Below are 57,671 nucleotides of genomic sequence, written 5' to 3'. Positions count from 1 at the left end.
AATTATCATGAAAATCTTTAGCAATACTATCTTCTATCCTATCAATTGTGTTTTCTAATTTTATTTTTTCATCTAAAATTTTATGAATTTTTATGTTTTTAATTCTGAGTTTTATACTGTATAAAATCAATAATAAACTTATGATAAGAATAGCAATTATAAGCATGTTATTTTTGCCTTTAACATCTAATTCTAATAGCTTATTTTTTTGTTCAGTATTTTTTCTTAACAGTTCTGCCTCTCTTATATTAAAATTAAGGTTTAATGACTGTACAGAGTTTAACAGATTAAAACTATTAATACTATCATTATAAATATTATGTAGCTCTAAATCTTTTATAGATTGAGTAAAATTTTTCGTTTTTTTATGAAGTTGGTAGAGTAAGTAATATCCTTTTTTAATTTGATCTTTAATACCAACTTCTTTCGATAATTTTAAGCCTTCTTCAGCATTATAAATAGCTAATTTATATTGATTTAGTTTTTCATAAACTTCAGATTTTCCGTAAAAATTATATATATTAACTATAGGCGTATCATCTTTTTCACGCAATGATTCAGATTGATTATAATATTTAAGAGCCATAATATAATCTTTATTTAAATAATATATTTTTCCAAGATTATTAATATAATACCTTGAAGTCATTTTATTTCCGTGATTTTTATTTATGTCAATTGCTTTTTTCACATAAAAAGTAGCGCTATCAATTTTATTTTTTTCAGCAAGTATTAACCCATAAATACTATAAGCGTTGGCAACCCTGTTAGAATCAGCTGAATATTTAAGGTATATAAAGTTTTTTCTTAAATATTTTAAAGCTTGACCATAATTACCCATATTATAATAAGCATTTCCTAAAATTTTATAGTTAAGAGTTAGGTCATTAAAATCTTTAGTTTTATAATTATCCTTTATTATTTCTTGTGTATAAAATATAGCTGATGTGTAATCTCCTTTTCTTTTATAAATTCTAATAAGTGATCTTTGAATATCTAAAATCGTGCTTTTATCACCTAACGTAGTAGCAATTTCTAGTGCTTTTTGAGAATAAAGTAATGAAGTATCTAAATTTTTGTTATAAAAATAATATGATAAAATACAATTGTACTTTATTTGTTTTAAATTCTTTTTTTTATTTATAAGGTTAGAAATACTATCAATATACTTTTTGTTAGCATTATTTTCTATAATATACTGAACCTCATCATTTAACCCTTTTTGAGAATATAAAATAAAATTATTATTAAATAATAATACCAATGTCAGATATAAAAAACTTTTTTTTATTGAAAAGTAAATACGATATTTAAGTATCATTATTATTGTGGTTGCAGTTAAAATTTATTCATCTGTATTAACATCTAAATTTACACTTTTTTTTAGATGTCTAATAATAATTACTTTTTAAATTTACTTTAAAAAGTAATTATTTAGTAGATTTTTTATATTTTAGATGTAAATATTTTTACGCTTAGATACCTAAATTCATTAGTTAAAATGACATTAAAAAAAAGAGTTATTATAATTGAAGATGAAATGGCAATTAGAGAAGCCTATAAATACTATTTTAAGTCTTTTGATAACTATTACCTTGTTGCAGATTATGAGTGTGTAGAAGATGCTTTAGAGGAATTTAAAGAAACAGACCCCGATATTGTTTTAAGTGATATTTCTTTACCAGGCTTAAGTGGAATTGAAGGAGTTAAGCGCTATAAAAATCTAAAGCCTGAAGTAAAGATATTAATTCTAAGTATTCATGATGATTTAACTCACATCATAGATTCATTAAAAAGTCTTGTAGATGGTTATATAACAAAACCCGTTAAACAACAAAATTTATTAAACTCTTTAGAATCTTTACAACAAGGCGGCGCACCTTTAAGCAATGATGTTTCTAGAAAATTAATTGAGTTTTTTCATGAGAAAAAAATTGAACTATTTTCTGAAAGAGAAAACGAAGTTGTAAACCTTTTAATGAAAGGAAATAGCTATAAAACAATAGCAGATCAATTATTTATATCTACCAGCACTGTTAATTATCATATACAAAACATTTACACAAAATTGAATGTTTCTTCTAAACCTGAAGCTTTAAAAGAACTTAAAAAGCTTTTAAATAAATAGTTTATTCTACTATTTTAAAAATTATTTATTACCCTACTAAACAACTATGAATTTTTAATAGGCTTTATAAACCCAATAAAGCATAATTTTACATCGAAATATTATTCCCTAATAGCTATTTTAAAATAAGCGTAAAGATCTTTCCCCCCAAAATTCTTTACTCATTATCACTCATGATGCTCTTTACGCTTATTTAAATTAGAAAATTACTTGCTTCTTTTTTTAACAATTATTAAATTTTGAAAAAAAAAGCCATAAAAAAACATCCAAAAAATAAATTTTTGTCGTTTTACAATTCTATTAAAAGTTATAATGTTTCTGTTTTGTTGTTTGGTTTAGCAGTATCGTTACTAAATAATTAATGATCAATGGTTAGTATAAGGATTTTTAAAAGCTCTTTCAGCCACTTGTTATTTCAGTTCAATATTTATATCTGTCTCAAAAAAATTAAATATAGCTAAATCTATTTCATCAAGTTTCCAGTCACCTTCATAACCTTTATAGTCAATTCTTATATTTAGCGAACTTTGTTAATATTCACAGACCTTTTTATTTAACACAAACGCCCTATCTTTTTTATATATTGTTGTAGGTAGTCTTCTCATAAGAAACAATCTTTAGCCTCGTATATTATTAAGTCATTACAATTTATGCATTGAGCTTTACAATTTGAGATATTCATTTTTTTTACATCATTCTCAGGTGTATAGTTTATACCATATTTCAGTTCAAAATCTTTAACGAATGATTCTGAAAACTTAACATTTGGACACAAAATATCCAAATCTTCTTTTGAATGAAAATTCCAACTATTTTTATTTCCAGAACTCAAACCATTAATTTTATCCAATGCTGATTTCTTTGGCAACATAACTCCAGTTGGGTTTGTTTGACCACAGGTTTTACATTTAACAAGTAAATAAAAACTGTCTTTTGGATTTGGTTTCCCTTTTATTTCTTTTTTAATAAGTGAATATTTAACTTTTTCTCCAAAAGTTTTAAAACTTTTCTTTGCAAAATATGGACTCTCTAAAAAACATTCTGATAACTTAAAATTCTCATCATCCCAATCTATAAAATCACGAAATCCTGAGGCATTATTCTTTAAAAAATCAACATTTATTAAATTCGGTTTTGTCCCAACTAAATATATAGCAGAAGGAAGGAGTAATGCCAAAGCGACAATTACATCATTTATAATTATTTTTTGAAAACAAGCAGGTTCAAAATATGAGTTGCTATTTGGATTACTGAAACATACAGCAAATGACCATTCACTAAAATTGTTTTCAGATGAGTTAACAAATTCAATTAATTTTGAAAAATGACTTTTCATATAATCGTATTCTAATTCATTATAAAGGACATTCACTGCACATTTATGAATTGCTTTACTGAATTTTTCGTCATATTTAAAAAAAGTTGGATTTATAAATGAAGTACTGCTTCCCTCTCTTTTAACAACTGTTGAATTGTTATGATGTCTAATTTCAGTAGACTCTTCCAGCTTTCTCTTTCTATCTCTTTTTTTTCCTTTTCTGCCAGGTGGTTCATTAAAAATTTGGTTTGCATCTTGAAATTTTTTTAACATCATATTATCTCTGTATTTCAAAGACTTATCAATATGACCTAACCTGTTATTGCAAGCTTCACAAACTTTGCCCTGTTTTAAAAAGAGAGATGGTCTTTTTAATTCACTATTTTTGTATAGATGTGCAGGGAATATATGTTCGTTGTTGGCATATTCTCTTTTCCCTTTATCAGATTTACTCGAAGACGTTTTTATATTGCACCAAATACAGTTCATTTTTTTTTAGATTACCTACAACTTAAGTATATACTTACTTATTAAATTGCTAAACAAATAACTAATTACTCAAAAAATCTAAGGTTAAAGCCGTTAATGTTCTAACACCTAGAAGAAAACCACTTTCATCTAACATAAAATCTGGTGTGTGATGCCCTGCAGCATCCTCTGGTTTAACATTAATAGATTTTCCTCCTAAAAAAAAGTACAAACCAGGAACTTTTTGTTGATAAAAAGAAAAATCTTCTGCACCAGTAATTGCATCAATTTCTAATACATTTTCTTTTTTTGCAATCCTCTGCAAAGTAGGTAACATTTTAGAAGTTAATTTTTCATCATTATAAGTAATTGGATACCCTTTTTCAATCTCAATTGTTGCGGTAGCTCTATGAGCTTTTGCAATTGCAGGTACCATTTCTTTCATTCTTTTATTTATAAAATTTTGCATATCATAATCTAAAGTTCTAATAGTACCAACTATTTTTGCTTTTTCTGGAATTATATTACTTCTAATTCCTGCGTTAATCATACCAACAGTAATTACTGCACCCTCTTTAGTTAGTTCAGATTCTCTACTAATTATTGTTTGTAAACCATTAATAATTTGAACAGATGTTACTATTGGATCAACACCATGCCAAGGTCTAGAACCGTGAGATTGTTTTCCGTTTACATTAATTTCATAAGATTGAGAAGCTGCCATTATTCCGCCAGGTTTATAACTAATAGTACCCACATTATTTCCGGCTCCAATATGTAATCCAAAAATGGCATCAACCTTTGGGTTCTCTAAAACACCTTCTTTTACCATTAATTCAGCACCACCTTCTTCTCCTTTTGGAGCACCTTCTTCTGCTGGTTGAAAAATAAATTTAACTGTACCATGAATGTCTTTTTTCATTTTTGATAATACTTCCGCTACACCCATTAAAATAGCGGTATGAGAATCGTGCCCACAAGCATGCATAACACCAGTTTCTTTACCATTATAGGTAGATTTTACTTCCGATTTAAAAGACAAATTATTTCTTTCTGTAACTGGCAAAGCATCTATATCTGCTCTTAAAGCAACTACTTTTCCTGGCTTATCTCCTTTTAAAATAGCAACTACACCTGTTTTTGCAACACCTTCTTGCACTTCAAAGCCTAAACTTTTAAGATGCTTAGCAATATATTTTGCTGTTTTATACTCTCTATTAGAAAGTTCTGGATTTTGATGAAAATGCCTTCTCCATTCTATAACTTTATCTTCAACTTCTGTTGAAAATTCATTTATTTTTGAATCATAATTTTGCGCATTTATACTAGAAATACTAGCTATAAATAAGATAATTAAATTTATTTTTTTCATTTTTATTAATTTATAGAGTTCGTTATATTTTTTAAAAAATCATCAACATCGGCATTTTTAGACAACCCCATTCTAACAATTACCAATTCCTGATCGGGTAGCACATAAACATTCTGACCTTGATAACCATTAAACGAAAATAGGTTTTTGGGTGCATTTGGATATACTTTACCAGCATTTAACCAGATTTGTGCTCCATATTCTCCGTTTGACTTTGGAGTTGGTGTAGTGGCATATTTTACCCATTCTTTTGTAAATAGTGTTTCTCCATTCCAATTTCCATGATGTAAATATAACAACCCTAATTTTGACCAATCTCTTGGAGTTGCCCAAGCATAAGAAGAACCAACATAATTACCATCTAAATCAGTTTCAACTACCATAGAATTCATGCCAATTTTATCAATTAAAGCAGTATACCAAAAATCTAAATATTCTTGGTGCGTTTTAAATTGACTTCTTAAAATTCCTGATAACAAATTTGTAGTTCCTGATGAATAATTCCAGCTTTCATTTGGTTTACCAACCAAAGGTTTTTCTTTTTGAATTTTGGTCATATCACGTTCTAAAAATAACATTTTAGAAACATCCGAAATGGTATTATAATCTTCATCCCATTCTAAACCCGAATTCATTTGTAGTAAATTATGAATAGTAATTTGGCTTCTTTCATCATTTTTCCATTCTTCAAAAGGTGCTTTTGCCTGTATATCTATTTTATTTTGATGTTCTAAAATTCCAAACAAAGTACTCGTTATACTTTTAGTCATAGACCAACCTAAAATTTTAGAATTTTTATCAAAACCATCTGCATAACGTTCTGCAATTATTTGGTCTTTATAAATAACCAAAGTTGCTCTAGTTTTATTGATTGAATCAAATAGCTTATCAATAGCTTTTTCTATTTTTTGATAATCAACATTGGTAAAAACAGTATCTTTTTGTGCTCCATTTCCGTAAGGATAAGGAGTTATATTGTCAACTTTTAACCTTTTAGGAGTTAAATATTGCTTAGTTAAATCTTCTTTTTTTAAAGCTAAAACAGTCCCTAAACCTTCTCTATAAAAAGCTTTTCTGGTTAACAAACCAAAAGCACTTGCAGATGCAGATTTTTCGTTTTCATCAATTTTATCAGAAGCTAAATTTATTGGAGAAAAATTATTATCGTTTTTATCTGTAAACTCTAAAGTTCTATCAGCAACAAATACAGATGAAGCCATATTTTTGGCAGAATATCCTGCTAAAATATTTAATTTAGGGTAATTGTATACAATTGCAATGGTTATAATTACAAGTAAAACTAATAATATTTTCTTAAAAATTTTCATAAGTATAGTATAATAGTATGTAAAAATAAGCAATTCATATTGACTTTTTTATCAGTTTAAAACTTCAAGGTTTATCTTTGTAATTTAAAATGATATTTATGTTTAATGTTGATAAAATTCGAGAAGACTTTCCTATTCTAAAAAGAACTGTTCATGGAAAATCTTTGGTGTATTTTGATAATGCTGCCACATCACAAACACCACAAGTTGTTATTGATACTATTGTAGATTATTACAGTAATTATAATGCAAATATTCATCGTGGGGTGCATACTTTAAGTCAAGAAGCCACTGATAAATATGAAGAAGCTCGTATTAAAATTCAAAAACATTTTAATGCAGAAAAAGCCTATGAAATTATATTAACTTCAGGTACAACCCATGGTATAAATATGATTGCTTCTGGGTTTGCTTCACTTTTAAAAACTGGTGATGAAATTATTGTTTCCGCTTTAGAACACCATTCTAATATTGTTCCTTGGCAAATGTTATGCGAAAAAACAGGCGCTATTTTAAAAGTGATTCCTATGGATGAAGATGGAACTTTAAGAATGGATATTTATCATGAATTATTAACTAACAAAACTAAAATCGTTTTTTGTAACCATGTTTCTAATGCTTTAGGAACTATAAATCCTATTGAAGAAATTATACATGCTGCACATAAATTTGGTGCTGCGGTATTAATTGATGGTGCACAAGCAACACCTCATATTAAGCCAGATGTACAAGAATTAGATGTAGATTTTTATGTAGCTTCTGCTCATAAATTATGTGGCCCAACAGGTGTTGGTGTATTATATGGAAAAGAAGAATGGTTGCAAAAACTGCCTCCTTATCAAGGTGGAGGAGAAATGATTGAAACTGTTACTTTTGATAAAACTACCTATGCAGGATTGCCTCATAAGTTTGAAGCTGGAACCCCAAATATTTGTGGTGGAATTGCTTTTGGAGCAGCTATAGATTATATGAATTCTGTAGGTTTTGAAACAATAGCATCCTATGAAAACGAGCTTTTAGAATATGCAACAAGTAAACTTTTAAACATCGAAGGATTAAAAATTTACGCCAATAATAAATGTAAAACTGCTGTAATTTCTTTTAATGTAAATGATATTCATCCTTATGATATTGGTTCTATTTTAGATAAATTAGGTATTGCTGTAAGAACAGGACACCATTGCGCACAACCTATCATGGATTTTTATAAAATACCAGGAACTATAAGAGCTTCTTTTTCTTTTTATAACACAAAAGAAGAAATAGATGTGTTAGTTGCAGGAGTTAAAAGGGCAACTATGATGTTATCTTAAAAAAATAATTAGATAATAAAAAAGGTTGAGAATTAATTCTCAACCTTTTTTATTGTAATATATTTTAAATTATTATCTCAATGCAGCAGAATAATTTGTTGGATAATCAGCCGCTTTAGCTAGACCATCAGTTGCTGAAGTAAAATTAGAACCAAATTCAGCATCTATAGCAGCTAATATTTTATTTGCCATTAAAGCATAACCTCTTGCTGTTAAATGAACACCATCTAAACTAATTAAACCACCAGTAACTAAACTAGTTGTTAAAGTATAATCATCAAATACAATTCCTGCAGAAGCTTCTTCTAAAACAGCTTTAAAATCAACTAAAGCAACATTTTCATTTGCTGCAGCAACGGCAGCAATGGTAGTGTTATATGCATCTGTTGCTGTTTTAATTGCAGCTTGCTCTTGTGGTGTTAATACCCACTGATCTGCTAAAGGAATTGCTACTCCATTAACTGTTAATGGATTTCCTGCAACAGCTTCTGTACCTATAAACGATGCAGATGCTAATAAAAATAAATCATCTGAAGTACCTTGTCTATAACTTGGCAAACCATAAGCAGTTAAATCCGTTAAATCTTCATCTACAATTACTACAGCATTTGTTTCAGATGCTTCAAAACTAATTGTTCTACTATCTACCTCATCTTGTGTAATTAAACCATACGAAAGTATTAATTGTAAACCTGCATTATACTCTGCATATGCTGAATTTAATGCTCCTGCTGTAGCAGCGTCTAAAGGAATAACATCATGAGTTACTGTTGTAAAATTAGCTAAATTAGTAATATAAGGTACATTAGCAACTACACCTTTTGCGCCATTAGCTGTTAAAGCTGTAACCATACCACTTAAAACTCCTGCAAAAACATTTGGGTCTGTAATATCATTACCTCCATAAGTTGTAGCGTCAAAGTTTCCAGTTTGATCCACTCCAGTTCCACCAGAAAGTGCATATCCTAATACATCATTACCACCTATTTCTGATAAGGTAAAAAATGTAGGGTTTGTTGCTAAAGCATCTCCCATAACACTTGCTGTTGGGTCTGAAGCCATCCTACCAAAGTAAGGATTCAGTTGTCCATATCCAGCTACACCTAAATGAAAACTTTTTGCTCCAGGAGCACCAAAATTATTAAAAGGACCTGAAAGAACAGTTGTTGTTTCAGTAGTTGGTGTAGCATCTAATCTTGCTGGTCCAGCACCATCAAAATAAAATCTTGGTTCTTGAATTTGCGTACCACCATAAAGTAGTCCCCCAATATTATCAGCCATTAAAGGTTGGTTAAAATCTGCACCAAATTTTGATGCTAAAATATTTGGAAAAGAATTTTCTTGAGCTGCAATAAACATAGCTCCATCTGTATAACCTGCTGTAAAAGAAGCCCCAACGGAAATGTATGTAGAAAAATCTAACCCATTTGTATCTAAGGCTACTTCTGCAACTACTTCTGCAGGAATTTCAGCTAATTCATTGTCTACATCACAAGATGTAATTGATAATGATAAAAGAAATAAGCCTATATATTTATAATTTTTCATAAAATATGATGTTTTTTATTAGTTATTAATTGTCCAAGAAAGGTAATATTGAGATCCAATAGCTCCTACACCTGGTGCGCTTAAATATTCTTGACCTGTTAAGTTAGATCCACCAAGTTTAAATACTGATTTGATACTTGGCACTTGATAGTTAATCTGTGCATCTAAAACTGTTCTTGCTTCTATTGTTCCGTCAACAAAAGTAGATTGCCATAAATATTCATCTTGCCATCTAGCATTAATGTTAAAACCAAAGTTTTTAAATAAATCTGTTTTACCAAATTGTATTTTTACCTTGTGTTCTGGAGTATTAAAGCCAGCTTCAAAATCTGGGTCAGTAGATTGGTCAAAATCAAATTTAGCAAATGTATAGTTTAAACCTAAATTAAAGCCATTTAAAACTTTAGTATTTAAACCAATTGTAGCTCCGTAAGAATTGATATCTGCAGCAGAATTTGTGTATAGTTGAACTATTTTTATATCGTTATTACTTCCTAAAACTAAAACATTTTTATTTGCTATGAAATCTTCATATTGATTATAATACACACTTAAATCTACTGTAAGTCTAGATTCTCCAGATTTTACTAAACCTCTATATCCAACTTCAAAAGCTGTAACTTTTTCTGGTTTTACCAAGTCTACATCTGCTGCTTCAGTACCTCCACTAGCAATTGTATAAGAGTTCTCATAAGCATCTCTTATACTTAAAGATTGAGTATTACCACTTGAATCTAAATAAGCTACACTTTTATCTAAATTATCTGGTGCTGAACCTACTAAAATTGCAGAACCTACATCTAATCCAATATATTGATCTTGTGTTGTTGGGTTTCTAAAACCTGTTTGAAAAGAGGCTCTAAAATTTTGATTTTTATCTTCACCACCTGCATACGCTAAAGAAACTCTCGGAGAAAAATTACCATCAAAATTTTGTGCTTTATCATATCTAAGTGAAGCTGTAACTTTTAAACGATCATCTTCTAAAAATTTCTTTTGAGCTTGTGTGTATACACCATACTCATCATAATTAATTGGTCCATCTGCATCGGTAAAAATATTTCCAAAAGAATTTAATGAATATCTTCTATAAGAAGCACCTACTTGAATTTCAGCAATATCTATTTGATCTTGAAAATTATAGTTTGCATCTGCATGATACAATTTAGTTTGATCTCTAAATTTTGCACCTGTTAATAAATTTGGGTCAGCTGTAATTTTATCAAAAGCTTGTTGAAAACCTGCTGTTCCTGGTTCTAATCTACCTGTATCAGCAGTTTCTCTTGCTGCAGCATGTGCTTCATCAGAATTTAAACCATTTAAAGTGCCTAAGAAATATGCTCCTGCATACTCACCAAACCAGGTATTATCATCTTTCCATGATCTGTTGATATTTAAAGCAGCAAATAAAGTGTTATAAGAATCTCCAGCATCTTCAGAAGTAGTATATCCTCTTACAAAAAAGTTTTTACCTTTTACTTCTAATTTATGTTGTTGCATTAAAAAGCTTTTGATACTATATTTTTGACCTCCTAAATATTGTGTGTTACCTGTACCCGCTTTAGTATTCCAAATAATTTCTAAACGGTCATCTCCATAAGGACGGTAATTTAAAGACCCTCCGAACTTAACACTACTTACTCCATAATCAATTAAATCTCTTTCATTATAACCAGTTCTACTTACATTAACACTTGGTATTAAAGCCGATGCACCAGCTGGTAAAACTCCTAATGCTTCAAGAGCTTGTCCTACTCCATTTAGGTTAGTTGAAGCTTCATCCCCAAATACATTAACTCCGTTATAATTTATATCTGACTCTCTACTGCCATCAGCAAATGCACCGTTTCTAGTATTTCTATAATCTGTTGCATGCCAGTCTTCTCCTTCTAAAACAGAAAGTGTTGCTTTTGCAGCAAACTTATCAGAAAAAGCATACGCCATTCTAATATTAAAGTCAGTAAACTCATTATTACCTGCAGCTTCTTGACTTGTAATACCGCCTTTTAAAGAAACACTAATTCCTTGATCTTCAAAAGGGCTTTTACTTGTCATAAACATAATTCCATTAAAAGCATTTGCTCCATATAATGCTGATGATGCTCCTGGTAACAACTCTACCGTTTTTACATCTAATTCAGACATACCTAATAAATTACCTATTGCAAAATTTAATGCAGGTGATGAATTATCCATACCATCTACCAATTGCATAAAACGTGTGTTTGAAAAAGTAGCAAAACCTCTTGTATTTACAGATTTAAATGTTAAACTATTTGTATTAACATCAACACCTTTTAAGTTTTCTAAACCATCATAAAAAGACGGTGAAGAAGTATTTTTAATTGCTCTAGAATCCATTCTTTCAATAGTTACAGGAGACTCCATAATACGTTCTGGAGTTCTAGATGCTGAAACTACAATTTCATCTAAAGAAGTTTGGTTTTCTGTTAAACTAACCTCTACTTTTTGGTTATTTTTTGTAATCTCAACTTTAGATGTTTTAAAACCTATCATTGATATTTCTAAAGTAAAAGGTGGGTTATCAGTAACTTTTAAAATGAAATTTCCATCAAAATCTGTGCTTGTACCAACAAGTTTTCTAGAAACTTTAATATTTGCACCAGGAAGTGTTTCTCCAGTTTTTGCATCTTTAACTATACCCGAAACAGTAGTTTGTGCTACCATTGTTAGGCTACTAAAAGCAATAAATGCGACAAGTAAAAAATTTTTTATCATAATTTGAATATTTGTTAACTAACACGCAAAATACAATTTTTTTTGAATTTCTGAATTATTTGTTAAATTATTTATGATTTTAACAAAAATAGATTGCTTTAATTGCAACATAAATACTTAAAATCATACATGTTGTTTTATTTTTATAAGAATCAGATATTGTACATTTGCTTTATAAAAAAATTTACTTCTTGATAATTGTAAATAACATTTCTGATTTCTCATCAAAAGAACAAACTTTTGTTACCATAGGAACTTTTGATGGTGTACATTTTGGGCATCAAAAAATAATTAAAAAGTTAGTTTTTGAAGCAAAAAAAAAGAATAAAAAAGCAGTTTTGTTAACTTTTTTTCCACATCCAAGAATGGTTTTGCAAAAAGATGCTTCAATAGAATTAATTAATACTATTGAAGAACGTGCAATGTTATTAGAAAAAACAGGTTTAGATTATTTAATTATTCATCCATTTAGCAAAGAATTTTCTAGAACAACAGCTTTAGAGTTTGTTAGAGATATTTTGGTGAATCAACTAAATATATCAAAATTAATTATTGGTTACGATCATCATTTTGGTAAAAATAGAGAAGGAAATATTACTCAATTAACGGAATACAGTCATTTATATGATTTTAAAGTTGAAGAAATTCCGGCTCAAGATATAGATGATGTTTCTGTAAGTTCTACAAAAGTTAGACGCGCATTAGCTTCTGGAAACCTAAAAACCGCAAATAATTATTTAGGTTACAATTTTATGCTAAATGGAAATGTAATTAATGGCAAACAATTAGGTGGTAAAATAGGGTTTCCTACTGCAAATATTGATGTAAAAGAAAGTTATAAATTAATACCAAAAACAGGTGTTTATATGGTAAAATCTACCATTGATAATACTACTGTTTTTGGAATGATGAATATTGGAAACAGACCTACAGTAAATGGAAGTCATCAAACAATTGAGATTCATTTTTTTGATTTTAATCAAAATTTATATGGTAAAAATTTAACCATAGAGTTACTTTTATTTTTAAGAGATGAACAAAAATTTGAGACTATTGAGTTATTAACTCATCAACTTAAAAAAGATGAAGAAACTGTTAGAAATTATATAAAAAACAATATCTAAAACTACATTGCTAAAGTCTTAATCTTCCTGTATATTTGCTGCTTATAATACACCAAAAATGTTACAAGTACACTTTATTAGAGAAAACAAAGAAGCTGTTTTAAATGGATTAGCAAAACGTAATTTTGCAAATGCTGAAACAATTGTTGAACAAGTTTTAACTGCGGATGAAAATAGAAGAGCAACACAGGTTCAACTTGATAACACCTTAGCAGAATCTAATAAATTATCCAAAGAAATTGGCGGTCTTTTTAAAACGGGTCAAGTACAAAAAGCAAATATTTTAAAAGAAAAAACGGTTCAGTTAAAAGAAGCATCAAAAGATTTATCAGAAAAATTAAATATGTATTCTGATGAACTGGATACGCTTTTGTATCAAATACCAAATGTGCCTCATGCATCTGTAAAATCAGGTACTTCTGAAGATGATAATGAGAATGTTTTTAGTGAAGGTGTTATTCCTGATTTAGGAGAAAATGCGCTTCCTCATTGGGAATTAGCAAAAAAATATGACATTATAGATTTTGAGTTAGGAAACAAAATTTCTGGCGCTGGTTTTCCTGTTTATAAAGGGAAAGGGGCAAGGTTACAACGTGCTTTAATTAATTATTTTTTAGATAAAAATATAGAAGCAGGTTATACAGAAGTGCAAGTTCCGCATTTAGTAAATACTGCATCTGCAACTGCAACTGGGCAATTACCAGATAAAGATGGGCAAATGTATCATTCTACAGTTGACGATTTGTATTTAATACCAACTGCTGAAGTACCAATTACAAATATGTTTCGTGGTAATTTAATGCAAGAATCTGAGTTTCCAATTACTGTTACTGGTTACACACCATGTTTTAGACGTGAAGCCGGTAGTTATGGTGCGCATGTACGTGGTTTAAATAGGTTACACCAATTTGATAAAGTAGAAATTGTAAGAATTGAACACCCAAACAATTCTTATAAAGCATTAGATGGTATGGTAGAACACATAAAAAATATTTTACGTGAACTTAAATTACCTTATAGAATTTTACGCTTATGCGGTGGAGATACAGGTTTTACATCTGCTTTAACTTTTGATTTTGAACTATTTTCAACAGCGCAAGATAGATGGTTAGAAATTAGTTCTGCATCAAACTTTGAAACATTTCAAGCAAACAGATTAAAACTACGGTTTAAAAATAAAGAAGGAAAAAGTGAATTAGCACACACGTTAAATGGAAGCTCTTTAGCTTTACCACGTGTTTTAGCGGGTATTTTAGAAAACTATCAAACAGCTGACGGAATTCAAGTTCCGGAAGCCTTGATTCCTTATACTGGTTTTAGTATTATTAATTAGTTTGCTACAATAGCAATCATTAACCTCTTATATTTATTCATTTCTATAAGTGAATTTAAATAAGCGCTAATTTGCCCATTTCTCATAAACTTTATTGAGTTGTTTTTTGCGTTTTCGTACTTGTTAGTTAGATCTTTCATAATCAGTTTTGTTTAGTTGTTATATACTATAGACAACTTTCGTGCCAAAATGTTACAGACAACTTTCTAAAAATAGATGGGTTTAATAAAATTTTAACATTTTTGTTGATTATCTTTGAAATTATATGAAAAAATATTTTTTACTTTTTTTGTTATTCATAAGTAGTTTTGCCTTTTCACAAAAAGATGTTCAAAACGAATTTAAATTAGCAGAAAGCTATTTTAGAGAAGGAGAATTTGAGAAAGCAACTCAGATTTACAAAAAACTATACAATTTAACTCCCTTTAACACATCATATTTAAACAGATTAATTTCTTGTTATCAAGAAACAAATCAATTTCTTACCGCAGAAAATCTTCTAAAAAAAAGAATTCAACAAAATGCAAATCAAGTTTATTTGTATGTTTTTTTAGGATATAACTATAGCAAACAGCAAAAGGAAGAGCAAGCTAAAATTCAGTATGAAAAAGCAATAAATTCTTTAGACAAAAATGCTGCTTTTGGTGGTACAATTGGTCGTATTTTTAAAGATTACAACTTGTTAGATTATGCAATTTCTGCATATGAAAAAGCAATGATTAAAAACCCGAATGCAAATTATAATTTTCAAATTGCACAGATTTATGGTGAAAAAGGTGAATATGAAAAAATGTTTTATGCTTACATAAATTTAATTGACAAACAAGATTCTTATCTAAATTTAGTACAAAGATATGCTAGCCAATATATAACTGACGACTCTGAAAATGAAACAAATGTTTTATTCAGAAAAACCTTGTTAAGAAAATCTGCTAGAAACCCAAAAGATGTTTGGAATATTTTGTTAAGTTGGTTATTTGCACAACAAAAAGATTACGGAAAAGCATTAATACAAGAGAAAGCTTTGTATCAAAGAAATCCATCAGATTTATTTGCCATTTTTGATTTAGGTAAAAATGCTTTTGAAAATAAAAGTTTTGACGCTGCTAAAAACTGTTTTGATTTTATCAATGATAAATCTGTTTTTAATGAAGAAAAAATTAATGCAAATTTATACTTAACAAAAATTGCAATTGCAACTAATAATGTAGAAACAGAAAATATATTTCAAGCACTTTTTAAAGAATTTGGCACTAATTCTTTAACCATAAAATTGCAAGTAGAATATGCAGATTTTTTAACTTTTAACAAAAACAAACCTCAACAAGCCAAACAAGTTTTAGAAAAAGCGTTAACCTTTACTAGATCAAAATTTGACCAAGCCGCAATTAAATTAAAATTGGGCGATGTTTTGGTTTTTCAAGGAAATTATAACAAAGCATTGATCTATTTTTCTCAAATTCAAACAAAATTAGAAGACCATGAATTGGCACAACAAGCCCGTTTTAAAGTAGCACAAACTAGTTATTATAAAGGTGATTTTACTTGGGCAAAAGCACAACTAAAAGTATTAAAAGGTTCTACCACACAACTAATTGCCAATGATGCTGTAGATTTATTTTTAAAAATTACTGATAATGAACCTGTAGATTCTATTCCATCTGGATTAAAACAATTGGCTAGGGCAGAATTATTAGCGTATCAAAATAAAAACGATGAAGCTTTATCAGAAATTGAAACACTTTTTACATCTAATGATTTTTTTGAAAATGGTCTAAACCCTAGTGAAGTAATTTATGATGATGCCTTATTTTTTAAAGCAAAATTATATATCAAATTAAAAAGATATGATGATGCTATTTTAAGTTTGGCAAAAATAGTTGCAGCAGATAATCAAGGTTTTTTAACTGATGATGTATATTTTATGATGGCAGAAATGTACAATAACAACTTAAACAATCCTGAAAAAGCTCAAGAATATTATCAGAAAATAATTTTTGAACATCCATCAAGTATTTACTTGGTTGATGCCAGAAAGAGGTTTAGAAAACTTAGAGGAGATGACATATAGTTTATGCTTCTCTAAAACTACATCAAAAAAACAAATAACTAAAAACCTTATTAATGTACATATATAACGTAACTATAAATATTGAAGATACCTTAGTTTCTGAATGGTTAATTTGGATAGAAAATCATATTTTGGATGTTTTAAACACAGGTAAATTTACATCAGCAAAATTTACAGAAGTTTTAGTTGATGAAGAAATGGGTGGTAAAACATTTTCTATTCAATATACTGCAAATTCAAGACAAGATTTAGATGATTATTACAACGAAGATGCAGAAAAGTTACAAGTTGAAAGCTTAAAAAAGTATGGCGATAAAATGCTTGCTTTTAGAACTGAATTAAAAGTAATAAAAGAATTTTACCCTACAACTGCTAATAATTAAAAACTGGCTCCAACACCAATAGAAAAAGCATTAATTTTAGATACACCAATTTTAAAATGCTCATATCCAGATGAGATATGATAATTTTTAAGATAATATTTTAAATACACTTTTGTTTTGTGTACCTCTTGGCTATTAATATTTGTCCATTTATGAGTAAACTCTAAACTAATTGGTTTTGCTATAAACCACTCAGCTCCAAAACCCAAGCCAAAACCAGTTTTATGAACATCATTTGCAACATGCATTGCACCTAAACCAAACCAAGCATCAAACTTTTGTGTTCTTATTCTATAATATTTTAATAAAGCAGCATACAAATAAAAAGAATCGTTTATACTATTTACATTTTCTTTTAAATACAAGTAATCTACATCTATAGCAAAACGTCTTAAAAAACGAAAATTTACTCCCAAATTATTACCATATAAATTACTGTTTTCAATCACAAAACTATTAGTAATATCAAACCTTGCAAGATTGTAGTTTATTGAATCTGTGTAAATAAAATTTCCATGAGTAGTTTTTTCAAAAGGATAATGAGCAATTTCTGCATCGTGCATTTTACTATCCTTTTCCCAAGGAGATTCTACAGCAACACCATAAACTGTATATGCAAAAATACCCCAAATAATACTTGCAAACGGACTCCTTATTTCTTCATTATTATAATGTCTTCTTGAACGTGAAATTTTTGTAGTACCTTTATTAGAAGACGATGAATTTGTAGTTTTTAAACTCTCTTTTCCTTTGTATAACTTTCCATTTTGACAAAAATTATTTGTATTAAACCCAAATACAAATACAGCAATTAATAGTATTTTTTTATCCATTTTGGTTGATTTAAAACAGAAATCACCAAAAATTATGCCGATATTAACTGTATCTTTGTTTATGAAGTATAAAAGCAAAACAAATGTCTGTAAAAGCAAAAAAACATCTTGGACAACATTTTTTAACTGATGAAACAATTGCAAAAAAAATTGCAGATGCTTTAACAGAAGTTGGATATAATCATGTGTTAGAAATTGGCCCAGGAATGGGCGTTTTAACCAAATATTTATTACCTAAAAAACCAAAAGTTACAGTATTAGAATTAGACAGAGAATCGGTTGCTTACTTAAACGAAACCTTTCCGGTAGAACATATTAAACTAGATACTTCTAAAGAAAATTTTGAAATTATTGAAGGCGATTTTTTAAAGAAAAAAATCACAGAAATTTTTAATAAAAAACAAGTTGCTATAATAGGAAATTTCCCATATAACATATCTTCTCAAATAGTTTTTAAAGCAATTGAAAATAGAGATTATGTACCTGAATTTGCAGGTATGTTTCAAAAAGAAGTTGCCATGAGAATTGCAGAAAAAGAAGGCTCTAAAATTTATGGAATTCTATCAGTTTTAACACAAGCTTTTTTTGATGTTGAGTATTTATTTACAGTTCCACCAACGGTTTTTAACCCACCACCAAAAGTAGATTCTGGTGTAATAAGATTTATCAGAAAAAAAGATTATTCATTACCAGTTGATGAAAAATTATTTTTTAGGGTGGTAAAAACCGCCTTTAATCAACGTAGAAAAATGTTACGTTCAAGTTTAAAATCATTTCAACTTTCGGATTCTTTAAAAGAAGAACCTATATTTGCCAAGCGCCCAGAACAATTATCAGTTAAAGAGTTTATTTTACTCACACAAAAATTAACGAAAAATGGCATTTGAATTTACAAATGAATTTCTAGAAAACCTAACAGAACTTGTAGCAAATAAAAAAGACAAATCAATTTCTGCTATTTTTAAAGATGTCCATTATGCAGATATTGCTGAAGTTTTAGACGAAGTAAATTTTGATGAAGCCATTTATATCATTAAACTTTTAGATAGCGAAAAAACATCAGAAATTCTTACAGAATTAGAAGAAGATATTCGTGAAAAAATTTTAAAAAATTTATCAGCAAAAGAAATTGCGGATGAAATTGGTGAAATGGATTCTGATGATGCTGCTGATATTATTGGTGAACTTTCAGAAGAACGCCAAGAGCGTGTAATAAGTGCTTTAGATGATCAAGAATTAGTTGCAGATATCAAAGAACTTTTGTCTTATGATGATGATACTGCAGGGGCTTTAATGGCAAAAGAGTTAGTAAAAGTTTATGAGACATGGACTGTTGCTGGCTGTATGAGAAGAATTAGAGGGCAAGCAAAAGAAGTTACAAGAGTACACTCTATATATGTAGTTGATAAAGAAGAAAAATTAGTTGGAAGATTATCTTTAAAAGATTTAATAATTGCAAAATCAGATCAAAAAATTGCAGACATTTCTAAGTCTACTGTAGATTCTGTAAATGTTCATGAAGATGATGAAGAGGTTGCAAAAATTATGACTAAATATGATTTAGAAGCCATACCTGTTGTAGACAATAATAATGTTCTTGTTGGTAGAATTACCATAGATGATATTGTTGATGTATTAAAAGAAGAAGCCGATAAAGATTATCAAATGGCTGCTGGTTTAACCCAAGATGTAGACTCTGATGACAGTATTTTACAACTTACAAGAGCTAGATTACCGTGGCTTTTCTTAGGTTTAATTGGAGGTGTTGGAGCATTTATTATTATGAAAGGTTTTCATACTGTTTTTTCTAAATACGCAACGCTTTTCTTTTTTACACCATTAATTGCGGCAATGGCAGGAAACGTTGGTGTACAATCTTCTGCAATTATTGTACAAGGTTTAGCAAATAATGATGTAAAAGGAAGTATAAATAGTAGGCTTTTTAAAGAAATGCTTTTAGCAGCTCTAAATGGTGTTATTTTGGCACTATTTTTATTCTTATTTGTTTGGGTATATGAAGGTCAAATTAAACTTGCTTTTGCTATTTCTGTTTCTTTAATTGTAGTTATTATTATTGCAGGTTTAATAGGTACTTTTGTTCCCTTATTTTTAAACAAAAGAGGTATAGATCCTGCAATTGCTACTGGTCCATTTATTACAACTAGTAATGATATTTTTGGAATTCTAATTTACTTTCTAATTGCTAAAATGATTTTAGGAATATAAAAAAAGCTTTAAGTTATAAATAACTTAAAGCTTTTAGTAATTTACTTAAAACTAGTATTCCCCAATATCTAATTCAAAATCAACAAAAAAAAACTTTTTTTGCCTATACAAATATAATATTAATTTCTTTAATTAAAAGGTTATTTTCCGCAACTATTTTTACGGATTTACGTACTCTTTAATCTACAACACCTAACTCCTTGGCTTTCAGCACTAAATCTGTATTGTTTTGTGCATTTAAACTTATTCTTAAATCAGATAATTTTTTTTCTATTGACCTTATTTGTAATAATTTTCCATTACTATTTACAATATGACCAACAAGATTACCAATTTTGGGGTGTTTAGGAAGTTCTTCTAAAATTTGAAGTGCAATTTCATCCATCGAAATTTGAATAATGCTTCTTTTTAAAATTTTTTGGTGAACAATATGAGAATAATAAACCTCATCATTAAGCATTCTTTCTATAGCAAAGTTCAGCTCTGTTAGATTACAGCTATCCTTTAAAATATAGGCTAAAGGGTTAAGGTTTGTAATAACATTATAAATTCTATTTGTTTCAGAATGTCCTGTAATTACGCCAATCTTTAAATTTGGAGCTGCTTTTTTTAATTCTTTGATGAGTGTTTCGCCAGAATGAATAGTATTTGTAGTTGTATTAAAACTTAAATCTGTAAAAACAATATCAAAAGGATCTGTTTCCAAAGCATTTTTAACAGTTTGTAGTGCTTCATCTCCACTTGTTTTAATTACAACATTTATTTTATTAAAACTTTCAGACTCTTTAAACATTGACAGAAAACCTTTTAAAATTAAAAGATGATCATCAACAAATAATATTTTAATATCTTTTTCCAATTATTTTAAATATTAAACAGTTAACGGTATGTCAATTGTTGTAGTAGTTCCAATATTAATAATACTTTCTAAAAGTAAAACCCCATTTAATTCTTCTACTCTTTGTTTTTGATTTTTTAAACCTAAACCATATTTTGGAGAATTAATATCAAAACCTTTACCATTATCATTAATTTTTAAACTTAATTTTTTATTAGAAATTTCAAAAAATAAATTTAATGAAGTAGCTTCAGAATGCTTTTTACTGTTTTGAATAGCTTCTCTTGCTACTAAATATATGGTTCTTTTTATTGTATTATTAACATTTTTCCAATCTACATCATTTAACCCATGGGTTTTAATTTTAAAATCTGGAGAAAAATAATCACTTATAAGATTAATCATTTGTTCTTTAAAATACACTTCTTCAAAACTAACACTACTTAACTTATGCGATAAATTTCTAATTTCTTCTTTTAACTTAAATAAAGGTTTAGAAATTTCTATTTGATTACTAGTTTCTGCTTTTTGATATATCAACCTTAAATCACCAACAATTTTATCATGTAAATTAGATGCAATTTTTTGCCTTTCTTCTTCTCTTGCTGTAGCTTTTGCTAAATTGTTTATATAAATTAAGGATTTTTGTCTTTGATAATAAAAGATAATTATAAATACTATTATTAAAATAAATAAAAAGGCAATTAATTGTATAATTCTATTTTTATGAAGAATATTTTCTAACTTAATAATGTTCGAAATATTTTCTTGTCTTAAAAAATTATTTTCTGCTTCTTTTTCTTTTGTTTCGTATTTAACAAGCGCATAACTATCTTTTAACTCATTTTTTTTAGAAAATAAACTATCACTTAATTTTATATATTTTTTATAATATTTATTTGATTCAACAGGGTTTGAAATTTCGGCTAAAACCTTTAAACAATAAAGTTCCGTATCGGGATCAGAAATTTTTTTTGCAAGTTTAAGAGCTTCGTTAATTACTATTCTGGTAGTTTTTAAATCCTTTTTAAAATTTTGATAATAAAAACCTATATCATATAAAATTAGTGCCTTTTTCATAGGATAATCTTCACCACACAAATCTTTACTTTCATTTAATTGTTTTAAGCCAAAAGCTTCATTACCTAAAACAATATTACTAACGCCAATATTTTGTTTGGTAACAATTTGCAAACCTTTATCATACTTAAAAAGTTGATACTGATTATTTACAGAATCTGCTTTTTTAGCATAAAACAACGCCTTTTTAAAATCATTATAAAAAACATAAGTATAACTATAATTTAAATATCCAAGAGTTGTATAAATTTGCTTATCTATAGAATCTTTTATTTTCTTAGTATAAAAGCTAGATTTTTTATAGTTGTCTAATCCTTTTTCTAAATTAGTTTCAAAATGATTCAACCCAATGTAGGCGTAAATATCAGATAATCCATAGTAATCTTTTGCTTTTTTAGCAAGAGTAATTGCTTCTATAGCTGTTAAATCTAAACCATGTGCATCTTTTATTCTACGTTGTAGCTCCATAAGAGAATAAAATGATCTATAACTATGTTTAAACAAATTGTTTTTTACACATATATTTTTTGCCTTTTGAAAATAAGTATATGCGCTATCAATTACATTGTTGCTATTAAAATAAGTCCCTTTTAAATAATAATATTGAGATTTAGCTAATTCGCTATTTGTTTTTTTATAAATTTTATCTATAGCATTTAAATTTTTAGCAAAATTTAAACTATCTTTTTTAGAAACATATTCAATTCCCAAAAAAAAATAACTATCTAACAATAAGGTATCTAAATTGTTTTCTTTTAGAATTTTTTGATATTTTTTAATCTTTTCAATATCCTTTCTCTTATAATACTTAAGGCTATTAAAATAGGTTGCAATAGAGTCTTTAATTTTCTTTTTTGAAGTAAAATTCTGCCCAAAAGAAAAATGAAAAGACAGTAAAAAAGCTATAAAAAACAAACAATGTTTTTTATATGTAGATATTCTTTTTCGTAAAATCACTAATTTTTTAGATAAAAGTACTAAATATTTATAATATATTTTAAAAAAATTAGGTTAATTTTTTAAAAAAATCCCAAATTACAATACCCGTAGTAACTGAAATATTTAATGAATGTTTAGTACCTAGTTGCGGAATTTCTATACACAAATCAGAAGCATTTACAACATCTTGTTGCACACCTTTTACTTCATTACCCATTACAATTGCATATTTCTGATTTTTCTCAGGATAAAACGCATCTAATTTTGAACTATTTTCTGCTTGTTCTATAGCAAGAACTTTAATATTTGACTCTTTTAATTCTTTAATAAGAGTAAGTGTATCTTCTACATATTCCCAATCAACAGATTCTGTTGCACCCAATGCTGTTTTATGAATATCTTTATTTGGCGGAGTTGCACAAATACCACATAAATAGATTTTTTCAATCAAAAAAGCATCAGAAGTTCTAAACACAGAACCAATATTATTTAAACTTCTTATGTTATCTAAAACTACAATTAAAGGTGTTTTTTTAACAGCTTTAAACTCATCAACTGTAATTCTGCCTAATTCTTTATTCTTTAATTTTCTCATACTTTGTGAATAAGTTCATTATAAACTGCTACTAAATACTGCTTACTATTTTTATCTTCGCAAAACTAATCTAAATTTCCAAAAAATTTGGCAAAATCCAAACCAAAAAAGGTAACTCCTTTAATGAAACAATACAATGCTATCAAGAAAAAATATCCTGATGCAATGTTGCTTTTTAGGGTTGGGGATTTCTATGAAACTTTTGGTGAAGACGCTAAAAAAGCAGCTGGAATTTTAGGAATTACTTTGACAAAACGTGGAGCCGGTTCAGATTCTGAAACTGCTTTAGCTGGTTTTCCTCATCATTCTTTAAATACGTATTTACCAAAATTAGTAAAAGCAGGAATGCGTGTTGCTATTTGCGATCAATTAGAAGATCCAAAAATGACCAAAACCATTGTAAAACGTGGGGTTACAGAATTGGTTACACCAGGAGTATCTTTAAATGACGAAGTTTTACAAAGCAAAACCAATAACTTTTTAGCAGCCGTTCATTTTGATAAAAAACAGCTCGGAATTTCTTTTTTAGATGTTTCTACTGGTGAGTATTTAGTAGCGCAAGGAAATGTAGAATACATTGATAAATTGTTACAAAACTTTAGCCCAAGTGAGGTTTTAGTTCAAAAACAAAACAAACAACAATTTTTAGAACTTTTTGAAAATAGATACTATACTTTTTATTTAGATGATTGGGTATTTCAAAAAGAATATGCAAATGAAACTTTACAAAATCATTTTGAAGTAAAAAGCTTAAAAGGTTTTGGAATTCACGAAATAAAGCATGGAATAATTGCTGCTGGAGCTGTCTTATATTATTTATCAGAAACCCAACATAACCAACTAAAACATATACAAACTATTGGCAGAATTGCTGAAGACAATTATGTTTGGATGGATAGGTTTACGGTAAGAAATTTAGAACTTTATAACCCAAATTCTGTAAATGCCGTTACACTTTTAGATGTTATTGACAAAACCATTTCTCCAATGGGGGGTAGGTTGTTAAAACGTTGGTTGGCGTTGCCTTTGAAAAATATTTGCGAGATTAAAAATCGTCATGAATTCGTTAAATTTTTTATAGATTCTGATGATTTTTCTCAGACTGTAACCTATCAATTAAAACAAATTTCTGACATAGAAAGACTCATTTCTAAAGTTGCAACAGGCAAAGCGTCACCTAGAGAAATTGTATTGTTGAAAGATTCTTTAAAAGCGATTTTACCTATAAAAACATCTGCAAAAAACAGCAAAAACAAAGCTGTAAAAGAACTTGGAAATCAACTACATACTTGTGATGTTTTGATTGATAAAATTTCTGATACCTTGTTTGATGATGCGCCTGTAAACATCAATAAAGGAAATGCAATTGCAAATAATGTGCATCAAGAATTAGACGATTTACGCGCCATTTCTAACTCTGGAAAAGAGTATTTAGATAACATGCTAAAACGTGAAACCGAACGTACAGGAATCTCTAGTTTAAAAATTGCCTTTAATAACGTATTTGGATATTATATTGAAGTTAGAAATACCCATAAAGACAAAGTGCCAGAAGAATGGATTCGTAAACAAACCTTGGTTTCTGCAGAACGTTATATTACTGAAGAACTAAAAGAATACGAAACCAAAATTTTGGGTGCTGAAGAAAAAATAGCTAAAATTGAACAAGAGGTTTTTAGCAAATTATTACAATATATCATTCAATTTGTACAAAAAATACAAGAAAATGCACAAATTATTGCAAAAATTGACTGTTTATTGTCTTTTTCGGTTTTAGCTGTTGATAATAATTATGTGCGTCCGCAAATGGATGAAAGTACAGATTTAGAAATAAAAAATGGTAGACATCCTGTTATTGAAAAACAATTACCAATAGATCAAAATTATATTGCAAACGATGTTGTTTTAAATAGAAATCAACAACAAATAATTATGATTACCGGTCCAAATATGTCTGGTAAATCCGCTATTTTAAGACAAACTGCTTTAATTGTTTTACTGGCTCAAATGGGGTGTTATGTTCCTGCTCAAAATGCTAGAATTGGTATTGTAGATAAAATTTTTACAAGAGTTGGTGCAAGTGATAATATTTCTATGGGCGAATCTACTTTTATGGTAGAAATGAATGAAACTGCATCTATTTTAAATAACGTTTCTGAGCGTAGTTTAATTTTATTAGATGAAATAGGTCGTGGAACTTCTACTTATGACGGAATTTCTATTGCTTGGGCAATTTCTGAATTCTTACATGAACATCCAACAAAAGCAAAAACGTTATTTGCAACCCATTATCACGAGTTAAATGAAATGACCACTACTTTTGAGCGCATTAAAAACTTTAATGTATCTGTAAAAGAATTAGAAAACAATATTATTTTCTTACGTAAACTGGTTTCAGGTGGCTCTAACCACAGTTTTGGTATTCATGTAGCAAAACTAGCCGGAATGCCAAATATGGTAATACATAGAGCTAATAAAATATTAGCAAAACTAGAAAAAAGCAATAAAAATAGTGAGGTTAAAGAGGTGTTAAAACAAGAACAACATGAAGAAATGCAACTCAGCTTTTTTCAATTAGATGATCCTTTACTAGAAAATATTAGAGAAGAAATTTTAGCCACAAATATTGACACTTTAACCCCAATTGAAGCTTTAATGAAGCTAAATGAAATTAAAAGGATGTTAATCAAAAAGTAATGTATAGAGAACTTTATATCGTTATTAATTTTTACCTTTGTAATTAAATGGCAACTACTTTTTTATTTATTGGTGCTCCAGAGGTTTTTATAATTCTACTTATTGTAGTAATGGTTTTTGGTGCAGATAAAATTCCTGAAATTGCAAGAGGTTTAGGAAAAGGAATTCGTCAAGTAAAAGACGCTACAAACGATATTAAAAAAGAAATTAATGATAGCGCTACTAATCATGGAATAGATACTAGTATTGCTGAAGACATCAAAAAAGGAATTAACGAGGTTAAAGACGATATTGATAGTTTTACAGGACCTATAAAAAGAAGTTTATAGTTTCTATTTTACTCTACTAATTGTTAGCCCATCTCTTATTGGCAATAAAACAGTTTCCACTCTTTTATCAGAATTTAATAGCTTATTATATTCCAATAAAACTTTAGTATCTTTATCTTTTGGATCTAATTTTTCTACAACTTTTCCGCTCCAAAGTACATTATCTGATAAAATAACACCTCCAGGATTCATTTTTTTGATAATTAAATTAAAATAATTTACGTAATTACTTTTATCAGCATCAATAAAAACCAAATCGAATTTTTCATCAAGAGTTGGTATAATTTCAATAGCATTTCCAACAAGTTGTTGTATTTGATTTCTGTACCCAGATTTTTCAAAATACTTGTTTTGTAACGTTTCTAATTCTTCATTTTTATCAAGTGTAATTATTTTTCCTTTGGATGAAATTCCTTCCGCTAAACACAAAGCAGAATAACCCGTGTAAGTACCTATTTCTAAAACAGTTGTGGGTTTTATTAATTTTGAAATCATAGATAAAACTCTACCTTGAAAAGCACCACTTAACATTCTAGGATTTAATACCTTTTGCCAAGTTTCTTTACTTAATTCTTGTAAAATTTTGGGTTCTTGTTGCGAATGATATACAACGTAATTGTCTAAGTTTTCTGGTAAAAAATGCATGATCTATGTTTCTTCAAAAATACAAAAAACGGAATTTATATTTCTATAAATTCCGTTTCAATCTAACAAAAAATCAAAAATACGGTTTTAAAAAAACCGAAAAAAATTACTATAATTTTAATTCTTCTATTTGTTTTTTTAAGATCTCTTTATCTTCTTTGGACATACAGTTTGTTTGGTTTTTGCAATCTAATGACTTCATTTTAAACAAGCTTGTCATTTTTCTATTCTGTTTAGAATAAAGATTACAAATTTTACATGTAAGAATGTGCCAATTTAATTTTACGAGTTCAGAAAAAGAAGCTTCTTTATACTGGCTTTTATCGCAAATTGTGGTTGCTTCATCGCAATTTATAATAAACTTTTTAAACATCTTTTAATTATTAAACCAGTTATCTTCCATACATTTTCTTAACTGAGTTCTTGCTCTATGGATAATAACCCATAGGTTTGACGCTGTGATGTCTAACTCCTTACAAATTTCTTCAGTTTCAAATTCTTGAATGGTTTTCATTTTAAAAACCATGGCATATTTTTCTGGTAAATTATCAATACAAACGTCTAATTGAGTTTTTAACTCTCTGTTTTCTATAACTTTTTCAGATTCGTTATTCCAACTTTGCGGTACACGTTCTTCAATCCAGCTTCCTTCATTCTCACCATCATCATAAAAATTCATTCTAACTTCTGCCTGTCCTTTTTTAGAATTTATTTTTCTATAATGGTCAATTACTTTTCTTTTTAAAATAGATACCAACCAAGTTCTTTCAGTAGATTTTCCTTGAAAATTTTTTGCTGATTTTAATCCTGCAAAAAAAGTTTCTTGCACTAAATCTTTGGCTAAATCACTATCATTTACACGCGTAATAGCATAATTAAACAGGTAATCTGCATAATTATCTATCCATTTATTGGCGTTTAAAGTGATTTTTTCTTGAGACATCTGCTTATATAAAAATCAAATATAATGCTATTTTTTTTCTTGTAAAGCTTTACAGTTTGCTCTTCTTCTCATATCAACCAAAAAGATAATTTCCCATTTTCCGTTATTATTAAAAAGTTGAAAAGAGTTAGCGCCACAATGACTAAAATTTCCATTAAAATAAAACTCATAAGGTGTCCAAACAGAAGCTAAATTTCCATCAACTTTAATGTCAAATGACAATAATTTTTCTAAATAAATATCTTCTATTTTTTTGTTAGCAATACCAGTTAACAATTTATTTCTAGTTTCTGTTTTTAAAACTTTTTTTCCTTCTTTATTAGTAAATGTTGTTTGAATTTTAATGTTTTTATGAAGCGTTTTTTTCACAATTGTGCTATCGCCTTTATGCAAACCTTCAAAAAAAGTTTCAATTACTTTTTTAATTTCTTTTTCTTCTGATTTTTCTTGAGCTGTTATTGTAATTGAAAGTATTAAAGCAATTAAAAAGGTAATAATTCTTGGCATATTAAATTGATTTTAAAAATCTAAAATTAATTATTTTTTTGGATGATTGTTTTTTATCAATTAAGATTAACGAAATATTAACTAGTTAAAAATCTGTTGATATTTATTACATTTACCACATTATAAAAATCATAAATATGTCTGTAGCAAAAAAACAGTATAAGAGAATTACCGTAAAATCTTTGGTAGAAATGAAAGCAAATGGAGAAAAAATATCCATGTTAACTGCTTACGATTATACCATGGCTAAAATATTAGATAGCGCAGGTTTAGATGTGCTTTTGGTAGGTGATTCTGCTTCTAATGTTATGGCTGGGCACGAAACCACCTTACCAATTACTTTAGATCAAATGATTTATCATGCAAGTTCTGTTGTTAGAGCAATTGAGCGCTGTTTAGTTGTAGTAGATTTACCTTTTGGAAGCTATCAATCTGATCCAAAAGAAGCTTTACGTTCTGCTATTAGAATTATGAAAGAGAGTGGTGGGCATTCAATAAAATTAGAAGGTGGTAGAGAGGTAAAAGAATCTATAAAACGTATTTTAAATGCAGGAATTCCTGTAATGGGTCATTTAGGATTAACACCACAATCTATCTATAAGTTTGGTACTTATACAGTTAGAGCAAAAGAAGAAGAAGAAGCAGAAAAATTAATGGATGACGCTTTAATGTTAGAAAGAATTGGCTGTTTTGCAATTGTTTTAGAAAAAGTACCCGCAAAGTTAGCAAAAGAAGTTGCAGATGCTTTAACTATACCGGTAATTGGAATCGGTGCAGGTAATGGTGTTGATGGGCAAGTTTTAGTTACTCATGATATGATTGGAATGACACATGAATTTAACCCACGTTTTTTACGAAGATATTTAGATTTGTATGCAGATATGACATCTGCTTTTCAAAAATATGTAACTGACGTAAAAAATAAAGATTTCCCAAGTGATAAAGAGCAATATTAATTCTGATTTATAAAAAATTATAATGAGAGTTTTACATCTAGACACAAATCATCCATTATTATTAAATCAACTTACTGATTTAGGTTTTATAAATGATGAAGATTATACATCTTCAAAATCAGAAATTGAAAATAAGATTCATTTATATGATGGTTTTATCATTAGAAGTCGTTTTTCTATTGATAAAAGGTTTATTGATAAAGCTACAAACCTAAAATTTATCGGAAGAGTTGGGGCTGGATTAGAAAATATTGATTGTGAGTATGCAGCATCAAAAAATATAGCACTAATTGCTGCACCAGAAGGCAATAGAAACGCTGTTGGCGAGCATTCTTTAGCAATGCTATTATCAATGTTTAACAAGCTTAATAAAGCTGATAAAGAAGTTAGAGATGGCAAATGGTTGCGAGAAGAAAACCGAGGAATTGAGTTAGATGGAAAAACTGTTGGCTTAATTGGCTATGGGAATATGGGAAAATCATTCGCAAAAAAACTACGTGGTTTTGATGTTGATGTTCTTTGTTATGACATAAAACCAAATGTTGGTGATAAAAATTGTAAGCAAGTTTCTTTAAAAGAATTACAAGAAAAAACAGACGTTTTAAGTTTACACACACCACAAACCAAGCTAACAAAAAATATGATAAATGCCCATTTTATCAATAATTTTAAAAATAATTTTTGGCTCATAAACACAGCACGCGGATCTTCGGTTATCACAAATGATTTGGTTGATGGATTAAAATCTGGTAAAATTTTAGGAGCTGGTTTAGATGTTTTAGAATATGAAAAATCATCTTTCGAAAATTTATTTTCTGATAGTAAAATGCCAGATGCATTTCAATATTTAATCAAATCTAACCAAGTAATTCTCTCGCCTCATGTTGCTGGTTGGACAGTTGAAAGCAAAGAAAAATTAGCACAAACAATTGTAGATAAAATTAAAGCAAAATTTTGTTAACTTTATAAATAATTTGTCATTACAAATCTTATGAAGCAATCTTTTTATTTATGAACAGATTATTTCTTAATTCTGAGTCAAAATGACATCTAAAACTTAAAGATGAAATACGAAGCAAATTCACCAGAAGACTATATTAATCAAGTTCCTCAGGAACGTAAAGAAGCTTTAAATAAATTAAGAAAAACAATTAAAGATAATTTACCAAAAGGCTTTAAAGAAGGTATGCAGTATGGCTTTATTAGTTATTTTGTACCACATTCTGTTTATCCTGATGGATATCATTGTAATCCTAAAGAGCCTTTACCTTTTATGAGTTTTGCATCACAAAAAAGCTCTATAAACCTTTATCATTTAGGAATTTACGCAAAACCAGAGCTTCAAAAATGGTTTATAACCGAATATCCAAAGCACTGCAAAAGAAAATTAGATATGGGAAAAAGTTGCATACGTTTTAAAAAAGTAGACGAAATTCCTTATAATTTAATTGGTGAATTATGCACTAAATTATCTGTTAACGAATGGATTAAAACTTATGAATCTACAATAAAAAAGAACTAATAATGAAAAATAGAGTTACAGGAATTGGTGGTTTGTTTTTTAAATCTAATAATGTAAAGGCAACAAAAGATTGGTACAAAACTCATTTAGGTTTTAATACTGATGATTGGGGATGTACTTTTTGGTGGAAAGATAAAAACGGAAATAAATGCTCTACACAATGGAGCCCTTTTGAAGAAAAAACAGATTACTTTCAACCCTCAAAAAAAGACTTTATGTTTAATTACAGAGTTGAAAATTTGGTTGAACTTTTAGCAGAATTAAAAAAAGAGGGTGTTACTATTGTTGGTGAAATACAAGAATTTGAATACGGAAAATTTGGCTGGATTTTAGACAATGAAGGCAACAAAATAGAGCTTTGGGAACCTATAGACAAAGCTTTTTTATAAACTTAAAATCAATTAATTATGGCAGAAGAAAACACGAATAAAGAAAAAAAAGACATTGTAGAAAATGTAAAAGAAAAAGCTAATGAATTTGTTGGCGATGCAAAAGAAGCCTTAGATATTGCAAAAGATAAAATAAGTGAAACTTTATCTGAAGAAAACATAGAAAAAGTAAAACAAAAAACTGAAGAATACACAGAAATAGCCAAGGAAAAAGCGGCTGAATTTGCTGAAGAAGCTAAAGAAACTTTTAATGACCTTAAAGAAAACGCAAGTGAATTGGCAGGTGAAGCTGCAGAGCATTTGGTAGATTTTGCAGAAGAAGCTAAAGAAGACATCAAAGAAGTAACTGAAAAATCTAAAAACTTTTTTCAACGTCTTTTTAATAAATAAAAACTATGAAATTATTATCTGAATATCCAACAGAAGTTTTAATCCTTCTATTTTTAATTGTTACTTTTTTACAATCTGGGATAGATAAATTATTAGACTGGAAAGGCAACCTTTCTTTTATAAAAGATCATTTTAAAAATTCTCCTTTAAAAAATAGTGTTCCTTTATTATTAAGCATTATTTTATTTATAGAAATAATTGCAGGGTTTTTAATGCTGTTCGGAGTTTATCAATTATATACTTCAGGCACAAAAGAAATTGCATTATTGGGTACGGAGCTTTGTGCCGTTACTTTAATTTTCTTGTTGATTGGACAACGTCTTGCAAAAGATTATGCAGGAGCGATGTCTTTAGCCGTCTATTTTATTATTACACTTTTAGGTGTTTATTTACTAAATAGTTAAAATCTATTTAAATTTATATTTACAATAAAAAAATACTATTACAAAAGCTCTTAAAACGTAAGTTTTAAGAGCTTTTCTTTTTTTGTTAAGGCATTTCTATTGTTTGTGTAAAGAATTTTAATCTATCCTTTTTAAAATAAGTTTTTAGTACTTTTTAAGTATATATATCAAAGAAGAATACTCAGATGTACTTTGAGCCTTCCAATTTGAAATAAAACCTCTATAAAACGCACTCAGAGGTTTCATTTTTTTTGATTTATATTTTTCACTTAAAAGAGAAACATAATATGCATCAAATTTCATTGGAAGCGTTTTTTCTACAATCATATTTTCTGCTTCAAACAATTTATGAATTGATGTTTGAGAAAAATGCCACAAATGTCTTGGCACATCAAAAGCCGCCCAAAACTCTTTGTAATAATTTGCATCATAAGATTTATAATTAGGAACCGCAATTATCAATCTTCCGTCATCTGATAAAAGGTCTTTTAAATTAGAAATATATTCTGATAAATTTTCTACATGTTCTAACACATGCCAAAGAGAAATAACATCAAACTTTTTATTCTTAAAATCTGATAAGTCTTCTTTTAAATTGATGCCTTTTTTTAATGCCAATTCTCTTGCAGAAGAATTTGGCTCAGTTCCAAAAACATGCCAAGAGTTGTTTTTACAAACTTTTAAAAAATCACCCGTTCCTGCTCCAACATCTAAAATTGTTTTGGTAGAAAACTGAAAAGAATTAATGAGTTTTAATTTTCTTTTTAAAGTATAATTTTTTACAAGTTGATATACTTTTTCAAAGATTGATTTTTTTCCATCTGTATGAGAAATATAATTTTCACTTTCATAATAAGAACTCAAATTTTTAGGAACTGGCTGCGTAACTAAAAGATCTAATTCTTTATTTAAAAGTAAGTCAAAAGATTCATTTGAAACTGTAAAATCTTTACATTTTAAATAATCTTCTAAGTTGTTGTTTTTCCCTTTTTCTGAAGTCAATTCTTACTAATTTTTATAGATGTTCCTCGTGGAACAAATGTATTTTAAAAACCTAATTGTATATCAAAAACAAACATGTTCCACGAGGAACACAATTAATTTATCTACCCATATAAACTAATAAAACTGAAATATCACTTGGCGAAACTCCACTTATTCTACTTGCTTGAGAAATTGAAGTTGGTTGAATTTTACTTAGTTTCTCTCTTGCTTCAAAAGACAAAGATTGTAATTTTTGATAATTAAATGAAGCAGGTATTTTTACATTCTCTAGCCTATGCAACTTATCAGCATTATTCTTTTCTTTATTAATATAACCTGAATATTTTAAATGAATTTCAGCTTGTTCGATAATTTCTTTATCAATATTATTAGACGCTAAAAAATCACTCAATTTCTTAATGTTCTTAAAGTCAGAAAAATCTAATTGAGGCCTTGCAGCAATCTTAAATAACTTCATAGATTGATTAATTAAAGCTAAATTCTTAGCTTCCAAAATTGGATTTATTTCTTCTTGCTTAACACTAGTTTCGTTTAAAAACTTGATTAACAAATCTGTTTTTCGTTGCTTTTCTAAAACTCTATCTAACCTTTCTTTTGAAGCTAAACCTAATTCAAAAGCTTTAGGAGTTAATCTTAAATCAGCATTATCTTGTCTTAATAAAGTTCTATATTCTGCTCTTGATGTAAACATTCTATAAGGTTCTTCTGTACCTTTAGTAATTAAATCATCAATTAAAACTGCAATATAAGCTTCATCTCTTTTTAAAATAAACGGTTCCTTTTCTTGTACTTTTAAAGCAGCATTAACGCCAGCCATTAGTCCTTGAGCTGCTGCTTCTTCATAACCAGTTGTCCCATTAATCTGACCAGCAAAAAACAAATTTTCTATAAGTTTCGTTTCTAAAGAATGTGTTAATTGTGTTGGCGGAAAATAATCGTATTCTATAGCATAACCATACCTTAAAAACTTAACGTTTTCAAAACCTTCAATTGCTCTTATAGCTTTGTCTTGAATATCTTCAGGCAATGAAGTTGAAAAACCATTTACATACATTTCACAAGTAGTCCATCCTTCTGGTTCAACAAAAATTTGATGACGATCTTTAGTTGCAAACCTATTTATTTTATCTTCTACAGAAGGACAATATCTTGGCCCAGTAGATTTAATTCTACCATTAAACATTGGCGATCTATCAAACCCTTCTTTTAAAAATTCATGTACTTTTAAATTAGTATAAGTTAACCAACAAGAACGTTGTTTTTGTAATGCTTCTGTAACTGGTAAATAAGAAAATTTTTCTGTAATCTCATCACCAGGTTGCTCAGTCATTTTAGAATAATCTAAAGACCTTCCATCAACTCTTGGAGGAGTTCCTGTTTTCATTCTTCCAGATTCAAAACCTTTGGCTACTAAATCTTCAGTAATTCCTGTGGAAGCGCCTTCTCCTGCTCTACCACCACCAAATGTTTTTTCTCCAATATGAATCAATCCATTTAAAAATGTACCCGCAGTTATAACAACAGTTTTTGCTTTTATTTCTAAACCTAAAGCAGTTTTTATACCTACAATTTTATTGTCATCAAACAATAATCCGTTTACAGAATCTTGATAAAAATCTAAATTTTCTGTTTGCTCTAACATGGTTCTCCAGCATTCTGCAAATTGCATTCTATCAGATTGCGCTCTGGGACTCCACATAGCAGGCCCTTTAGACTTATTTAGCATTTTAAACTGAATAGCGGTCTTATCTGTAACAATTGCACTGTAGCCGCCTAGAGCATCTATTTCTCTTACAATTTGACCTTTTGCAATACCACCCATAGCAGGATTACAACTCATTTGTGCAATGTTTTGTAAATTCATTGTAATTAATAAGGTGTGAGCACCCATATTTGCAGCAGCAGCAGCGGCTTCACTTCCAGCATGACCACCACCTACTACAATTACATCAAATGTTGTTGAAAATAAACTCATAATTAATGTTTCACGTGAAACTTATTTTATATTATTCTGACTATTAAATACTTAAAGACGATAAAGCAGTGTTTTCTGCAATTCTCATTGCTTTTTTTTCAGATTCTGATTTATCCTTAAACCCCATGTAATGTAAAACACCATGAATCATAACTCTATGTAATTCTTCTTCAAAAGAAACCTCAAAGTCTTTAGCATTATCTTCTACTCTTTCAACAGAGATAAAAATATCTCCAGAAATTAATTTTCCTAAAGAATTATCAAAACTAATAATATCTGTTAAGGTATCATGTTGTAAGAACTCTACATTTAACTTATGTAAATATTCATCATTACAAAAAATATAGTTGATTTCACCAACCTTAAAACCATTATCAGAAATAATCTTTTCAATCCATATTTCTATAGAATTTTCATCATTGATTTTAAATTCAGTTTCGTAATTAAATGAGATCATTCTTTCTTATTTTCAGTCTCAGAAAAGTATTCTCTTACCTTCTTTTTAAAATTTTGCTGCAAAGGTAATGATTGTCTGTTTAATATCTCTGTTTGATTATAAAACTGCTTTTTAAATTGAAGTTCTTTAATTTTGTTTTTTTGATATTCTTTATCATTTGTAGTAGACTTACGTTTTTTATCTTTTCCTTGCTCGAGAGCAGCTTTGTCTAATTTCAATAATTCGTAATTCAGTTTTTGCATTTTTTGAAGTGTGACAGCATTAAATCCTTTTTCTAAAATTTCATTTTCTAATTGCTCCATAGTTTTTAATGCTTTTTTTGCATTCGCATTTCCACCTGGTTTTCCATTTTCACCTTCTTTAATGGCGTTTTGAAGCTCTTGTCTTAGTTGAGATTGTTGCTTAAATATTTCATACAATTCTCCATCTAAATCATCATTAGAATCACCTTCTCCTTCACCTTTCTTGCCGTTTTTTCCAGATTTACCACCTTCTCCTTTGTTCCCGGGATCACCCTCCTGATCAGGTTTTTTTCCTTGCTCACCCTTGCCTTTTTCTTGTCCTTTTTTCATGCCTTCTTGCATTTTTTTAGACAGGTCTCCTTGTTTTTTAATCAAATCTGGCAAGCTAAAACCTTTATCCTTGCCTTTTTTTCCTTTCCCCATACTCATAGCCATGGAGTTTTGCATATTATTTAAAATAGTACTCAAATAATCAGCTAAATTATTTGTAGCAGTCATTACATAGCGTTGATTTGAGATACCTTGTTCAAATCTATTTTCAGTAAAATTATCTAAAGATTGGTCTAAATTATAATGAGCGGATGATAAATCGTCTTGAATTTTAACAGATATTTTTGGCAAACGCATAGAAAGCACATACAAACTATCATCTATATGCTCAAAATATGTTTTTATCTGATTCTGTTTTTTTAAGTCTTTTCCAAAATCTGGATGTTTGGTAGAAGATTCACTAAACTTCATCATTAATTGTTCTTGTTGAAATGAAAAAATAACCAAATTTTCTAAAATTTTACGCAAATCATCCATGTTTTCTTCAATAGAATCGGCTTCCATTTCCAACATAGCTTGTTGCATTTTAGTACTCATCTGTGTCATTTTTTTAGACGATTGCTTTTGATTTTGTTTTGCTGCAAATTTATTTTGTTTCTCTAAATTTTCTTCAGATTTATTTAATTCTTCATCGATGTCTTCTTTTTCATCTTCAACATCTGGCAAATCCATTGGTTCTTTTAACTTTTCATTGTCTTTGTTAAGTTCTTCTAATTCTTTTTTAATATCATCAAATTCCTTTTTAATTTCTTTTTGAGCTTCTAAAGTATTTTGATCTTTCTTTTCTAATTCTTCTTGTTTTTTTGCTAACTCTTCTATTTTACTAGCTATTTGCATTGTTTTTTGTTCAACATAAAAACGTTTTACAAGTTCTAATGTTTTTTCTAAACTACGTTGTTGCTGTTTGTTTTGTTGTGCTAATTCTTTGGCTTTTTTTACTAAATCTTCTTTATTTAATTTGTCAGCCATTTTTTGAATTTCATCTAACAATTTTTGTTGCTTATCTAATTTTTTTAATTCTTTAATACGCTCTTTTAGGTCTTCTTTTTTCTCTTGAAGACTTTCATTTTCTTCCTTTTTTTCATCCAAATTTTCTTGCAACTTATCAGTTTGACGCTGCATCATTTCTTTGTATTGTTCTTGGCGCTTTATAAAATTATCAACTTTCTTTTTATCATTCCAATTTACATTTTTCTTATTCTGTAAATCTTGCTGAATAGTTTCTAACTGTTTTTGCTGCTTTTTTTGATTTTGGATAGAGTTTTCTAAATTATTAATTGTACTTTTTTGTTCTTGCAACAACTCCTCTTCAACTTCATCATCTGTTTTTTGCCTGTATTTAAAAACCTTACTTTTTGCAGTTTTATTACCATTTACTGCATCATTATCAAAAACTTGAAAAAACAGTTCATAATTCACCCCTTTTTGTAAGTTTAATCCATCTGGAAATTGGTAAAAGAATGTTTGTACATTTTCTTTATTTATCTGAATATCAGACATTTGATTTATATTTGGGTTTAGTTCATCATAATAAATTAACTGCAATTTTTTCAATCCATAATCGTCGGAAATCTGACCAGCAAATTGTGCGGTTCCACGTGTAATGCTATCAATATTAGAACTCACAGAAATTAAAGGATATTCATCTTTTACAACATCAACAGAAAATTGTAGGTTTTCATAATCTTGTAAATTTTTGTTGGATGATGTAATTTGATAATTAATAGCATTTCTAATTCTTTTAGTAAAAGAAAAATTACTTTTAGAAATCTTTTCAAAAGAAATTCGTTTTTGATTACTGATAAAAGTTATAGAATCTGTTTGACGAGTAGAAACATACCATGTAATATTAGTGCCTTCTGGAACAGTTAAATTTCCTGAATTTTGGATATTTTGAGCTTTTCTATTTAAATAATATGGGTACTTTAATTGTAACGAAATATTATCGATTGTTGGTGTTCCAATAACATCAATTTTATATTCTTGAGATTGAACTCCATTAGCTTCAACATAAAAATTAATTGGAGTTTGAACATCTGAAAAAGTGTAAGAAAAAGTAGCATTTCCGTTATTTTGCAGATAATATTGTTGGTTGTTAAAAATAATTTTAGCGTCATTAGGAACAATTTTTCCAATGGTTTTAAACAAAATAGTTACTGGCTTACCTTGTACAACTTGTAAATTTTTATTTAATAAAGAAAATGAAAAAGGTGCTGGCGGATTATATGACGTTCTATGATTTACAACACGATCTAAACTTTCTGTAAGTGCAGAATTAGCACCAGTAAATAAACTAATTAGATAAATTAAAACAGGTATAATGGCAAATTTTAAATACTTTTTATTTGTCTTAAAATCTATTGCTTTAACAAAAGGAACTGGTTGTAATTCTTTTGCCTTTTGATTTATACTTGCTAAAATTAAATCTGATTGATTATTAGTTTCTTTTAACTGTAAAACATTTAAAAGTTTATCTTGTACTTCAGGAAAATGATTGCCAATAATTTTAGAAGATTCTTGTAAACTAATCCCTTTTCTAAAACCAATTAATTTAGAAATAGGCACTACTATAAAACGAATTAATAGAATAAGTTCAACTAAAATAAAAAACCAAAATAAAAAAGTTCTAGCTGTAGGTTTTAACCAAAAAAAGTGTTCTAAAAATAATGTAAAAAAAAGGTATAAAAATCCTAAGGAAAAAAATAATATAGTTCCTTTTATCAATTCATTTGTATAATATTTACGTGTAAATTGATGTAATTTTTGTGTTATTTTTTTATATCCTTCCATAAGTAACCAATAAAAATACTGTTTTTGCTAAGAATTACAATCAATTAATTGTTAAAACAAATTGTAAGTATTCATTCTTTTTAACCACTAACAGTTTATAAAAATTTAAAAACATGAAAAATTTAGTAAGTTTTTTACTATTATTTGTTAGTATTTCTACGTTTTCACAAAGTCCTTGGACCCAAGAAAAAGGGAAATTTTATACACAAATTTCTTATACAACTATATCAAATTACGATGCTTTATTTGGTACAGATTTCACTCTTTTTGGAACAAATACAGACAATACAATTCAATTTTTTGGTGAATATGGTATCAATGAAAAAACATCATTAATAGTAAACGTTCCGTTAAAATCAATTTCTATTGATAACTTTAATGATCCTAGAATAGATTGTATTGGTGATTGTTCTGAAGATTACAGTAAAACAGCAGTAGGAAATATAGAAATTGGTTTAAAACACAACTTTTATAAAAAAAATTGGCTCCTTTCTGGTCAATTTTCTGTAGAAGCAAACACCAATACTTATGATGACCTTTCCGGAATTAGAACAGGTTACAATGCTTGGTCTTTTACTCCGCTATTTCTTGCAGGAAAAAGCTTTGGAAAAAATTATTTTCAAACTTTTATTGGTGCAAATATTAGAACTAATAATTATAGTTCTAACTTTAAAATTGGTGGAGAATTAGGTAGAAAAATTTCAAAAAGTATTTGGCTCGTTGGTTTTGTAGATATTTCTAAGTCTTTTGAAAATGGAGATATTGATTTACCTATAAAAAATCAATTCACAGGTTTGTATGTAAATAATCAAGAATATGGTGTTGTAGGAATTAAAGCTATAGGAGAATTCTCAGATAAGTTTGGAATAACTGCAAGTATTCCTACAGCAATATTTGGTAATAATGTTGCCAAAAAATTGGCATTAAGTGCTGGTTTATATTACAAATTTTAAATTACCATTAAAAAATAAAAAGAAAAGACCATTTGAGCCCTAAACTCAAATGGTCTTTTCTTTTAAAAATATATCTTTGCATCTTTATAAAAATAAAAGAAGATGAAATCTAATGTTCGTGTGCGTTTTGCTCCAAGTCCTACAGGACCTTTACATATTGGTGGTGTAAGAACAGCTTTATACAATTATTTATTTGCTAAAAAAAATAACGGAACTTTTGTTTTAAGAATAGAAGATACAGATCAAACTCGTTATGTAGCAAACGCAGAAAAATATATTATTGATGCTTTAGAATGGTGTAATATTCCTTTTGACGAAGGTCCAAATAAAAATGAAAAATTTGGTCCTTACAGACAATCTGAGCGTAAAGATTTATATAAAAAATATGCAGATATATTACTTAAAAAAGGTTGGGCATACTACGCTTTTGATACTGCAGAACAATTAGATAGTCATAGAAAAGGACATGAAGCTGAAGGAAAAACCTTTATTTACAATTGGCATAATAGAGAAAAAGGACGTTTGGTAAATTCATTGGTTTTAACTGATGATGAAGTTCAAAAACGAATTAGTAATGGCGATAAATTTGTAATTCGTTTTAAAAGCCCTCAAGATGAAACATTACAAATGGAGGATGAAATAAGAGGTAATATTTCTATAGATACCAATACTTTAGATGATAAAATTTTATTTAAAAGTGATGGTATGCCAACCTATCATTTAGCAAATATTGTTGATGACCATTTAATGGAAATTTCTCATGTAATTAGAGGTGAAGAATGGTTGCCTTCTATGGCTTTACACATTTTATTATACAGAGCTTTTGATTGGAAAGCTCCTAAATTTGCACATTTACCACTAATTTTAAAACCGGTTGGTAAAGGTAAATTAAGTAAGCGTGATGGAGATAAATTAGGTTTCCCAGTATTTCCTTTAACCTATACAAATGAAGAATCTGGTGATGTATCTAGAGGTTATAAAGAAGATGGTTATTTTGCTAATGCTTTTATAAACATGTTAGCTTTTTTAGGATGGAATCCTGGAACAGAACAAGAAATATTTTCTTTAGAAGAGTTAATTAAAGAATTTGATTTAAAACGTGTAAGTAAATCTGGTGCAAAATTTAATCCTGATAAAACAAACTGGTTTCAGCAACAATATATGCAAACAAAAAGCGATGCTGAATTAACTGATTTATACATACCTATTTTATCTGAAAAAGGAATAACTAAAGACAAAAAATATGTGCTAAAAGTAGTTTCATCCATAAAAGAGAGAGCTATTTTTGTTGAAGATTTTTGGGGTTTATCAAGTTTCTTTTTTGAAAATCCAAAAGAATATGATGCTAAAGCATCTAAGAAAAATTGGAAAGAAGGAACACCTGAATTAATGACTGAATTAATTACAGTTATTAACTCTATTGAAGATTTTTCATCAACAAATACAGAAAAAGAGATAAAAGAATGGATAACTGCTAAAGAAATTGGTTTTGGTAAAGTAATGCAACCTTTAAGATTGTCTTTAGTTGGTAAATTAGCTGGGCCACATTTGTTTGATATTATTGAAATGATTGGTAAACAAGAAAGTATTAAAAGAATAGAAAACGCAATTAAAACAATATAATTATGAAAAAAATTATCTTCCTTTTTATTCTTTTTTTAAGTTTTGTAGCCCAAGCACAATTTAATAATCAACGTCAACAAAGGGTAAGTCAGCAATCTCAAGTTCAGCAAAAAGCACCAAAACCTAATTTTGATGTTAAAAAGTATTTAAGAATAATTGTATATGATATAGAAAAATATGCAAAAAAATCGAAAGTAAAATTATCTTCAGAAAAAGGAAAACAGTTTTCTAAAATATTAACTAACTATAATAGAGAAATTAAAGACATTTCTAGAATAAATAGTTTTACGTTTAGAGAAACTAAAAATATGGTAGAAAGCTTTCAGAAATCTGCAATGAAAACTGGTGACTTTTCTGGTCAAATAGAAGTTCAAAAAAAAATGATTGAAAACTTAAAACCTGTTGCAGAAACAATAAAAGAAGAAGATAAAAAGTTAAATAAAGCAATAAAAAGTTTACTTTCAGAAAAACAATATAAAAAGTGGATAAAATACAATAGAAAAAAAGGTAAGTTTTTTTCTATTGAAAAAGAAGAATAATAAGTTTACAAAACTTGTTAAAAAGCCTGTAAAAAGTATTTTACAGGCTTTTTTTTATTTAAAATGTAACATTTTTATAAAATTGAGTCTAATTATTAAATACTAAAACTCAGTATATTTACGTTAATCAATTTTTAATTAAAAAAAATACTATGCTAACACCACCTATTATTATTACTATTGTTATAATTGGACTTATAATTTTTGCTTCTTTTTTTATGGTTAAACAACAAACTGCGGCAATTATAGAACGCTTTGGTAAATTTAAAATTATTCGTCACTCTGGTTTACAAGCTAAAATACCTTTAGTAGATAGAGTTGCTGGAAAATTAAGTTTAAAAATTCAGCAATTAGATGTAATTGTAGAAACAAAAACACTAGATGATGTATTTGTAAAACTAAAAGTATCTGTACAATTTAAAGTAATTAGAGATAAAGTGTATGATGCTTTTTATAAATTAGATTATCCGCATGATCAAATAACTTCTTATGTATTTGATGTTGTACGTGCAGAAGTACCTAAAATGAAATTAGATGATGTTTTTGTAAAAAAAGATGATATTGCAATTGCTGTAAAGTCTGAATTAAATGATGCTATGATGACTTATGGTTATGATATTATAAAAACTTTAGTTACAGACATAGATCCAGATGCGCAAGTAAAAGAAGCAATGAATAGAATTAATGCTTCTGAACGTGAAAAAATTGCAGCTCAATTTGAGGGTGATGCGCAACGTATTTTAATTGTAGAGCGAGCTAAAGCAGAAGCCGAAAGTAAACGTTTACAAGGACAGGGTATAGCTGACCAAAGACGTGAAATTGCACGTGGTTTAGAAGAAAGTGTAGAGGTTTTAAATAAAGTTGGTATTAACAGTCAAGAAGCATCTGCATTAATTGTTGTAACACAACATTATGATACTTTACAATCTATTGGACAAGAAACTAATAGTAATTTAATATTATTACCTAACTCACCACAAGCAGGTAGTCAAATGTTAAATGATATGGTTGCAAGTTTTACTGCAAGTAACCAAATTGGTGAAGCTATGAAAAATCAAAAAAATAAAAATAAAGATTAAATTTTACTATTGAAAAGTAAAAAAGCTCAATTTCTTTATGAAATTGAGCTTTTTATTTATTTTAATATAAGATATATTCTTAATTTTTATCATCAGAAATATCTTCTGAAATATCTTTAGAAGCTTTTTTAAACTCTTTAATTCCGCCACCTAAACCTTTCATTAATTCTGGAATTTTCTTTCCTCCAAACATTAATAAAACTAAGGCAACAATAATTGCTATTTGCCAAGGTCCAACAATTCCTAAAAATATATTTAAAGTATTCATGAGATATAGTATTTAATGATACAAAGATACAAAAAGGTTTTAATTAATTTCTTTTTTGAATAATTCCGCCTAAAACCTTTTTATCACTTACTAACACTGGGTCTCCTTTGTAAAAAATTGAACCTCCAAAATTTACTTTAGCTTTTAATATTTTACCAGCTAAAACTTCAGCTTTTGCTCCTGTACCAGCTTTTACATTAACGTTTGAAATTGTTTGCATTGCAAAACCATTATATGTACTATATAAATCTACAAATACATTTTGATTATCTGTAGTACCGGTTAGTTTTATATTACCACCAGATGTAGCCCTAACTTTTAAATCTTTTACTTTTAATACTAAATTAATAAAAGCTTTTTCTTGTGCGTTTATTTCAATTTTATCTTGTATAATTTCTTTTCCTGTAATTGTTGCTCCTTGGTTTGCATCTATTAAATCTATATTTGAATTATAGAAAATTTTTGCTAAAATTTGACCATTTGCAGCATTATTTTTAGGTTTCAAAGAAAAAGGTAATGATATTTTTAAAACACCATTTACATTTTTAATGCTTACTTTTTCAGATTTATCACCTGTAATTACTAATTTCTTAGAATCAGATTTAATTAACTCTGCTTCAATACCATTATAAACTTTAATAGCCGTAAAATCACCCAAATTTTTGGTTATTGTAGTTTGCGCAATAGTTGACAAACTCAACAATAGAACACATATATAAATTATTTTTTTCATTATTTAAAAATTTGATTTACTAACTTAAATCAATAAGTATACCATTATAAAGACTAATTTATTATTTTATTGTGGCAAATATGTAAAAAAGATATTGGGTTTATCTATATAAAATCTTAAATTTCTCTTACTTCTACTGCTGTTCCTGTTATAGAAACTAACAAAGTAGATGAATTAGCAAGTGGTTCTACATCTTATTGAATACCTACAACTGCATTTGCTCCTAATTTTGTAGCATTATCTTTTAAGTTTTGAAATGCTTTTTCTTTTATAGATTCTAAACCTAGTGAGTAGTTTTCATAATATTTAGACATACTAAACATATCTTTAAAAGACATTTTAGTACCATTAGAAGAATAACTAGAATCGTAAGCTGTACCAGTTATAATACCTAAATAATCTACTATTTTAAAGTTTTCTATATTATTTGTTGTTGTTAAAATCATTTTTTTATTAAGTTTAATTAAATGAAACTTCTGTAAACTTATCAAGTTTAATTACTTTTCCTTTTTTAGGATTTTTAATTGTTTTTAATAAAATATATATAAACAATAAAGTTAAAAAACCACCAATAATTAAAGAGCCAGTTGGTCCTAAAAAATCTGCAATACCAACAAGAATTTTCTTAATAAATCCTCTTCTTCCAGAAGCTTTAATAGATTCTCCATTTTGGAGACTTAAAGCAACGTTATATAATAAGGCTGTAAGACCTCCAAAAAATAATAAACCTATTACTGAGGGTTTAATTTGTTTAATTACTGAATAGTTTTTAATTATAGAATGTTGTAAATTTTTAGAAAAAAAAGATTTTATTTCTTCATAAATTTCTGAATCTATAAAAAGTTCTATTTCATCTTTATCTTGTTTAGGTTTAAATTCAATTAATAAAGAAAAATCATCATCAATAAAAATAAAATTCTTTATAATATCATATCTAAAAATATTTACATTTTTAATATTTTTTTCTTCTATTAAAACTTCAATATTAACATCTAAAAATTGTTCTGTTATCCAAATTGTTTTTTCATTTACAATTAAGTATTTCTTTTTTTCTTCAGTTTTAGATACTACCCAATGTTTCATAATATTTTTTTTACGAATATCTTTAAAATATTTTAATCTTCAATTAAATTAAAATCTAAATGTTTGCGTTCTAAATCTGCCTTTTTAACTTGTACTTTAACATCATCTCCTAACTGATAAATTTGTTTTGAAGATTGACCAATAATTGCATATTGCTTTTCATCAAAAATATAATGATCACTTTTTATATCTCTAATTCTTACCATTCCTTCACATTTATTAGAAGTAATTTCTACATAAATACCCCATTCTGTAACACCTGTAATTACTCCTTCAAAAACTTCATCATTATGATCTTGCATATATTTAATTTGCATATACTTAATAGAAGCTCTTTCAGCTTTAGAAGCTAATTCTTCTCTATTTGAAGAATGTTTACACTTTTCTTCATAAGCAAGCGCTTTTGGTGTTTCTCCGCCATCTAAATAATGTTGTAGTAATCTATGTGTCATTACATCTGGATAACGCCTTATTGGTGACGTAAAATGACTATAATAGTTAAAGGCCAATCCGTAATGACCAATATTTTGAGTTGTATATTTAGCTTTAGACATTGTTCTAATGGTTAAAGTCTCAATCATATTAGATTCTGCCTTACCATTTACATCATTTAATAACTGATTTAAAGAATCTGAAGTTGTTTCTTTTGTATCTGTATTAATTTTATAACCAAATTTACTAATTATGTTTTGTAATGATGCTAATTTCTCATCATCTGGCTCATCATGTATTCTATAAATAAATGTTTTATTTGTTGCTTTTCCTTTATGAAAACCTATAAATTCAGCCACTTTTCTATTTGCTAACAACATAAATTCTTCAATTAGTTTATTAGCATCTTTAGATTCTTTAAAGAAAACACCAACTGGGTTTGCTTGTTTATCTAAATTAAATTTTACTTCTACTCTATCAAAAGAAATTGCACCTGCTTTCATTCTTTTTTTACGAAGAATTTTAGCCAATCTATCTAATTGTAAAGTTGCCTCAACTATTTCTGGAGTAACTGTATATGCTTTATCAATAATAGAAATATCTATTGGCATTGTATAAGGCTGAATATTATCTGATAAAGTTACATTTTCTATGATAGATTGTGCTTCTTCATATGCAAAACGTTGATCTGAATAGGTTACGGTTCTACCAAACCATTCATTAATAATTTGTGCTTTCTCATTGATTTCAAACACAGCAGAAAAGGTTAATTTTTCTTCATTTGGTCTTAAAGAACAAGCGCCATTACTTAAAATTTCTGGTAACATTGGTACTACTCTATCAACTAAATAAACAGATGTTGCACGTGCATAAGCTTCATTATCTAAAATAGTTTTTGGTTGTAAGTAATGAGAAACATCTGCAATATGAATTCCTATTTCATAATTACCATTTTCTAATTTTATAAATGATAATGCATCATCAAAATCTTTAGCATCTTTAGGATCTATTGTAAAAGTTAAATCTTTACGCATATCTCTACGTTTAGAAATCTCTTTATTTGTAATTTCTAAAGAAACAGAATTTGCATCTCTTTGTACTTCTTCTGGAAATTCATAAGGTAAATCGTATTCTAATAAAATAGAATGCATTTCTGTATTATGTTCTCCTGGTTTACCAAGAACTGCGGTTATTTTTCCGAACGGATTTTTAGAGTTTTTTGGCCAATCAGAAATTATAGCTTGTACTTTATCACCATCTTCTGCGCCATTTATTTTATTTTCTGATATAAAAATATCTGCATACATTTTATGATTATCAGGAATTACAAAACCAAAAGGTTTGGTTTTATGTTTTTGAAAAACACCTACAAATTCAGTTTTTGCACGTTCTAAAATTTCTACAACTTCTCCTTCTAATTTCTTTCCGTTACGTTTTGCATATACAAACGCTTTAACGGTATCTTGATGTAATCCTTTACCAAGATTAATATTTGGTATAAAAACATCCTCTTCATAATCATCAGTAATAAAATATCCGTTTCCGTTAGAAGTTACATCTAAAGTACCTACAGAATATTTTTTATTAATATTTATTTGAAATTTACCTCTATCTACTTCTTTAATCTTTTTATCAAAAGTTAATTCTGCTAATTTCTTTATAATTTGGTTTTTACCATCTGTATCAGAAATTTTTAATTTTGAGGCAATTTGTTTATAATTATATGATTTACTACTGTCTTCATTTAAAACTTTAAAAATATTTCTAGTTAAGTCTTTTACAACATTACCTTTCTTTTTAAAAATTCCTTTCTTCTTTTTTTTCATTAATTTTTACTTCTTTTATATGTTACCAAATTACGATTAAAATAGATCATTTAAGTATTAAAAAAATGTTATGCTTCTATTTTGTATTTTGGTTGTTTATTAATTATTATTTTATGACTAATTCTTGGTTTGTAATTGTAAATCCTTTATCTGGAAATGGTGATGGAAATAAATATTGGAAAGAAATTAAGCAATTACTAAACGCTAAGAATATTAATTATTCTTTTGCTTTTACAAAATTTTCTAAACATGAAATAGAATTGGTACAAAATGCTATTAAAAAAGGATTTAGAAACATAATTTCTGTTGGTGGAGATGGTACCTTACATCATGTTGTAAATGCAATAATGATGCAAACATACACAAAAACTTCTGATATAACTATTGGGGTGATTCCTTTAGGTACAGGAAACGATTGGATAAAAACTTATAATATTCCTAAAAACATTAAAAAAGCTATTAAAATTATTCAGCAAAAAAAAACAATTTTACAAGATATTGGAATCATAAAAAAAGAAAATAAAGTAGTTTCTTATTTTAATAATGTAGCTGGTATAGGGTATGATGGTTATATCGTTAATAAAATGAATACTATAAAAAAATTAGGAAGTATAGGATACTTATTAGCTGGTTTAGCAGGTTTATTATTTTATAAAAAAGCTGTATTTAAAATTAATTTTAATGATAAAAAACTAGAAGAAAATTGTTTAATGACTTTAGTAGGAATTTGTAAATTTTCTGGTGGTGGTATGATGTTTACAAATAATGTAAACACTAATGATGGTTTATTTGATATTACTGTTGCTAAAAATTTAACAATATTCGATTTAATTTTAAACATTAGAAAATTATACAATGGTAATATAGTACATCATAAAAAAGTAGATTTATATAAAACAAAAGAAATAACTATAACTCCTAAAAATTCAGCTCCTTTTATTCAAGCTGATGGAGAAATAATTGGAACTGGAAAAGTAACTTTTAATATTATTAAAAAAGCAATTAATTTTATAGTTAATTAATTTTTAAAATATAATTAAAAACCAAGTTCATAATAAAAAGTTAAAAAAATCTTAAAAAAATATGTAACGTTTTCTTAAATACTACGTCTTTATAATAAGAAGTAATAATTTTAGAATGAAGAATCTTAAAAAAATTATCGGTTTATTCGCTTTTATTTTCCTTACAGGAATCTTTATTACTATAATATCTATAAATACTTCTTTAAATAAAACTGAACCTACAAAACAAACTGTAGAAATCGAAAAAGACACACTTTATCTTTTAAAAGCAGAAAAAAAAACGACTTAGTTTCTATTTAACTTTTCTGCTGACTTTTTCTTAAAAATTTTAGAATTACTTTCTTATTAATTTTATAAATTGATAAAAATTCATCTCAACTATTTTTTTTATTTTTTCACTTATCAACATTCTATATTATAATTATTTTTCTTTTATAAAAATTTAAAAAAACAATGATGTTTATAATAGTGTGTGAATAGCTACTATAAATTTATAGTATTTTATTATTTAAAGTCAGTTATTAAAAACTATTGACATTTTATGAGAACTTTAAAAGGTTTAAAATCAATTTAAAAATGTAGTTATTAACAAAAGTTATAAACAGTAATTAACCAAAAATTATGAATATCTATTTTATTTTTTATGTAAATAAAATGTAAATTTTATGTTGATAAACTTTTATTAAAAACTTAAAATAAAAGTTGCATATATCAATATATACCTTGTATTGTAATAAATATTACATCTACCAAAAAAACTTTTAAAATTTTACAGATACTTCTTAACATTTAAGTAATATAGATAAACTGTTAAAAACGAATATGTTATTAAAAAAGCTAAAATTTACATTGTTAATAACGGTTGATAACCGTTAATTTCTATATTTTTGTTGACATAACTATGTCATTGCGAATGTAATGAAGCAATCTATTAATTAATAAAAAAGATTACTTTGTTATTTTTTTAGTAAAGACAATAATTAAAAATTAAATTATGACAATTGCAATTGGTAATGACCACGCAGGTACAGAATATAAATTCGAAATTATAAAACATTTAGAAAATAAAGGATATAAAGTTTTAAATTTTGGTACTGATACAAATGATTCTATGGATTATCCTGATGCAATTCATCCAACAGCTGATGCTGTAGAAAGTAAAAAGGCAGAATTTGGTATTATTTTATGTGGATCTGGTAACGGCGCACAAATGACTGCAAATAAACATCAAGGAATAAGAGCAGCTTTATGTTGGAATAATGAATTGGTTGCTTTAACAAGACAACATAATAATGCTAATATCTTAACCATTCCTGCACGTTTTGTGTCTTTACAACAAGCTATTGGTTTTGTAGATGTATTTTTAAATACAGAATTTGAAGGTGGAAGACATCAAACTAGAGTTGGTAAAATTTCTTGTTAACTTTTTCAGTCATTGCGAGTTTACGAAGCAATCTCTATATTTATAGACAGATTACTTTATTTTTTTATAATTCGTAATGACGAATATTTATAATTTTTTATAATCTATTATGAATTTCATCACAAAATCCTTTTCAGAATTAAATCCTACAGAATTATATGCTATTCTTCAATTAAGATCAGAAGTTTTTGTGGTAGAACAAGATTGTGTGTATCAAGATTTAGATTTTAAAGATCAAAAATCTTTACATATTTTAGGTTTTAAAAATGAAAAAATAGTTGCCTATACGCGTATTTTTAAACCAGGAGATTATTTTGATAATGCAAGTATTGGTAGAGTTGTAGTTGCAGCACCTGAACGTAAATACGGTTATGGTCACGATTTAATGAAAGTATCTATAAAAGCTATTAAAGATCATTTTAAAGTAGATAAAATTACCATTTCTGCTCAAGTTTATCTACAAAAATTTTACGAATCTCATAACTTTATACAAGTAGGAGAAGAGTATTTAGAAGACGGAATACCACATATTAGGATGATAATTATTTAATTTTTTTAAAAATAATAATAATTATTAATTTAATTTTAACATATTTATTGTGATTTTTTTTTTTTATTATATGTTTGTAACATAAAAACTAATCCCAAATAATTATTAAAAAATGAAAAAAATTAAATTAATTACATTAGTACTTCTATGTACTTTTATTCAATCATGTAACCATGAAGACAGTTCTTTAATAGAAGAAGTAAAACTTACTGATGAAGCACAAAAAACTTTTAACTACTTAGTAGAAGTTGAGAATTACGATCCTAATTCACTTAAAGTTGATTACGATACTAATTCTTTTTTCTATGAAGATGATATAGCTATTTCTTTTGGTGTTGAAGAGTATCAAGAAGAAAGACAAGCGTCAATAAAAGGTTCTAACAATGAATCAGCTCGTAACCGATGGTTTGGTGGTACTGTTTATTACTCTAACTCTAGAAATATTACCTATTATGTAAATAGTAATTTTCCTAGTAATTACAATTCAGCTTTATACTATGCAATTAGACACTGGAATGCTGCGAGTAGAAATATAAATTTTACTAAAGTTAATAATTCTAAACAAGCAGATATAGTTATAGGAGGTTATTATAATAGTAGAGATAATGCATGGGCAAGAGCTGAAATACCTACAGGTAACGGAAATGTAGGTAGTTGGTTAAGTGTTAATTCAAATTATGGAAATAGTGCAAATCTTAATACTAAAATGGTGTTATTAATTCATGAGTTAGGTCATAATCTTGGTTTTGAACATTCAGATTCTACAAGAGGAGATTATATTAGCTCTACTGGAGGTGCTACTTATCATACAAATAATACTTGTGCATCAATTATGAGATCTAGTATGTATGTTTGTGATTGGAGAACTGATTATTCAGGTTGGTCTCTTGCAGATAGGCGTGCTATCCACAATACATATAAATATAAAGATAACTAATTAGAGCATAAAAAGCCTTTTTGTTTTACGCAAAAAGGCTTTTTATTTTTTTTAAAATAAACTTCAACAACTCCACCAACTTCTAAATTACCTAATTCAATTTCTCCAATTCTAACTCTAATTAAACGTAAAGTTGGAAACCCAACAGCAGCAGTCATTTTTCTTACTTGTCTAAATTTACCCTCAGTAATAATTATAGAAACCCAACTTGTTGGGCCATGTCTTTCATCTCTAATTTTATGATTTTTTAATGGAAATTTTGGATTATTTATTAAAAAAGATTTTCCGGGTTTTGTAATGTATTTTTTTCCATCAAAACCAATTTCTACACCACTTTTTAATTTTTCTACAGCTTCTTGGGTTATAATTCCATCAACTTGAACATAATACTCTTTTTCAACTTTATTACTTCTAATTTCTGAAGAAACTTTACCATCTGTTGTTAATAAAAGTAAGCCTTCAGAGGCAACATCTAAACGTCCAATTGCCATGGTTCCTTCAGGAAAATTATACAATTCTCCTAGCATTTTCTTTTTCCTTTTTGTTTGATTATTTATAAATTGAGATAAATAACCCCAAGGTTTATGAATGATAAAATGTTGGTGTTTAATTTTTTATTATTTTAGAGTTAATAATTCCATTATTTGTAAATATTTTTAATAGGTAAATTCCATTTTTAAAATTTTGTATATTTAAATTATTAAAAAATGACTCTTTAATAAACTTACCATTAATATCGTAAACTATGACTTTCTTAAAGATGGCTTTATTAACTTCTATTTTAAAAAAACCATTTGTAGGGTTAGGAAAAACTATAATTTTATTAATTTCGTTTTTAAAATCACCAACATTTAAAGCAGTTTCTATATTATATTTAGACAAGTATCCTCTTAACCAAGAATATTGAGGATAAAGATAAATACTATTTCCAAAATTACTTACTATAATTAAATCTTTATTATTATCAAACTTAAAGTTATAATCAAATAAATTTGGTAGTTTAAATTCTTTTATAACATTAAGCTCTTCATCAAAAACTATTTTTTTGTTTTCGAATTGTAATAAAATTTTATTACTGAAGACAGTATAATAAAAACCAGAATTATTAGGATATTCTAAATCACTAGAAGCTATTTCTTGAAAACTACTATTATATATTTTAAAATAATTATCTTCATTATAAGTTAATATATTATTTCCAATTGGGATTAATTTTCCTAAATTTGAATTAATTTGATAAGAGTTATATTCATTTATACTATTAATTTTATGAAATTTTTTATCTAAATCACTACTACTAGAACCGCTTGTAAAAATTAAAGTTCCATCTTCTTTTATAAGTGGAGCTGTAGATATTGATCCTGAGTAACTTATATTTAAATATCTTTTAAATATTATTTCATTTCCTTTATAGAGAGTTATATTATGATCTACATAAACATTGCCCTCAATAAGGTAAATATAAAAAAGATTATTATTTATAAAATAACCATAATATTCTTTATCATCATAAATTGTTGTATCAATTAAATCTCCTGAATTTGAATTGAAAGAAAGAAGTTCTGTCCAATAAGAAGTTATCCATGTAGTTTGGTTAGTTTCTGAAAATTGAGGAGAAATTATATAAATTTTATTATCTTCTTCGTTTATAACTATTTTGATTGATTGTGTACTTTCTGTTTTAAAAATAATATCTCCATTAGGTGAAATCTTGTATAGTGTATATTTTCTATTCCACCAAACATTATCTTTGTCAGCAACGTTTAAATAAATATTATTATTAGAGTCAAAAACTAAATTATGATAATTATAATTTGAGGTTATATTTTTTACTTCATCTGTTAAGTTCAATTCCCAAAGTTTATTTAAATTAGAATCATATTTAATAATTCTATTGCCAAAAGAAGGAGAATTGCAACCAATATTTAAACACTCAGGGCCTAATTTTTCAGCACTTAAAATAATATAATCATTATTATTATCTATATTAATAACTTGTTGAAATGCCTTTGAAGTTCCTTCTCCAGAAAAAGAATAGGTTTTTTCTACAGTATTTAAATTTATTTTTTCTGCAAATTGATCTAATTGTGTGTAATAATCTGAGTCTGGAAACATTTTATTAAATACAATACCAAAGGAAGTAATTGTGTTATCATCAATTTTTGAAAAATCAATTAAATTATAGGTGTCTGAAGTGGTAAATGAGTTTATTTCTGTTAAGTCTTTAGAAAAAAGTTTAATAATATTATTACTTAAAGTTATAAAAAAAGAATCATCATTATTGTTTTTAAAACCCGTTCCTAGATTGTTTACAATTTCTGTTTCAATTATTTCATTATTCTCGTTTATAGTTAGAGAAGAAAGTATATTATTGTCAAGATTATTTGCTAGATAAATTATTTTTCCCTCATCTATTTTTTTAAAATGACCTAAATAATAATATTTTTTATTAGAATCGCTTTTAATACTATATATAATATCACCATCTAATGAAAATTTTGAAAAATAAATTTTATTTTTTAATTCATTATACCCTTCATTGTTAGCACTACTTATATACAAATTATTATTTAAATAGTTAAGGCTGACATTCTCACTAAAGATTGGATATTTCATAAAATCTATAAAGTGTTCATCTACAATTTCGAAAGAAGAAATATTACCATTGTTTTGAATTTTATATAAATGAAAAGAAAAAATTTGATTATTTTCATCAACAATATTTTTAATTAAAAGATATAATCCATTATTATATAATTTTGCTTTAAATTCTCTGTAAGGAATTTCATAATTATTTGAGTTAATAATATTACCTAGCGCATCAATTTTTAACAAATGGAAAGTACTCGTTCTTTCTCCATTGCTACTATCCACATGATAAAAATCTGTTTCATAAAAAAGACTTAAAGAACCATCATTATTTAAAACCGCATCCATTTGAGAGTAATCTGAATAATCACTTCCATCAATATTTCCAATATTTTTTTGGTAAATAACACTCCCATTTTCATCATATTTTATAATAAAAATTAATCCATTAGATCTAGACTGCGAAAAGCTACTTCGACCAATAACATAAACATCATCATTATCATTTATAAAAGATTTTAATGGTAAGTCGTAAGATAAGTTTGTTGGCACTGAGTAGCGTTTTTGCCAAAGTAAATTATAATTTACATCTAATTTTGTGGTTAGAATATCTGTAAAAGTTGAATCCCTTTCAGTAGTTCCAACTAAAACAGTGTTTTTGTTGCTATCTATATTTGAGAAAAAAGCTTCATCTCTATTTGTGTGACTATTTAATCCAAAGGAAATTGTTTTTTCAGGATTAAGCGTCTCTTGAGAGTAACAAGTTGTGCTTAAAAATATCAAGAAAAAAAATATTTTTTTCATATCATAATTTTATATCAAATATAAGTAAAAAAAAGAATCACTTTTTGTAACTTGTGGCACTTATTTAAAAATAAAATTAGGAAGATTTATGGCAGCAGTAGATAAAGAAAAAGCAGCAAAATTAAAGGCATTACAACTTACTTTAGATAAGTTAGATAAAACTTATGGTAAAGGTTCTGTAATGAAATTAGGTGATGTTGTTACAGTAGAAGTAGATGCAATTTCATCTGGTTCTTTAGGATTAGATTTAGCTTTAGGCGTTGGTGGTTATCCTAGAGGTAGAGTAATTGAAATTTACGGACCAGAATCTTCAGGTAAAACAACTTTAACTTTACATGCTATTGCAGAAGCTCAAAAAGCTGGTGGAATAGCTGCGTTTATTGATGCAGAACATGCTTTTGATAAATTTTATGCAGAAAATTTAGGAGTAGATATAGATAATTTAATTATTTCTCAACCAGATCATGGAGAGCAAGCATTAGAAATTGCAGAGAATTTAATTAGATCTGGTGCTATTGATATTGTTGTAATTGATTCTGTTGCAGCATTAACACCAAAATCTGAAATTGAAGGAGAAATGGGAGATTCTAAAATGGGTCTTCATGCACGTTTAATGTCTCAAGCTTTACGTAAATTAACAGGTACAATTTCTAAGACAAATTGTACAGTAATTTTTATTAACCAATTAAGAGAAAAAATTGGGGTTATGTTTGGTAATCCAGAAACAACAACGGGTGGTAATGCATTAAAATTTTATGCCTCTGTACGTTTAGATATTAGAAGAAGAACTCAAATTAAAGATGGTGATAAAGTTATAGGTAACAGCACCAAAGTTAAAATAGTAAAAAATAAAGTTGCACCTCCTTTTCAAATTGCAGAATTTGATATTATGTATGGACAAGGAATATCTAAAGTTGGAGAAATTTTAGATATTGGTGTAGAATTAGGTATTGTAAAGAAAAGTGGATCTTGGTTTAGTTATGGTGAAACAAAACTAGGACAAGGGCGAGATGCTGTTAAAGGATTGATAAAAGACAACCCTGAATTAGCAGAAGAACTTGAAGGAAAAATTAAAGTTGCTATTGAAAATCAAGAATAAGTATTAAAAGTTCTAACCATTACTTAAAACTGCTATAGAAGTAATCAATCTATAGCAGTTTTTTATTAATATGATAAAAATTACAGAAAACATACATTTAAAAGTAATTACAACTAAAGATTGCGAATCTCTTTTTGAATTGATGAAAGAAGTATATCCTTTGGCTTACAGTCATTTTTGGACTGATAAAGGCAATTGGTATGTAAATACTCAATATGCTAAAGAAAACATATTAAAAGAGCTTTTAGAAGAAAAAGCAGCCTATTATTTTATTGTTTTTAAGGGTGAAATTATTGGGAATTTTAGAATTATTTGGGATGAAAAATTAGAAGGTTTGTCACCAACAAAACAAGTAAAATTACATCGAATTTATTTACACCAAAAAACGCAAGGAAACGGAATAGGTAAAAGTATACTTGCTTGGTTAGAAAAAGAAGCTATTAAAAAAGGGTATGAAATTATTTGGTTAGATGCTATGAATGAGCAACCACAAGCTTTTTTATTTTATAAAAAGTTAGGTTACAAATATCATTCTCATACTTTTTTACCTTATGATTTATTGTTTAAAAACGTAAGAAAAATGAGTCAGGTTTATAAAATTCTTATTTAGAAAGTAATTTTATAAACCATAAAATAAGCACCAAAACCCGTATTAATTATAGCCATTGTTGGCAAACATATGAGAGAACATTTACTAACATCGATTCTAATTTTAATATTATTGGTTTCTTGCAAACAAACTGAAACCAAAAAGGCTGAAATTGTCGAACAAAATGCAACGATTGAATTAAAAACCGAAACGGAAAAAAAAGTTGAGGAAAACATTGCGGAGGAACAGTTTGTAGAAAATGACAGTTTAGCATTTGCTTTTGAATCTGAATTGGAAAATTATGCTCTTAAAAGTTCTTTATTCAAAATAGTGTTAAAACCTTATCAAAACCATCACGACAAAAGTGTTATTGACACAATGAAAACTATGACTTTTGACAAAACTAAATTGGAATTTTATAAAGCAAAAAACTGGGAATCAATTATTGGAGGAATTATCAAAAATCCTGAAATAAAGTTCGTTGATTCATTAAACATCGGAATTAATAAAAGAGCACTTGAAAATATATTAAAAACTAAAATAGAATCTGATAAAGTAACTCTTGGGAATTTAGAGCAAACCTCATTATTCTTTTTTCAATTTGAAAACGGAATTTTAGAATCAATAAAATTTGAGGGTTACTTTGATTAAAATACGATTTGCCAACAACGTATATAATTTATTGCTAGTTCTAGCCTACTTACGAAAATCCGCTAGGATTTTCTATTCGGTTTTTATTTGCTAAATTATGTGCTAAACCACGCAACAAACCATATACAAACACGTTGACTGTAGTACTTTGTGTTATTTTGTCTGTCTGACTTCGTACTTATATATTCCACAATTCTATTTTCTAATATAACGTGAGTTCGACTTAAGCGACTCCTATATTAGGCAAAAATCTT

Annotated in this window: 54 protein-coding genes (2 of these 54 running past the window's edge); 28 read left to right on the top strand and 26 right to left on the bottom strand. The window is 27.5% G+C overall.

From position 1 onward, the window contains the following. A protein-coding gene (locus Q0733_RS04520; RefSeq protein WP_298779483.1) for an ATP-binding protein crosses the window boundary here: on the bottom strand, positions 1-1,264 show its 5' portion. Its footprint begins 614 nt before the window's first position; 1,264 of the gene's 1,878 nt are visible here — the first part of the coding sequence; its start codon is at positions 1,262-1,264; its stop codon lies beyond the left edge, outside the window. 237 nt (positions 1,265-1,501) lie between these two features. On the opposite strand from Q0733_RS04520, the gene Q0733_RS04515 reads away from it, so the two are divergent. Then, complete coding sequence (locus tag Q0733_RS04515) at positions 1,502-2,128, top strand: response regulator transcription factor (protein WP_298779481.1); 627 nt, start codon at positions 1,502-1,504, stop codon at positions 2,126-2,128. Between the two features lie 601 nt (positions 2,129-2,729). On the opposite strand, the gene Q0733_RS04510 is transcribed toward Q0733_RS04515, so the two are convergent. The 3 genes from Q0733_RS04510 to Q0733_RS04500 all read right to left on the bottom strand — a co-directional run bounded on the left by Q0733_RS04510 (position 2,730) and on the right by Q0733_RS04500 (position 6,614). Continuing rightward, positions 2,730-3,935, bottom strand: a complete 1,206-nt coding sequence (locus Q0733_RS04510; RefSeq protein WP_298779479.1) for a hypothetical protein — start codon at positions 3,933-3,935, stop codon at positions 2,730-2,732. A 61-nt stretch (positions 3,936-3,996) separates the two neighbouring features. Further along, the gene (locus Q0733_RS04505; RefSeq protein ID WP_298779476.1) at positions 3,997-5,286 is read right to left on the bottom strand and encodes an amidohydrolase; all 1,290 of its coding nucleotides are present in this window, start codon (positions 5,284-5,286) and stop codon (positions 3,997-3,999) included. Between the two features lie 5 nt (positions 5,287-5,291). Then, positions 5,292-6,614, bottom strand: coding sequence for a serine hydrolase (locus tag Q0733_RS04500; RefSeq protein ID WP_298779474.1), 1,323 nt, complete (start codon positions 6,612-6,614; stop codon positions 5,292-5,294). 98 nt (positions 6,615-6,712) lie between these two features. Between Q0733_RS04500 and Q0733_RS04495 the strand changes: the two genes are divergently transcribed. Then, the gene (locus Q0733_RS04495; RefSeq protein ID WP_298779910.1) at positions 6,713-7,927 is read left to right on the top strand and encodes an aminotransferase class V-fold PLP-dependent enzyme; all 1,215 of its coding nucleotides are present in this window, start codon (positions 6,713-6,715) and stop codon (positions 7,925-7,927) included. A gap of 72 nt (positions 7,928-7,999) precedes the next feature. On the opposite strand, the gene Q0733_RS04490 is transcribed toward Q0733_RS04495, so the two are convergent. Together Q0733_RS04490 and Q0733_RS04485 are read right to left on the bottom strand one after the other, a co-directional pair. Then, positions 8,000-9,475 (bottom strand): G-D-S-L family lipolytic protein, encoded by a 1,476-nt coding sequence (locus Q0733_RS04490; protein ID WP_298779471.1) that lies wholly within the window; start codon positions 9,473-9,475, stop codon positions 8,000-8,002. 18 nt (positions 9,476-9,493) lie between these two features. Next, on the bottom strand, positions 9,494-12,214 hold the full coding sequence (locus Q0733_RS04485) for a TonB-dependent receptor (protein WP_298779469.1): 2,721 nt from the start codon (positions 12,212-12,214) through the stop codon (positions 9,494-9,496). A 191-nt stretch (positions 12,215-12,405) separates the two neighbouring features. On the opposite strand from Q0733_RS04485, the gene Q0733_RS04480 reads away from it, so the two are divergent. Together Q0733_RS04480 and serS are read left to right on the top strand one after the other, a co-directional pair. After that, a complete protein-coding gene (locus tag Q0733_RS04480; RefSeq protein ID WP_298779467.1) occupies positions 12,406-13,338 on the top strand; it encodes a bifunctional riboflavin kinase/FAD synthetase in 933 nt (310 codons plus the stop codon). Positions 13,339-13,396: 58 nt separating this feature from the next. Beyond that, positions 13,397-14,671: a serine--tRNA ligase gene (serS, locus tag Q0733_RS04475; RefSeq protein ID WP_298779465.1), complete on the top strand. Its 1,275-nt coding sequence runs from the start codon at positions 13,397-13,399 to the stop codon at positions 14,669-14,671. Here the strand turns inward: serS and Q0733_RS04470 are convergent. Further along, positions 14,668-14,811 carry a hypothetical protein gene (locus Q0733_RS04470; RefSeq protein ID WP_298779464.1) on the bottom strand — a complete coding sequence of 48 codons (144 nt, stop codon included), beginning with the start codon at positions 14,809-14,811 and terminating at the stop codon, positions 14,668-14,670. The genes serS and Q0733_RS04470 overlap by 4 nt on opposite strands. Positions 14,812-14,936: 125 nt before the next feature. Here Q0733_RS04470 and Q0733_RS04465 point away from each other — a divergent pair, with 125 nt between their 5' ends. Both Q0733_RS04465 and Q0733_RS04460 read left to right on the top strand, forming a co-directional pair. Beyond that, a complete protein-coding gene (locus tag Q0733_RS04465; protein ID WP_298779462.1) occupies positions 14,937-16,742 on the top strand; it encodes a tetratricopeptide repeat protein in 1,806 nt (601 codons plus the stop codon). Between the two features lie 53 nt (positions 16,743-16,795). Continuing rightward, a complete protein-coding gene (locus Q0733_RS04460; RefSeq protein ID WP_298779460.1) occupies positions 16,796-17,125 on the top strand; it encodes a DUF4286 family protein in 330 nt (109 codons plus the stop codon). On the opposite strand, the gene Q0733_RS04455 is transcribed toward Q0733_RS04460, so the two are convergent. Continuing rightward, positions 17,122-17,958, bottom strand: coding sequence for a hypothetical protein (locus tag Q0733_RS04455; protein ID WP_298779459.1), 837 nt, complete (start codon positions 17,956-17,958; stop codon positions 17,122-17,124). The two genes, Q0733_RS04460 and Q0733_RS04455, sit on opposite strands and share 4 nt — an antisense overlap. An 83-nt stretch (positions 17,959-18,041) precedes the next feature. On the opposite strand from Q0733_RS04455, the gene rsmA reads away from it, so the two are divergent. Further along, entirely contained in the window at positions 18,042-18,845 is an 804-nt protein-coding gene (gene rsmA / locus Q0733_RS04450; RefSeq protein ID WP_298779457.1) for a 16S rRNA (adenine(1518)-N(6)/adenine(1519)-N(6))-dimethyltransferase RsmA, read from the top strand. Further along, positions 18,835-20,184, top strand: coding sequence for a magnesium transporter (gene mgtE, locus Q0733_RS04445; RefSeq protein WP_298779455.1), 1,350 nt, complete (start codon positions 18,835-18,837; stop codon positions 20,182-20,184). Before rsmA ends, mgtE begins: the two co-directional genes overlap by 11 nt. 178 nt (positions 20,185-20,362) lie before the next feature. Here the strand turns inward: mgtE and Q0733_RS04440 are convergent, their stop codons facing one another. From Q0733_RS04440 to Q0733_RS04430, 3 genes are all read right to left on the bottom strand, one after another. Next, the gene (locus tag Q0733_RS04440) at positions 20,363-21,043 is read right to left on the bottom strand and encodes a response regulator (protein ID WP_298779453.1); all 681 of its coding nucleotides are present in this window, start codon (positions 21,041-21,043) and stop codon (positions 20,363-20,365) included. A gap of 12 nt (positions 21,044-21,055) precedes the next feature. Then, a complete protein-coding gene (locus tag Q0733_RS04435; RefSeq protein WP_298779451.1) occupies positions 21,056-23,017 on the bottom strand; it encodes an ATP-binding protein in 1,962 nt (653 codons plus the stop codon). Between the two features lie 91 nt (positions 23,018-23,108). Then, the gene (locus Q0733_RS04430; RefSeq protein ID WP_298779449.1) at positions 23,109-23,636 is read right to left on the bottom strand and encodes an RNA methyltransferase; all 528 of its coding nucleotides are present in this window, start codon (positions 23,634-23,636) and stop codon (positions 23,109-23,111) included. Positions 23,637-23,723: 87 nt separating this feature from the next. On the opposite strand from Q0733_RS04430, the gene mutS reads away from it, so the two are divergent. Together mutS and Q0733_RS04420 are read left to right on the top strand one after the other, a co-directional pair. Next, positions 23,724-26,333, top strand: a complete 2,610-nt coding sequence (gene mutS / locus Q0733_RS04425; RefSeq protein WP_298779447.1) for a DNA mismatch repair protein MutS — start codon at positions 23,724-23,726, stop codon at positions 26,331-26,333. 47 nt (positions 26,334-26,380) lie between these two features. After that, entirely contained in the window at positions 26,381-26,662 is a 282-nt protein-coding gene (locus Q0733_RS04420) for a twin-arginine translocase TatA/TatE family subunit (protein WP_298779444.1), read from the top strand. A gap of 3 nt (positions 26,663-26,665) precedes the next feature. Here the strand turns inward: Q0733_RS04420 and Q0733_RS04415 are convergent, their stop codons facing one another. From Q0733_RS04415 to Q0733_RS04405, 3 genes are all read right to left on the bottom strand, one after another. Then, positions 26,666-27,307, bottom strand: a complete 642-nt coding sequence (locus Q0733_RS04415; protein WP_298779442.1) for an O-methyltransferase — start codon at positions 27,305-27,307, stop codon at positions 26,666-26,668. A gap of 376 nt (positions 27,308-27,683) precedes the next feature. Further along, positions 27,684-28,250 carry a sigma-70 family RNA polymerase sigma factor gene (locus Q0733_RS04410; protein ID WP_298779440.1) on the bottom strand — a complete coding sequence of 189 codons (567 nt, stop codon included), beginning with the start codon at positions 28,248-28,250 and terminating at the stop codon, positions 27,684-27,686. Positions 28,251-28,277: 27 nt separating this feature from the next. Then, positions 28,278-28,757, bottom strand: a complete 480-nt coding sequence (locus tag Q0733_RS04405) for a nuclear transport factor 2 family protein (RefSeq protein ID WP_298779437.1) — start codon at positions 28,755-28,757, stop codon at positions 28,278-28,280. A 137-nt stretch (positions 28,758-28,894) separates the two neighbouring features. Here Q0733_RS04405 and panB point away from each other — a divergent pair, with 137 nt between their 5' ends. From panB to Q0733_RS04375, 6 genes are all read left to right on the top strand, one after another. Next, positions 28,895-29,713: a 3-methyl-2-oxobutanoate hydroxymethyltransferase gene (gene panB, locus Q0733_RS04400; protein ID WP_298779434.1), complete on the top strand. Its 819-nt coding sequence runs from the start codon at positions 28,895-28,897 to the stop codon at positions 29,711-29,713. A 22-nt stretch (positions 29,714-29,735) separates the two neighbouring features. Continuing rightward, positions 29,736-30,674, top strand: coding sequence for a 2-hydroxyacid dehydrogenase (locus Q0733_RS04395; RefSeq protein ID WP_298779431.1), 939 nt, complete (start codon positions 29,736-29,738; stop codon positions 30,672-30,674). A 102-nt stretch (positions 30,675-30,776) separates the two neighbouring features. After that, positions 30,777-31,235 (top strand): DUF1801 domain-containing protein, encoded by a 459-nt coding sequence (locus Q0733_RS04390; RefSeq protein WP_298779428.1) that lies wholly within the window; start codon positions 30,777-30,779, stop codon positions 31,233-31,235. 2 nt (positions 31,236-31,237) lie between these two features. Then, on the top strand, positions 31,238-31,624 hold the full coding sequence (locus Q0733_RS04385; RefSeq protein ID WP_298779426.1) for a VOC family protein: 387 nt from the start codon (positions 31,238-31,240) through the stop codon (positions 31,622-31,624). 18 nt (positions 31,625-31,642) lie between these two features. Then, positions 31,643-32,014 carry a hypothetical protein gene (locus tag Q0733_RS04380; RefSeq protein ID WP_298779424.1) on the top strand — a complete coding sequence of 124 codons (372 nt, stop codon included), beginning with the start codon at positions 31,643-31,645 and terminating at the stop codon, positions 32,012-32,014. A 5-nt stretch (positions 32,015-32,019) separates the two neighbouring features. After that, positions 32,020-32,418, top strand: a complete 399-nt coding sequence (locus tag Q0733_RS04375; protein WP_298779422.1) for a DoxX family membrane protein — start codon at positions 32,020-32,022, stop codon at positions 32,416-32,418. Positions 32,419-32,562: 144 nt separating this feature from the next. On the opposite strand, the gene Q0733_RS04370 is transcribed toward Q0733_RS04375, so the two are convergent. The 4 genes from Q0733_RS04370 to Q0733_RS04355 form a co-directional block, all read right to left on the bottom strand. Beyond that, entirely contained in the window at positions 32,563-33,420 is an 858-nt protein-coding gene (locus Q0733_RS04370; protein WP_298779419.1) for a class I SAM-dependent methyltransferase, read from the bottom strand. Between the two features lie 100 nt (positions 33,421-33,520). Then, entirely contained in the window at positions 33,521-35,398 is a 1,878-nt protein-coding gene (gene mnmG, locus Q0733_RS04365) for a tRNA uridine-5-carboxymethylaminomethyl(34) synthesis enzyme MnmG (protein WP_298779417.1), read from the bottom strand. A 43-nt stretch (positions 35,399-35,441) separates the two neighbouring features. After that, entirely contained in the window at positions 35,442-35,855 is a 414-nt protein-coding gene (ybeY, locus tag Q0733_RS04360) for an rRNA maturation RNase YbeY (protein WP_298779415.1), read from the bottom strand. Further along, positions 35,852-39,217 (bottom strand): DUF4175 family protein, encoded by a 3,366-nt coding sequence (locus Q0733_RS04355; RefSeq protein ID WP_298779413.1) that lies wholly within the window; start codon positions 39,215-39,217, stop codon positions 35,852-35,854. The genes ybeY and Q0733_RS04355 overlap by 4 nt, the downstream gene beginning before the upstream one ends. Before the next feature lie 113 nt (positions 39,218-39,330). Between Q0733_RS04355 and Q0733_RS04350 the strand changes: the two genes are divergently transcribed. From Q0733_RS04350 to Q0733_RS04335, 4 genes are all read left to right on the top strand, one after another. Beyond that, a complete protein-coding gene (locus Q0733_RS04350) occupies positions 39,331-40,170 on the top strand; it encodes a hypothetical protein (RefSeq protein WP_298779410.1) in 840 nt (279 codons plus the stop codon). A gap of 102 nt (positions 40,171-40,272) precedes the next feature. After that, the gene (gene gltX, locus Q0733_RS04345) at positions 40,273-41,793 is read left to right on the top strand and encodes a glutamate--tRNA ligase (RefSeq protein ID WP_298779406.1); all 1,521 of its coding nucleotides are present in this window, start codon (positions 40,273-40,275) and stop codon (positions 41,791-41,793) included. 2 nt (positions 41,794-41,795) lie between these two features. Then, positions 41,796-42,332, top strand: a complete 537-nt coding sequence (locus tag Q0733_RS04340; protein ID WP_298779403.1) for a hypothetical protein — start codon at positions 41,796-41,798, stop codon at positions 42,330-42,332. 152 nt (positions 42,333-42,484) lie between these two features. Next, entirely contained in the window at positions 42,485-43,411 is a 927-nt protein-coding gene (locus tag Q0733_RS04335; RefSeq protein WP_298779401.1) for an SPFH domain-containing protein, read from the top strand. A gap of 79 nt (positions 43,412-43,490) precedes the next feature. Here Q0733_RS04335 and Q0733_RS04330 read toward each other — a convergent pair whose 3' ends face one another. The 5 genes from Q0733_RS04330 to rnr all read right to left on the bottom strand — a co-directional run bounded on the left by Q0733_RS04330 (position 43,491) and on the right by rnr (position 47,753). Then, entirely contained in the window at positions 43,491-43,679 is a 189-nt protein-coding gene (locus Q0733_RS04330; protein WP_298779399.1) for a twin-arginine translocase TatA/TatE family subunit, read from the bottom strand. 43 nt (positions 43,680-43,722) lie between these two features. Next, positions 43,723-44,412, bottom strand: coding sequence for a head GIN domain-containing protein (locus Q0733_RS04325; RefSeq protein WP_298779398.1), 690 nt, complete (start codon positions 44,410-44,412; stop codon positions 43,723-43,725). A gap of 194 nt (positions 44,413-44,606) precedes the next feature. Then, complete coding sequence (locus tag Q0733_RS04320; RefSeq protein ID WP_298779397.1) at positions 44,607-44,858, bottom strand: heavy metal-binding domain-containing protein; 252 nt, start codon at positions 44,856-44,858, stop codon at positions 44,607-44,609. A 13-nt stretch (positions 44,859-44,871) separates the two neighbouring features. Then, positions 44,872-45,495 (bottom strand): hypothetical protein, encoded by a 624-nt coding sequence (locus Q0733_RS04315; RefSeq protein WP_298779396.1) that lies wholly within the window; start codon positions 45,493-45,495, stop codon positions 44,872-44,874. Positions 45,496-45,527: 32 nt separating this feature from the next. After that, positions 45,528-47,753 carry a ribonuclease R gene (gene rnr, locus Q0733_RS04310; RefSeq protein ID WP_298779395.1) on the bottom strand — a complete coding sequence of 742 codons (2,226 nt, stop codon included), beginning with the start codon at positions 47,751-47,753 and terminating at the stop codon, positions 45,528-45,530. A 113-nt stretch (positions 47,754-47,866) separates the two neighbouring features. Between rnr and Q0733_RS04305 the strand changes: the two genes are divergently transcribed. The 5 genes from Q0733_RS04305 to Q0733_RS04285 all read left to right on the top strand — a co-directional run bounded on the left by Q0733_RS04305 (position 47,867) and on the right by Q0733_RS04285 (position 51,685). Further along, positions 47,867-48,775, top strand: a complete 909-nt coding sequence (locus Q0733_RS04305; protein ID WP_298779394.1) for a diacylglycerol kinase family protein — start codon at positions 47,867-47,869, stop codon at positions 48,773-48,775. Between the two features lie 115 nt (positions 48,776-48,890). Then, positions 48,891-49,064, top strand: a complete 174-nt coding sequence (locus Q0733_RS04300; protein WP_298779392.1) for a hypothetical protein — start codon at positions 48,891-48,893, stop codon at positions 49,062-49,064. 705 nt (positions 49,065-49,769) lie between these two features. Further along, positions 49,770-50,198 carry a ribose 5-phosphate isomerase B gene (gene rpiB, locus Q0733_RS04295; RefSeq protein WP_298779390.1) on the top strand — a complete coding sequence of 143 codons (429 nt, stop codon included), beginning with the start codon at positions 49,770-49,772 and terminating at the stop codon, positions 50,196-50,198. Positions 50,199-50,307: 109 nt separating this feature from the next. Further along, positions 50,308-50,748 carry a GNAT family N-acetyltransferase gene (locus Q0733_RS04290; protein WP_298779387.1) on the top strand — a complete coding sequence of 147 codons (441 nt, stop codon included), beginning with the start codon at positions 50,308-50,310 and terminating at the stop codon, positions 50,746-50,748. A gap of 112 nt (positions 50,749-50,860) precedes the next feature. Next, positions 50,861-51,685 (top strand): M57 family metalloprotease, encoded by an 825-nt coding sequence (locus Q0733_RS04285; RefSeq protein ID WP_298779385.1) that lies wholly within the window; start codon positions 50,861-50,863, stop codon positions 51,683-51,685. Here the strand turns inward: Q0733_RS04285 and Q0733_RS04280 are convergent. Both Q0733_RS04280 and Q0733_RS04275 read right to left on the bottom strand, forming a co-directional pair. Then, positions 51,682-52,278 (bottom strand): pseudouridine synthase, encoded by a 597-nt coding sequence (locus Q0733_RS04280; protein ID WP_298779908.1) that lies wholly within the window; start codon positions 52,276-52,278, stop codon positions 51,682-51,684. The genes Q0733_RS04285 and Q0733_RS04280 overlap by 4 nt on opposite strands. 13 nt (positions 52,279-52,291) lie before the next feature. Beyond that, complete coding sequence (locus Q0733_RS04275) at positions 52,292-55,078, bottom strand: T9SS type A sorting domain-containing protein (protein ID WP_298779383.1); 2,787 nt, start codon at positions 55,076-55,078, stop codon at positions 52,292-52,294. A gap of 88 nt (positions 55,079-55,166) precedes the next feature. On the opposite strand from Q0733_RS04275, the gene recA reads away from it, so the two are divergent. The 3 genes from recA to Q0733_RS04260 all read left to right on the top strand — a co-directional run bounded on the left by recA (position 55,167) and on the right by Q0733_RS04260 (position 57,417). Further along, positions 55,167-56,177 carry a recombinase RecA gene (recA, locus tag Q0733_RS04270; protein ID WP_298779381.1) on the top strand — a complete coding sequence of 337 codons (1,011 nt, stop codon included), beginning with the start codon at positions 55,167-55,169 and terminating at the stop codon, positions 56,175-56,177. A 70-nt stretch (positions 56,178-56,247) separates the two neighbouring features. Continuing rightward, positions 56,248-56,787, top strand: coding sequence for a GNAT family N-acetyltransferase (locus Q0733_RS04265; RefSeq protein ID WP_298779378.1), 540 nt, complete (start codon positions 56,248-56,250; stop codon positions 56,785-56,787). A 69-nt stretch (positions 56,788-56,856) separates the two neighbouring features. Beyond that, on the top strand, positions 56,857-57,417 hold the full coding sequence (locus tag Q0733_RS04260; protein ID WP_298779376.1) for a hypothetical protein: 561 nt from the start codon (positions 56,857-56,859) through the stop codon (positions 57,415-57,417). Positions 57,418-57,640: 223 nt separating this feature from the next. Here the strand turns inward: Q0733_RS04260 and Q0733_RS04255 are convergent, their stop codons facing one another. Continuing rightward, positions 57,641-57,671, bottom strand: partial view of a transposase gene (locus tag Q0733_RS04255; RefSeq protein WP_298779374.1) — the end only. 392 nt of this gene lie beyond the right edge of the window; the window shows 31 of its 423 coding nt (coding positions 393-423); the start codon falls outside the window, past its right edge; its stop codon occupies positions 57,641-57,643.

Origin of the sequence: uncultured Polaribacter sp., assembly GCF_947500975.1 — a bacterium.
In the GTDB taxonomy this organism is placed as follows: domain Bacteria; phylum Bacteroidota; class Bacteroidia; order Flavobacteriales; family Flavobacteriaceae; genus Polaribacter.
This window is presented reverse-complemented; position numbering and strand designations above follow the sequence as displayed.

Excerpts from the sequence above, each read along its gene's own strand:
- serS (WP_298779465.1), top strand. The coding sequence starts at position 13,397 with ATGTTACAAGTACACTTTATTAGAGAAAACAAAGAAGCTGTTTTAAAT.
- Q0733_RS04265 (WP_298779378.1), top strand. The coding sequence starts at position 56,248 with ATGATAAAAATTACAGAAAACATACATTTAAAAGTAATTACAACTAAA.
- rnr (WP_298779395.1), bottom strand. The coding sequence starts at position 47,753 with ATGAAAAAAAAGAAGAAAGGAATTTTTAAAAAGAAAGGTAATGTTGTA.
- Q0733_RS04485 (WP_298779469.1), bottom strand. The coding sequence starts at position 12,214 with ATGATAAAAAATTTTTTACTTGTCGCATTTATTGCTTTTAGTAGCCTA.
- Q0733_RS04285 (WP_298779385.1), top strand. The coding sequence starts at position 50,861 with ATGAAAAAAATTAAATTAATTACATTAGTACTTCTATGTACTTTTATT.
- Q0733_RS04465 (WP_298779462.1), top strand. The coding sequence starts at position 14,937 with ATGAAAAAATATTTTTTACTTTTTTTGTTATTCATAAGTAGTTTTGCC.
- mgtE (WP_298779455.1), top strand. The coding sequence starts at position 18,835 with ATGGCATTTGAATTTACAAATGAATTTCTAGAAAACCTAACAGAACTT.
- Q0733_RS04505 (WP_298779476.1), bottom strand. The coding sequence starts at position 5,286 with ATGAAAAAAATAAATTTAATTATCTTATTTATAGCTAGTATTTCTAGT.
- Q0733_RS04320 (WP_298779397.1), bottom strand. The coding sequence starts at position 44,858 with ATGATTTTAACAACAACAAATAATATAGAAAACTTTAAAATAGTAGAT.
- Q0733_RS04340 (WP_298779403.1), top strand. The coding sequence starts at position 41,796 with ATGAAAAAAATTATCTTCCTTTTTATTCTTTTTTTAAGTTTTGTAGCC.
- ybeY (WP_298779415.1), bottom strand. The coding sequence starts at position 35,855 with ATGATCTCATTTAATTACGAAACTGAATTTAAAATCAATGATGAAAAT.
- Q0733_RS04390 (WP_298779428.1), top strand. The coding sequence starts at position 30,777 with ATGAAATACGAAGCAAATTCACCAGAAGACTATATTAATCAAGTTCCT.
- Q0733_RS04260 (WP_298779376.1), top strand. The coding sequence starts at position 56,857 with ATGAGAGAACATTTACTAACATCGATTCTAATTTTAATATTATTGGTT.
- Q0733_RS04495 (WP_298779910.1), top strand. The coding sequence starts at position 6,713 with ATGTTTAATGTTGATAAAATTCGAGAAGACTTTCCTATTCTAAAAAGA.
- panB (WP_298779434.1), top strand. The coding sequence starts at position 28,895 with ATGTCTGTAGCAAAAAAACAGTATAAGAGAATTACCGTAAAATCTTTG.
- Q0733_RS04500 (WP_298779474.1), bottom strand. The coding sequence starts at position 6,614 with ATGAAAATTTTTAAGAAAATATTATTAGTTTTACTTGTAATTATAACC.
- Q0733_RS04470 (WP_298779464.1), bottom strand. The coding sequence starts at position 14,811 with ATGAAAGATCTAACTAACAAGTACGAAAACGCAAAAAACAACTCAATA.
- Q0733_RS04350 (WP_298779410.1), top strand. The coding sequence starts at position 39,331 with ATGAAAAATTTAGTAAGTTTTTTACTATTATTTGTTAGTATTTCTACG.
- Q0733_RS04510 (WP_298779479.1), bottom strand. The coding sequence starts at position 3,935 with ATGAACTGTATTTGGTGCAATATAAAAACGTCTTCGAGTAAATCTGAT.
- mnmG (WP_298779417.1), bottom strand. The coding sequence starts at position 35,398 with ATGAGTTTATTTTCAACAACATTTGATGTAATTGTAGTAGGTGGTGGT.
- Q0733_RS04460 (WP_298779460.1), top strand. The coding sequence starts at position 16,796 with ATGTACATATATAACGTAACTATAAATATTGAAGATACCTTAGTTTCT.
- Q0733_RS04430 (WP_298779449.1), bottom strand. The coding sequence starts at position 23,636 with ATGAGAAAATTAAAGAATAAAGAATTAGGCAGAATTACAGTTGATGAG.
- Q0733_RS04375 (WP_298779422.1), top strand. The coding sequence starts at position 32,020 with ATGAAATTATTATCTGAATATCCAACAGAAGTTTTAATCCTTCTATTT.
- Q0733_RS04405 (WP_298779437.1), bottom strand. The coding sequence starts at position 28,757 with ATGCCAAGAATTATTACCTTTTTAATTGCTTTAATACTTTCAATTACA.
- rpiB (WP_298779390.1), top strand. The coding sequence starts at position 49,770 with ATGACAATTGCAATTGGTAATGACCACGCAGGTACAGAATATAAATTC.
- Q0733_RS04300 (WP_298779392.1), top strand. The coding sequence starts at position 48,891 with ATGAAGAATCTTAAAAAAATTATCGGTTTATTCGCTTTTATTTTCCTT.
- Q0733_RS04415 (WP_298779442.1), bottom strand. The coding sequence starts at position 27,307 with ATGCATTTTTTACCAGAAAACTTAGACAATTACGTTGTATATCATTCG.
- Q0733_RS04420 (WP_298779444.1), top strand. The coding sequence starts at position 26,381 with ATGGCAACTACTTTTTTATTTATTGGTGCTCCAGAGGTTTTTATAATT.
- Q0733_RS04275 (WP_298779383.1), bottom strand. The coding sequence starts at position 55,078 with ATGAAAAAAATATTTTTTTTCTTGATATTTTTAAGCACAACTTGTTAC.
- Q0733_RS04490 (WP_298779471.1), bottom strand. The coding sequence starts at position 9,475 with ATGAAAAATTATAAATATATAGGCTTATTTCTTTTATCATTATCAATT.
- Q0733_RS04290 (WP_298779387.1), top strand. The coding sequence starts at position 50,308 with ATGAATTTCATCACAAAATCCTTTTCAGAATTAAATCCTACAGAATTA.
- Q0733_RS04515 (WP_298779481.1), top strand. The coding sequence starts at position 1,502 with ATGACATTAAAAAAAAGAGTTATTATAATTGAAGATGAAATGGCAATT.
- Q0733_RS04330 (WP_298779399.1), bottom strand. The coding sequence starts at position 43,679 with ATGAATACTTTAAATATATTTTTAGGAATTGTTGGACCTTGGCAAATA.
- Q0733_RS04410 (WP_298779440.1), bottom strand. The coding sequence starts at position 28,250 with ATGTCTCAAGAAAAAATCACTTTAAACGCCAATAAATGGATAGATAAT.
- rsmA (WP_298779457.1), top strand. The coding sequence starts at position 18,042 with ATGTCTGTAAAAGCAAAAAAACATCTTGGACAACATTTTTTAACTGAT.
- Q0733_RS04355 (WP_298779413.1), bottom strand. The coding sequence starts at position 39,217 with ATGGAAGGATATAAAAAAATAACACAAAAATTACATCAATTTACACGT.
- Q0733_RS04335 (WP_298779401.1), top strand. The coding sequence starts at position 42,485 with ATGCTAACACCACCTATTATTATTACTATTGTTATAATTGGACTTATA.
- gltX (WP_298779406.1), top strand. The coding sequence starts at position 40,273 with ATGAAATCTAATGTTCGTGTGCGTTTTGCTCCAAGTCCTACAGGACCT.
- Q0733_RS04325 (WP_298779398.1), bottom strand. The coding sequence starts at position 44,412 with ATGAAAAAAATAATTTATATATGTGTTCTATTGTTGAGTTTGTCAACT.
- Q0733_RS04305 (WP_298779394.1), top strand. The coding sequence starts at position 47,867 with ATGACTAATTCTTGGTTTGTAATTGTAAATCCTTTATCTGGAAATGGT.
- Q0733_RS04385 (WP_298779426.1), top strand. The coding sequence starts at position 31,238 with ATGAAAAATAGAGTTACAGGAATTGGTGGTTTGTTTTTTAAATCTAAT.
- recA (WP_298779381.1), top strand. The coding sequence starts at position 55,167 with ATGGCAGCAGTAGATAAAGAAAAAGCAGCAAAATTAAAGGCATTACAA.
- Q0733_RS04315 (WP_298779396.1), bottom strand. The coding sequence starts at position 45,495 with ATGAAACATTGGGTAGTATCTAAAACTGAAGAAAAAAAGAAATACTTA.
- Q0733_RS04395 (WP_298779431.1), top strand. The coding sequence starts at position 29,736 with ATGAGAGTTTTACATCTAGACACAAATCATCCATTATTATTAAATCAA.
- Q0733_RS04380 (WP_298779424.1), top strand. The coding sequence starts at position 31,643 with ATGGCAGAAGAAAACACGAATAAAGAAAAAAAAGACATTGTAGAAAAT.
- Q0733_RS04455 (WP_298779459.1), bottom strand. The coding sequence starts at position 17,958 with ATGGATAAAAAAATACTATTAATTGCTGTATTTGTATTTGGGTTTAAT.